This window comes from Vibrio sp. AK197 (genome assembly GCF_053903115.1).
In genome coordinates, this window is record NZ_CP096430.1 from 2,477,863 (window position 1) to 2,535,533 (window position 57,671).

A 57,671-nucleotide genomic window follows, 5' to 3' on the forward strand; every position below is an offset into this window, starting at 1 on the left:
TGAGTCGTGTTGAGTTGGATGAGTTCTTTGAGCCCACCACCACCAAGACATCCACCTGCTCAGCCATATCTCTTACCGCATCTTGGCGGTTTTGAGTGGCATAGCAGATGTCATCTTTACGTGGCCCCTGAATACTTGGGAATACACGGCGAAGTTCATCAATCACGTCTGCCGTTTCATCCACAGAGAGCGTTGTCTGACTCACATAATGAAGGTTACTAGGATCTTTCACAATCGGCAGAAGCTGTTCTACATCTTGCGGTTTTTCAACCAAATACATACCGCCAGTTTGGCTGGCATATTGCCCCATCGTACCTTCAACTTCCGGATGTCCAGCATGGCCAATCAGCACCACTTCCATACTTTTTCGGCTAGCACGTGCGACTTCCATATGCACTTTAGTCACCAATGGACAAGTCGCATCAAATACCGTCAAATCACGTTCTTTGGCCTCTTTGCGCACCGCTTGCGATACACCATGTGCTGAGAAGATCACGATGTTATCATCTGGAACTTCACTTAGCTCTTCGACGAAAATCGCACCACGCTGTTTTAATCCTTCAACCACAAACCGGTTATGTACCACTTCATGGCGCACATAGATAGGCGGCTGATACATTTCAAGGGCGCGCTCTACAATGCTAATCGCACGATCAACACCGGCACAAAAACCGCGAGGGTTCGCTAACAGTATTTTCATCTTATTGCTCATGGGAAAACTCAGGCTGGTCATTTTATACTTAACTCACTTCAAGATGCGAGTCAGTTTATGAATTACTTGTTTCAACCGCTAAGATTTCAACATCAAAGGTGACGTCCTGTCCAGCCAGAGGATGATTAAAATCCACCGTGACAGAATCGCCAGCAATATCAGTAATAATCCCCGGAATCTCCATACCATCAGGGCCAGAGAACGCCATAATGGTGCCAACTTCAACTTGGTTGTCACCAACAAATTTAGCTCTATCCATGTAATGAATATTGTCCGGATTTGGCAGACCAAAAGCATCGATGGCTTTGAGTTCAATCGAACGACTGTCACCTTGCTGAAGGCCAATTAAACACTGCTCAAAGTTGTCACTCAGGCTTCCATCGCCCATCACAAACTTCGCGGGCTTACCCATGTTGTGTGTGCTGTCAGCCACAGAGCCATCGCTCAATTTAATGGTGAAATGAAGGGTCACTTCTGAATGGGAGGTAATGGTGGTCACGTTAGGGCTTCCTTTTACTTCTCGCTACTGATAAATACCAAGCAGCGTTATTATCATTGGAAGCAGATAATACCATTGTGACAAAAAATAGCAGTCGACCAGATACAAAAAAGCGCCGCTCGTTAACACAAGCAGCGCTACTTCACTCATAGGATGCGCTTAACGCTTATCCGCTTTACCACGAAAAGCATCAAGAATGATCATCGCCGCTCCAATGCAGATCGCTGAATCCGCAAGGTTAAAAGCCGGCCAATGGTAGTTACCCCAATAAACATCAAGGTAATCGACCACAAAACCATGGACTACGCGGTCAAATACATTGCCTACCGCGCCGCCGATGATCAGAGCATAAGCGATATTATTCCACTTCTCTTTCGCTGGCAGTTTACTCATCCAATAGGTGAGCATGCCAGTAACGGCGAAAGCGATGCCGGTAAACAGCCAACGCTGCCAACCTTCTTGATCGCTTAAAAAGCTAAAAGCCGCTCCGTAGTTATGAACATACAGCAAGTTAAAGAATGGTAGAACCTCGATTCGGTTCTCCCAGCCATAACCCATGCTATTCATAACCACGAGTTTAATACCTATATCCGCGACAAAAATCAGAGCCGCTAGCCATAGCCAGCGAACTCCAGATTGCTTTAACGTCAGCGTTTGTTCACTCATATTTAACCCTTGCTTTGACAGTCAGTGCTAAATATTAAGCAAAGTGACGAACTTCGCCTTCACCTTCGACGTTCGACACACAACGTCCACAGATGGTCTCATGACCAGCGATGGTGCCAACTTCCGGCGTATGGTGCCAACAACGCTCACACTTCTCAGACTCGGTCGCATGTAGATCAACCCACAGGCCTTCGATATCCGTCGCTTGTGCCGCATCAGATTTCGCATCAAGAGGCGCCACACTTGCAGCCGAAGTGAGCAGAACAAAGCGCAGTTCATCACCAAGCTTATTGATATTCGCCGCCAATGCTGGCTCTGCAAACAAAGTGACTTCAGCTTGTAATGAACCACCGATCGTCTTCTCGTTACGAGCCGCTTCGATCACCTTATTCACTGCACCACGAACGTGGAGGATTTCTTGCCAGAACTCGTTGTTAAGCTCTTCGCTGCTATCCAGTGCGAACAATCCATCAAACCACTCATCAGCAAACACAAACTGACCACGTTGACCCGGCATTTCATTCCAGATTTCATCTGCAGTAAAAGACATGATTGGCGCCATCCAACGAACCAATGCTTCAACGATGTAGTACAAAGCGGTTTGACAGCTGCGCTGAGCATTGCCACCCGTTTTAGCGGTGTACTGGCGGTCCTTAATGATGTCGAGATAGAAAGACCCCATTTCGATAGAACAGAAATGCATCAATCGCTGCATAACCGCATGGGTATTGTACTCTTCGTATGCTTTAACGATTTCTTGCTGCGCGGCGTATGCACGGCCAACCGCCCAGCGGTCAAGCGCGACCATCTCGTTAGCAGGCACTAAATCAGTTTCAGGATTGAAGCCGTTCAAGTTTGCCAAGAAGAAACGAGCCGTGTTACGAATACGACGATAAGAGTCTGCGCTACGTTTTAGAATTTCATCTGAAACGGCAACCTCACCAGTGTAGTCAGTCGAGGCAACCCATAGACGAAGAATATCAGCACCCAACTTGTTGGTGATGTCTTTTGGTGACACAACGTTACCGATAGACTTCGACATCTTACGACCCTGACCATCCACCACAAAACCGTGGGTTAAGACTTGGTTGTAAGGGGCTTTGTCTTTCATTGCGATTGAGGTAATCAGCGATGACTGGAACCAACCACGGTGTTGATCTGACCCTTCAAGATACATATCGGCTTGCGCGCCATGAAACTCTTCACGTCCATCAACCACAGAGTAGTGAGTTACACCCGAGTCAAACCACACATCCAGCGTATCCAGTACCTTTTCGTAGTTGTCCGCGTCCGCGCCAAGTAGCTCTGCGTTTTCAACATCCCACCACGCCTGAATACCTTTTTGCTCAACAAGTTGTGCCACTTTCTCGATCAACTCAGGAGTATTCGGATGCAGCTCCGCTGTTTCTTTGTGAACAAACAGAGCAATCGGCACGCCCCAAGTACGCTGACGAGAAATACACCACTCAGGGCGTCCTTCCATCATGCCTTCAATTCGGTTTTGGCCCCACTCAGGAATCCATTGTACGTTTTTGATCGATTCAAGTGCTTTAGCGCGCAATCCTGCTTTATCCATCGACACAAACCATTGTGGTGTGGCGCGGAAGATGATTGGCGTCTTGTGGCGCCAGCAGTGTGGGTAACTGTGTTCATACGCGTGGTTATGCAGCAGTGAACCATGCTCTTTGAGCACGTCAATCACAGCATCGTTTGCTTTAAACACATGCTGACCAGCAAAGAACTGAGTATCTGGAAGGTAGACACCGTTTGAACCAACTGGGTTAGCCACTTCGAGACCGTATTTCTGACCGACTGCAAAGTCTTCTTGACCATGGCCTGGAGCAGTATGAACGACACCGGTACCAGATTCTGTTGTCACGTGATCACCGAGGATCGCTGGCACAGTGAAGTCATAAAATGGGTGATGGAATTGCGACAACTCAAGTGCTTCGCCTTTGGCAAAGCCTAGGTTGTGATAGTTTTCAACACCCGCTTGATCCATCACGTCTTTCACCAGTTCTGCCGCAACGATCAAGCGCTCAGGGGTATCCCCTTCAACTTGAACCAAGGCATATTCAAGATCATCACGTAAACACACAGCGCGGTTTGCTGGCATGGTCCATGGCGTAGTTGTCCAGATAACAGTAGAAACTTGGCCTTCACCCGCATGACCATTCTCAAGAGAGAATTTAGACAACAACGCCGCTTCGTCAGCCGACTTAAAACGCACATAGATAGATGGCGACGTTTTATCTTTGTATTCGACTTCAGCTTCAGCCAAAGCCGATCCACAATCCGTACACCAGTGAACAGGCTTAAAGCCTTTCAATAAGTGACCATTGTCAGCGATTTTACCCAGAGCACGAATGATGTTCGCTTCGGTTGCAAAATCCATGGTGCGATAAGGTTTTTCCCACTCACCAAGAATCCCCATGCGAATAAACGATTCTTTTTGGCCTTCTACCTGACCTGCTGCGTACTCGCGGCATTTTTCACGAAACTCAGCAGCCGTCACTTTCTGACCTGGCTTACCGACTTTCTTCTCAACCATCAATTCAATTGGCAAACCGTGACAGTCCCAACCTGGAATATAAGGTGAGTCATACCCTGACAATGTTTTGGATTTAATAATAATGTCTTTAAGAATCTTGTTTAGTGCGTGTCCCATGTGAATGTCACCATTCGCATAGGGAGGGCCATCGTGTAATACAAAAGATTTTTTACCTTTTTTTGCTTCACGGATTGCACCGTAAAGATCTTCTTTGTACCAACGATTAAGCATCTCTGGCTCGCGTTTGGCCAGATTGCCGCGCATTGGAAACCCTGTTTCCGGTAAGTTCAGGGTATCTTTATACTCACTCATCGATTCTTAATTCCGTTCTTTTGGGCGAACATTAGACATTATGTTAATTCCATCGGAATCAACGTTTAAACTGATGCAACCACGCCCTTGCTGCATCAGCATCCAATTCGATTTGTTGTTTCAGTGCCTCAAATGAAGCAAATTTCTCTTCATTGCGAAGCTTGTGTAAAAGTTCAATTTCAAGCTGTTTTCCATATAAATCAGCTTGAACGTCAAATAAGTGAACTTCTAATTGTTGACGCACTCCATTCACCGTTGGTCGATTGCCGATATTTGCAACGCCGCCAATCGGTTGTTCGGTAATGCCTTTTGCTTGAACCACATAGACTCCAGAAACCGGAGACACTCGACGCTTAAGCGGAATGTTTGCCGTTGGAAAGCCTATCGTACGGCCCAATTTTCGCCCATGAGAGACACGCCCGCTAATACTATAATGGCGCCCTAACATGATTTCAGCTTCTTCAAGTTTGTCGTTCGCTAATGCATCTCGAATAGCAGTACTGCTCACTCTTAACTCATCAAAACAGAAGCTATGGGTATTCACTACTTCAAAGCCGTACTTTTTTCCAGCTTGTTGTAACATTGCGAAGTTGCCTTCTCGCCCTTTACCAAAGCAGAAGTCATCTCCGACCACCAAAAACTTAACACCCAAACGCTTGACCAACAAGTCACGGATAAAGTAGTCCGCACTGAGATTGGCGAAATGCGCATTAAAATTGATACACAACAAACGTTCAATCCCCAATTTACCCAATTGAACGTATTTATCTCGTAAGCGAGTCAATCTTGCTGGTGCATTATCTTTAGCAAACAACTCTAACGGTTGAGGTTCAAACGTCATCGCTGTCGATGGCAACCCTAAACGGGCAGCCTGTTCACTGACTTGGCGTAACACCTTCTGATGCCCTAGATGCACACCGTCAAAGTTGCCTATCGTCAACACACAGCCATGGTGCCTCGGTTGAATATTATGTCTGCCTCGAATCAATTCCATCAGATGCTGCTAAATATTTCTCGTTTGAGTTGGCTAAGGGTGAAACCGACGGATTATATACAATCCTCTTTAGTCTGTCGCTGCTTTTAGATCTTTTAAACGTACGCCGATAATCAACAGGCTCAATAAATAGATTACTGCGGCCATCACAATCAGTGCCGCCAGCATGACCATACGCTGTGTCAGCCCCCAACTCAGCCATACGGTGAGATCTTCAAGTTGCCAATACAAGGCTGCCACCATGACAGCACCAGCAAGAATAAGACGAATCATAAATACAAAGGTTCGGCGTGATACTCGGTACACGCCTTGAAGATGTAAGCCTCGATACAGCAGCGCCATATTGACGAACGCAGAAAGCGCGGTGGCGATAGCCAACCCCACATAGCCATATAAATAAGCAAAGATCGCATTGAACACCATGTTAGTTATCATGGCGACAATGCCATATTTCATGGGAGTTTTAGTATCTTGGCGTGAGTAATAACCAGGCGCCAAAACTTTTATCAACATGAAATTGAGTAAACCAGAAGCGTATGCCGTTAACGATAAAGACGCTTGCTGCACGTCTTGAACCGTAAACTCACCACGCATAAACAAGACCATTAGCATTGGTTTTGCCAATACCATCAACCCCAGCATCGCCGGCAACCCCAATAACACCACCATACGCACCCCCCAGTCCATGGTGCTGGAAAAGCCTTTCGATTCAGCATCAACATGTTTACGGGACAAGGCAGGTAAAACCACCGTTGCGATAGCAATGCCAAACAATCCAAGCGGAAATTCCAACAGGCGATCCGAATAATAAAGCCAACTGATTGAACCGGTTGCAAGGAAGCTAGCAATAAAGGTATCGAACAGTAAGTTAATTTGGCTCACCGAGACGCCAAATAAAGCAGGAATCATCAAGGTGCGAATCTTGATCACTCCCGGATGTCGCCATCCCCATTTAGGTCGAACTAAAGCGCCAGCTTTGATAAGAAAAGGAATTTGAAATGAAAACTGAACCAATCCACCAAGAAAGACCCCTATCGCTAAGCCGATTTCAGGTTGTTCTAAGCGTGGGGAGATAAATATCGCCGCCGCAATGATCGTGATATTAAGAAATACAGGTGTAAATGACGAAACCGCAAATTTCCCCATGGTGTTAAGTATTGCGCCTGATAGAGCGACAAAGGTAATAAACCATAAGTAAGGAAATGTAATTTTGAGCATGAAACTGGCAAGCTCAAACTTGGCTGCAGAGGGCCCTCCATGCAACCAATCAATAAACCAACCGGCACCAAACAGGGCAGTAATCGCTCCAGAGAACACCACACCAACCACGGTCACTAAGGTCACTATGACGCCTAATGTTCCCGCAGCGCTGGCGATTAACTCCCGGGTTTTCTGATGGTCACCTTGCGCATGATACTCAGTTAATACCGGTACAAAAGCTTGTGAGAACGCCCCCTCAGCAAATAGACGACGTAAAAAATTGGGAATTTTATTGGCAAAAAAGAACACATCAGCACTGGCCCCAGCCCCCATTAAGTTGGCGACCACAATATCCCGTACTAACCCTAAAACTCGTGACACCAACGTCATGGCGCTGACTATCGCGCCGGATTTGAGCAGACCTTTACTCACAGTAACCTCAAAAATAAACACAGCCGAAGAAACTGCCCTAAAGACATTAAGTCATCGAGAAGAGCAGATAAGTATTAGCATTGGAAAAAAAATACTGTTAGAATCCCCGCCATCTTAACCGTGAAGGCCTTTGAATCCAAAATTTGTTTGGGCTCGATGGGTTTTTGCACAAATCATTTGACATTTAAGAGCAAATAGGGGATATTCCTCGCCCTTAAAATGTCACCGAACTAAAGTTTTTGGGAGTTAGACCCTTGGCAAATAGTAAATCTGCTAAGAAGCGCGCTATCCAAGCTGAGAAACGTCGCCAGCACAACGCTAGCCGTCGTTCTATGATGCGCACTTACATGAAGAAAACTGTTGCTGCTATTGAAGCAGGCGACAAAGAAGCGGCAACGGCTGCATTCGCTGTAGTTACACCGATTTTAGACCGTATGGCAACTAAAGGCCTTATTCACAAGAATAAAGCAGCTCGTCATAAGTCTCGCTTCACTGCACGTATCAAAGCACTATAATTTCGCTTTGATTCTCAGAGAAGAAAAACCGGCCTAGGCCGGTTTTTTTATTTTCTAACGCTGCAATTTTCTTCTTTATTTACTCACAATAGAGACGATGCAGCAGCTGTATGACCTTTTTTACTTCACCACTGCTCAAGGTGTAAAACACCGTCTGGGCTTCTTTGCGAGTATTCACTAACCCATCACGGCGCAGCCAAGCTAAATGTTGTGACAAAGCCGACTGGCTTAACGACAATTTGGCACACAACTCCCCGACCGACAGTTCGCTGTCATGCAATAAACATAAAATCTGCAAGCGGCGCTCATTTGCCATCGCTTTCAGCAGCACTACCGCCTTGGCTGAGTTCTTTTCCATCTCTTGTAGGTTCATGTAGTGATTAACCTCTTGGAATGACACCTTTCAGCACACCAACCAAAGTTGAACATGCGTTTTATAAATTGATAAATAGTAATTGTGATAATAATCGATCTCATTCACTGAATAAACTTATGTTTCAAATAGATCATGAAAATCTGCGTCACACACGTTTTTCACTGCAGGATGTTGAATCATACGCTCAGCAAAAATTACGTAATATTCTTCTTTGAGATCGTTAAGCTTTGCAATCTGTTTAAGAGGTAGCTCATCTTTAACTTCTGCAGCATACAGTGTTGGCGCCAAGAAGATCACCTCGTGGTGATAACGCGCAAACGCTTTAATCAATGCAGAATCGTCAAACTCTCCCAAAATATTGGGGCTTAGACCCTGTTTATCAAACCACTGAAGAATTTTACGCCCCATAGACGTCCGGCTTCCTGGTATCAATAATTTACGCAGTTCTAGGTCTTGGGGGAATACGACGTCATTCATTTCTCGAGAACAGAAAAAACTCATTGATGTCTCTCCCAGTTTCTTGCTATAGAGCCCAGGGCTTTGACTGGAATCCACTGGGCAATCGGATAAAATCATGTCCAATTTATGTTGAGACAATTGCTCCAACAGCATTTCATGGGTCGACTCAAAGCAGCGTAAGTGAATACTGTTATCATCCGGTACCGTGGTCATCAAAATTTTACTGACCAGACGTTTAGACAGCGCATCCGCCACACCGACATCAAACAGCATATTAGAGCGTTGACTGTAATTAACGATATCGAGCATCTCGTAACTTAAGCCAAACATGCGATCAGCATATTTAAACACTAACTGCCCAAGCTCTGTGGGCTCTAATGTGCGCCCATTACGCTTAGTGAGCTTACCCGACATACGCTCTTCTAACGCTTTGATTTGCCCAGTCACCGTCTGTGGGGTTAAAAACAGCGCATCAGCCGCCTTGGTGACCGACCCTTGCTTACACACCATCCAAAAGTAATAAAGGTGGTTATAGTTCAAATGGGACATAAAGATTTATCGCTTTAATAACAAGATGACAGCATTAACTTCGTAATAAACGAAGTTACCAGTCATAAAAACAGGTAATAACGAAACCTTATCATAAGTTATATGACAATATCATGGCCAGAAAGATTGAAAGTCACCGTCTAAATCGAAAAAAATTGCCAAAAAATGGCTTAAATCACAATTTTAAAGACTAAGAAAATAACCATTTAAATCAATAAATTAAAATAAAAACAAGCCAAACAATAGCGTGTACTTTCTCCAAAAAACTCGAAAGTCGCTTGATGACAACAAATTGTCATATTACTGAAATATTTCATCTCTACTATCGCCTCGAGTTTATAATTACCCACCCACAAGTTGTAACGTGGGTCCACGGAGAAGATTATGATGAACCAAGCGACAACTGCAGCCCCAACGGCATCAAGCACGCGCTGGCTGCGCTGGGCAAACTTGGCATTCATGTTATACCTGCTACTACTGGCTGTATCTATGGTTGGAAGTGGCTTCAAATTAGCAACAGGCGAACAGGCAAAAGTACTGTTTGAATTTGCCTCACATCCCGTTGCAGGATTAATGATTGGCTTAGTCGCAACGGCGCTGATTCAATCATCCAGTACCGTAACATCAATTATCGTTGGCCTCGTCGCTGGCGGTCTCCCTGTTGAGACGGCCATCCCGATGATCATGGGGGCGAACATCGGTACCACCGTCACCAACACTTTGGTCAGCTTAGGCCATATCCGCTGTAAAGAAGAGTTTAAGCGCGCGTTTGCGAGTGCCACGATTCATGACTTCTTCAATCTACTGGCTGTAGTTATCTTCCTGCCACTCGAAATGATGTTTGGTATTTTGGAAAAGATTTCCCATTGGTTAGTCTCTCCTCTGCTTGCAACCGGTGATATGAGTTTGAAAGGCTTTAACTTTGTTAAACCAATCACTAAACCTGTTGTTAGCGCGATTAAGGAGCCGCTGCACACCTTTGGAGACACCGCAGGCGGGATTGCGCTGATTCTACTGGGTATCGCAACTATTTTTGTCGCCATTACCGTCATGGGTAAATTGATGAAGAGCCTGATGGTTGGCCGCGCTCGTGATATTCTAAAAAATGCAATTGGCCGTGGCCCAATCCACGGGATTGTCTCCGGTTCCATTGTCACAGTACTGGTTCAATCGTCTTCAACGACCACCAGCCTAATGGTGCCACTTGTTGGCTCTGGCGTGTTGAAAGTTCGTGAAGTATATCCGTTTACTCTAGGTGCCAACATCGGTACTTGTATCACCGCCCTACTCGCGGCAACGGCAGTATCTGGTGAGTTTGCCGTATTTGCACTACAGATTGCCTTAGTGCATTTAGCCTTTAATATTTTGGCAACTCTGTTTATCTTCGGTATTCCGTTCCTACGCGAACTGCCACTGAAAGGCGCAGATTATATCTCGGACATGGCGGTAAAAAATAAAGCCATTGTTGCCGGATACCTGGTGTCCGTCTTCGTTCTGATTCCAGGCGTAATCCTCGCTTTAAGTGCGTAAGTCACGCGCAGATATCAGATATAAAAAGAGCCCCATTGGGGCTCTTTTTTGTTTGTATCAAAGATTAGACCGAGAATGGATACTTAATCGGTTCGTGACTTTCGTAGCCTTGGACATCAAAGTCATCAAGCGTCACCCAAGTTTCTAAATCTTCGAGTGAACGAATATCAGGGTTAATGTGAAATGTCGGCGCTTGTAACGGTTCACGTTTGAGTTGGACATCACGCATCAACTCCAGTTGATCTTCATAAATATGCGCATTGACAATTTTATGGTAAGCAACGCCGGCCTTTTTACCGGTGATCTGCGCCATGATCGCCAGAAAAGCATACACTTGAACCATATTAAAATTCAGTCCAAGAGGGACATCACATGAACGCTGAGTGCTGTTTAGGTAGAGCGTATCACCAAGCAACGAAAAGTGATGGCTATACATACAAGGACGCAAACACCCCATATGAAATTCGCCAGGGTTGTAAAAATTGAGAATTTCTCCTCGATCATCAATACCACGGGTCAAGTCATCAACAATTTTCTTAAGTTGATCAATCTGTCCACCATCAGGCTTAGCCCAAGCGCGTCCTTGAACACCATAAACTCGGCCCATATCGTCATCTCCTTTACGATATGGGTTATTTAACCAAGCTTGGTTTAAGTTGGCGTTCGCATCCCAAGTTTTCGTGCCTAACTGGCGGAAATCTTGCGCATTATCATAGCCACGAATATAACCGAGCAGCTCAGCCACCGCAGCTTTCCAAAAGCTCTTACGCGTGGTGACTAACGGAAATTGGTTGTTTTCAACATCATAACTGAGGTCGGCGTTAATGACAGTTAAACAGCGTTTGCCTGTACGTTCATTTTCAACCCAAACACCTTGATCAACGATGCGCTGACAAAGATCTAAATACTGTTTCACTTCAGCACCTTACTTTACTGCTTTTTGATTAGTTTTGACGTTCACGTCTTGATATAAACCGCGGCGATATGACCAGATAATCATCGCTAAACCAAGCACCACCATCGGCAATGACAGAATTTGTCCCATTGAGATAAATCCACCAAACAAACCAAGCTGAGCATCTGGTTCGCGGAAGTATTCTACAATAAAGCGGAACGTTCCATAACCCATCAAAAATAGTCCGGAAACAGAACCTAACGGTCTTGGTTTACGAATAAAGATATTCAGAATCATGAATAGTACGATTCCTTCGAGAAAGAACTCATACAGTTGAGAAGGGTGACGTGGGTAAGGACCACCATTTGGGAAAATAATCGCCCAAGGCACGTCTGTCACTCGTCCCCAAAGTTCGCCATTCATAAAGTTTCCAAGCCTGCCCATACCGAGCCCAAAAGGCACTAACGGTGCAATAAAATCGGCAACGCCAAAGAAAGTACGCCCATGCTTTCGCGCGTACAGCATCATCGCCGTAATCACGCCCAGTAATCCGCCATGGAATGACATTCCTCCGGTCCAAACTTTGAACAAATACAACGGATCTTCCAAAAACAAACCAAAGTTATAAAACAGCACGTAGCCAATACGTCCGCCAATAACAACACCTAGGAATCCGGCAAACAGTAAGTCAGACACCTGTTCGCGCGTCCACCCACTGCCCGGTTTATCCGCTCGACGATTCGCCAACCATAATGCAAAGGCAAAACCAATCAGATACATCAGTCCATACCAACGTATGGACAAAGGACCAATTGATACGAGAACCGGGTCGATATTCGGAAATTCCATATATCCCTGAGACATAAAAGCTACTCTTAATTTATTGATTTCGATAATAAGATGGAGTTAAGCGAGCATAGTTCCCGCAATACACAGTAAAAATACGGCAAAGACTTTTTTCAACTGCCCTGTCGGCATGTTGGTAGCGAGCTTCGCGCCCAATCGAGTCGTAAAGATCGACGATGCAGCAATTGCCAGTAATGCAGGTAAATACACATAACCAACGCTATAGGGCGGAAGCGCGCTAGAGTGATAACCATGCACAATAAACCCAAGCATACCGGAGATGGCAATGACACAGCCACAGACCGATGATGAACCAACAGCCTTACGCATTTCGACGCCATGTCGATTTAAAAATGGCACGGATAACGAGCCCCCACCGATACCTGCCAAACTGGAAATCATACCAATACCCGCGCCACTTAATATCGTCACCAGCGCGCTGGGCATCGGCCGAACTTTGACGGCTTTTATGGATACCAACATTTGAATAGCAAGCGCAAGCACAATAATGCCAAAGAGTTTCGGTAGGTATTGAGATGGAACCCACTCAGCAATATTGGCGCCGACAAAGCCACCAACGATCACGCCAGGCATTAGCCATTTAATGACAAACATATCGACATTACCGAGCTTTAAGTGGTTCAGCGCTGAAGAACCAGAAGTGATGATGATGGTGGCCAGAGAGGTCGCCAGAGCGATTTGCATGCTAACAGAAGGATCAATATCGGCAAGTGGTAGGATAAATACTAGAGCAGGCACCACAATCAGCCCGCCACCAATTCCCAGCAACCCGGCCATTGTTCCCACAAATGCGCCAAGCAATAGCAGTAAAACCAGCAGTTCTACACCCACCTAAGTACCTATTTTTTACCGGCCCGAATAAAGCCAGCAAATCCTTTCTGTTCAAAAAAGGCCTGCATCATAGCATAAATATCTTTACCGTAGGGCTGCTTTAACGCTTGGTGAGCAAGGGATTCTAATTCAGAAAGTTGGCTGTTTCTTAGCAAGTACTTTACTTTCGCAATATTGGAGGTGTTCATACTTAACGTGCGGTAACCGAGCCCAACAAGCAGCAATGCACCGATCGGATCACCGGCCAGCTCGCCACAAATACATACCGGCAGCTTCAAACTTTCACAAGTGGTGTAGATATGTTGCAGCGCCAACACAACCGATGGATGAACACTTTCATAAACCGAAGCGACACGTGCATTGTTACGATCAACCGCCAATAAGTATTGGGTTAAGTCGTTCGTCCCCACCGAAACGAAATCAAGTTTATTTGCGATCAATGGAAGTAAATACAGCATGGAGGGGACTTCAACCATGACCCCTATTTGCGGCCTCTTGACCCGCGAATCCAGTTTAGAGATTTCCTGATAAGCGCGGTCAATGATCGCCATGGCATCATCTAACTCCTGGGCTCCCGAAACCATCGGCAACAAAATACTCAGATTTTGGTACTGCGCACTGGCACGTAACATCGCACGGATTTGAATTAAAAAGATATCAGGATGATCCAGTGTAAAGCGAATACCACGCCAACCTAAGAAAGGGTTGTCCTCTTCAATGGGAAGATATGGCAGCGGTTTATCGCCTCCCACATCCAAGGTTCGCATCACCACTTTTTTGTCAGGATAACTGTTGAGCACTGACTGATATTGCTGCGTTTGTTCCTCTTCTGAGGGGAACCGATGTTGAAGGAGGAAAGAAAACTCGGTGCGATACAAACCAACGCCGTCAACGCCTTGATTAATGGCAATATTGGCATCGGCGCTCAAGCCAGAGTTGAGCATCATCTCAATACGCGTGCCGTCTTGAGTCGCTCCAGGCTCGTCGGATTGCTCATTCACCAAACTGGTCAGCTGCCGCTCTTCACGAGACAGCGCTTTGTAAGCACGCAGTAATTGCTTGTTTGGCGAAACAAAGATTTTACCGCTGTAACCATCAACCACGCCCTTACGGCCGTTGATCGCTTTAAGGCTTAAATTCGCCCCCATGACAGCAGGAATACCTAATGCACGAGATAAAATGGCAGCGTGCGAATTTGCCGCCCCTTCTAGAGAGACGACGGCTAACAACTTATCTTTGGGAACCGACGCCAGTAGAGAGGCCGTGAGCTCCCTAACGACGAGAATAACTGGCTTATCCAGTTCGCGTTCTTCATGTTCGGTATTGTAGAGGAAATAAAGCAGACGCTGTCCGAGCTCGCGAATATCTTGCGCACGCTCTCGCAAGTAGACATCGGACATTTTCGCAAACCGATTAGAGTAAGACTCAACCACTTGGCGCAATGCCCAATCCGCACGATCCCCTTTTTGAATCTGCGCTTTCAGATCCTTCCTGAGCATAGGGTCGTTGAGCAAGTGAGTAAAAAGGTCAAAAATCGCCAGCGTTTCTTTATGAATTTCACTATCGAGTTTTTTACGCATTCGGCGAAAATCAGCCAGCGCCGCTTCAATCGCAAGTAATAGCCACTCATGCTCTTTATCGACATCCACGGTAGAGGCCGGATAAACATGAGATAACTCGGGCTGAGTGTCATCCCACCAGAAATTCCCAATAGCGATCCCTGTCGAAGCCGGAATGCCAATCACTTCTTGTTGCTTTTTCTCTAACCGCCAAGCGCCCTGAGTTTGGGCGTGCGCCACAATAACCGCCAGCTGCGCAGCCAAGGTCACTAAAAATGATTCTTCGATTTCATCAAACTGGCGCGGTGTTTTTTGCTGGACAACCAACACACCAAGCACTTGCTTACGATGAATAATCGGCGTACCTAGAAAGCTTTGGTAAATTTCTTCACCCAGCTCAGAGAAGTATTTAAAGTTTGGATGTTTGGATGCTTCAGCAAGGTTAAGAAGCTCGGCACTGCGTTTGACCAAGCCCACCAAGCCTTCATTAAAATCGATATGGATTTCATCGCCTTTGAACTTCAGGCCTTGTGTGGCCATCAGTTCAAGGCGATGCATTTGTTCATTCGCTAAATAGACTGTGCAACAATCGGTGTGCATCGCCAAACAGGTTTGTTTAACAAAAATCTCCAACGCTTGATGCACGTCTTCAACTTTTGAAACCTCTTCAACGATATCCCTAAGCTGCGAAAGCATGTCTATTCTTATCCTCTTCGGTTTTTCCGTTTACCTTTTGCCTTGCGCTCTTTAAAAGGCATTGCCATGGATGCAAACTCTTTCATGGCGCGGCGATATACATCGCGCTTAAAAGACACAACTTGCCGTACAGGATACCAGTAACTTACCCATCGCCAACCATCAAATTCAGGCGCATTTCCACTTTGCATATTGATTCGTGTTTCATCACAGTCCAAACGCAGCAGAAACCATTTCTGTTTTTGGCCAATACAGACCGGTTTAGAATCCCAGCGAACCAAACGTTTTGGTAGTTTATACCTTAACCAATGTCGGCTCGAAGCGACGATCTTTACATCTTTTTTAGTAAGACCAACCTCTTCATACAACTCCCGGAACATTGCTTGTTCAGGAGTTTCACCATCATCAATTCCCCCCTGAGGAAATTGCCATGAGTGTTGTCCGTATCGTTTTGCCCAGAAGACCTGACCATGGCTGTTACAAATCACAATCCCGACATTTAACCGGTAACCATCGCCATCTATCACTGGCCAACCTCTAATAAAATCTTAATACCCGTGATTTTTCCACATATCCCCAACAGGAGCAAACATCCTGACCTTATTGACCAATAATTTATGATGCCGTCGACAGTTGTTGGATAACTTTTAATCCCATTCGAGGTTATCAACACACAAATGCGTCATAGGCCACATTTATTCACCTTTTCTGTGTATAACTATGTGAAAAATTCACAAATAAGCGATCTTTAACTTTAGTTTGAGTAATTGACCTAAATACAAATTAAAAACATAGACGACCAAAATTAAGTAAAAACATAAAGTTATTTAATTTTTCCGCTCAGACTCTCAAAATTCACAACGCGAGAGACAACCCTCACAACAGATCGGTCAAAGATCCATCAACCATGGTTTTATCCACACCACTCAGTACAATTTTCGCAAAAAACGCCAAATTTCAAGTAATTTAATCGCTTACAACCCCTGTTAATTGATCCAGCATTGCTCAAATGGGTCAGACATTCTCTCAATTCTGTGGATAACCCGTTAAATGTTGATCTTTTATGCGGTTTGATCATTATTTACTCAGCGAACCGATCCGCTGTTTACCGCATTTCTGATACACTACGTTTTTTGCGATTTTAAATACGGTAATGAAACCAGAGCCAAAGACTGAACAAGAGTTATTGCAACGTGCATTTGACATCGCAGGCTGTACTTTTGAACAGCTCGCACAAGAAGCCACGATGGCTGTCCCTGCAGACCTGAAACGCGACAAAGGCTGGGTTGGGCAATTGCTCGAATGGCACTTAGGCGCAGTGGCGGGTAGCAAGCCAACGCAAGATTTTGAAAAGCTCGGTATCGAACTCAAAAGCATTCCCATTAGCTACAGTGGTAAACCATTAGAAACAACCTTTGTGTGTGTCGCGCCGTTAGTGGGTGTTCATGGTTTGACTTGGGAAACAAGCCATGTACGCAATAAGTTATCTCGGATTCTCTGGATTCCAGTGGAAGGAGAGCGCGAGATACCACTGGCAGAGAGGCGAGTCGGCTCACCGCTTTTATGGTCTCCTTCGCTGAAACAAGAGCAGCAATTGAAACAAGATTGGGAAGAGTTGATGGAGATGATCGTACTAGGCGAAGTCGAGCAGATTACAGCTAAGCACGGTGAAGTCATGCAGCTAAGACCAAAAGCAGCAAATGGCAAAGCCCTGACAGAAGCATACGGAGCCAGCGGTCGCATTATCAAAACCAGACCAAGAGGTTTCTATTTACGTACTCAGTTTACCGAGCAAATCCTCAATCAACATTATGTTCACGCACCAAGTGATCAATGAGTGAACAAAGGTAATTCGATTTCACAATAACCCACGTGTTGACCACTGCCACATTCATCGTAGGCGTTATGCAAACGTAAATAGGCGTGCCCTACCCCCATGCTCTGAAGTGCCTCTTTAGCTTGTTCTAATGAGGTAAAGTGCACCGGACGAGAGTCTTGCTTAACGGGCTCTACACGTTGCTTATATTCAACAGCCAAGAGATAACTCGAAAGATCAGAGCAGCCGATTAAGAACACTTTTGGGCCTTGCCCATCACCTTTATGTTCGCCACGCAGCCATTTGGTTAACTGATACTTGTGCATAATGCCACCTCCAACCAAAGTGTAGCTAAGCTGATAATAAATGCGAATTTGTGCTTAACCGCTTCCCATCTCTCTGATAATTCACATATAGTGGGGGTCAACACAATTCACATTGATCAAGGAAGTGACATGCAAACCACTAAGCTCCCTCATTCAACGTTGGAAATCAGTAAGCTGTGTTTAGGCACAATGACTTTTGGTGAACAAAATACCCAAGACGATGCCTTTCGCCAGCTTGATTACGCATTAGAGCGTGGTATTAATTTTATTGATACGGCTGAGATGTACCCGGTTCCACCGAAAGCGGAAACTCAAGGATTAACGGAAGAGTATATAGGGAACTGGTTAGAGAAGAGCGGAAAACGTGAAAAGGTGGTATTGGCAACGAAAGTATCCGGTCCCCGTAGCGTTCCCTACATTCGTGATAACCTCAGTTTAGACCGACGCAACATCCATCAAGCCATCGACGATAGCTTACGTCGTTTAAAAACCGACTATGTCGATCTTTATCAGCTACATTGGCCACAACGACAAACTAATACCTTTGGCAAGCTCAACTACCCGACGCCTGAAGGCAAAGAAGAAGTTACCTTAATTGAGTCTTTAGAAGCGTTAAGCGAACTGGTCAAAGCCGGGAAAATCCGTTACATCGGCGTCTCCAATGAAACCCCTTGGGGGGTTATGACCTTGCTAAGGTTGGCTGAAAAACACGATTTACCGCGCATTGTTTCAATTCAAAATCCTTATAGCTTGGTCAACCGCAGCTTTGAAGTTGGCTTATCAGAAATTAGCCACTTTGAAGGTGTTGAACTGTTGGCCTATTCACCGCTGGCAATGGGCATGCTAACCGGAAAATACGCAAACGGTGCTCGGCCTGCGGGTGCCCGGTTAACCTTGTTTGAACGTTTCCAACGGTATTCAAAACCACAAGGTGTCGCCGCGGCGCAAGCTTATGTTGATTTAGCCCAGGAATTTGGGCTTGATCCAGCCCAGATGGCGTTAGCCTTTGTGAACCAACGTCCATTTGTTGCTTCAACCATTCTTGGTGCGACAACGATGCAACAGTTGAAAGCCAATATCGACAGTTTAGATGTGCAGTTGAACCAAGAACTGCTGCAGAAAATCGAAGAGATTAGTACGGTCTACTCGAATCCTTGCCCTTAATCAGTAGCGGGGCAGGCATTTCGCCTGCCCCGCTGTATTACGTCGGTATTCGCGCACTTAATATTCGACGAAGATGACGAACACGACGTTGAGCGGTGAGTGCTGGAGGCTCAGAAAAACCAATTGGACGACCATCCATTTGTAAACCAATATCCTTAAGTAAATGCTCGTTTGTCCATGGAATATCATGAACACTACGTCGAACTTTACTTCGCCAAACTCGTTCTTCATGTTTGATATCGATACGAACTAAGATAATTGCTAATTTTAAATATACAGATTGAGTCATTATTATTTCTCCAGAAATAATGCTGGGAATAATGACAGTCTCAGATATAAAAAGGGGAATAACGCTCTTTCTGGGCTGCCATCTTCCGCAGCCTTCGAGGTTACGGATTAATTAGTTTGCGGGTTTATCTGAACCAAAATCTCGAGATAGATCTGAGGCTTGGGTACGTGATGATACGATGTCCATCTTGGTATTGATGGCCATAGTAGAAGCGCAAACGTGACGTTTTGAATGTAGATGTTTCATGTTGCGCCTCCTAGCAAATAATTAATCCAAAATTAAGATGAGATATGAGCTTGAACTCATGGTTAAATTCTATGTAAGTTAGCGGATTATTCAATTATTTATTCTAAAAAAAGTAAAATACGCAGTATTGCTCTGGAAGATTACGAAGAGTAGATAAAAAAATAATATATTCCGCTTAAGAATAAGTTATTACATAGATATTCTCTTGCCCATGAAAAAGCCGCGTAATAATTACGCGGCTATAAATAAATGCAGTTTATAAATTACATCGTGCTATCAGACGAAATAAGGTTATGTTTGTTGAGCAAACGATACATTGTTGCACGCGACACACCCAATTCTTTGGCGGCCATTGATACCTGCCCTGCATGAGACTCTAATACCAATAGCAGAGCGTCACGTTCGCTACGCTCACGGATACTCTTCAAGCTACGCTTACCATCACTGCGTTTTGGTAGATCAAGATGCTGCTCATCGAGCATCACGGTTTCTGACATCAGAACCACACGTTTAATTTGGTTCATCAGTTCACGCACATTACCTGGCCAATGATAGCGAGTCAGAGCACGAACGGCATCTTCAGTGAAGCTACGCGCTTGAGCATTAAACTCTTTTGAGTACTCTTGCAGGAAGTGACGCGCCAGAATAGCTATATCACCTGCACGTTCTTTCAAGCTTGGTACATTGATTCGCAATACATTGATGTAATGATAGAGTTCCTCATTGAAGTCACCATCAATCAACGCTTTTTCAATATCGGCTGAATTCGCCGCTAAAATACGAACGTCCACTTCTTTGCGTCCATTCGACGTCTCAACCGTGCCCTCTTGTAAAAAACGCAGCAAATTCAACTGCTGGGATTTTGGCAAAGTGAGGATATCGTTGAGTAATACCGTTCCGCCATCCGCTCGTTCTAACATTGAGACCTGTGATTCATCTTCGCGATTAATCCCAAATAGATCGCACTCAAGGCGTCGCTCTGACATCGCACGGCAGTTCACTGAGATAAACTCTTTCTGAGCTCGTGCAGACGTTTTGTGGACCGCGCGGGCAACGGTTTCTTTACCCGTACCGCTTTCACCATAAATCAGAATACTTACGTCAGTTGGACCAATACGCTTAATTTGGTCGCGTAGGCGTTTCATTGGGATAGAGTCGCCAATTAAGCCCATGTCGTTGTTGTTACCATAATGAGGCCATACTTTCTTCTCTAGCTTCAACATACCCAGTTGGTGCCCAATGGTACTGAGTAACTGAGCATCCGGGATCGGAGCCGTAAAGAAGTCAATACAGAAGTTCACAATGAACTGGCAAATGGTGTCTGAGCTGAGTTGTGATTCACGAATGAAAGCCAACCAGCGCACTTGCTTGTGATTGCTCACCAAATTTGCAATCCCATTGAGGCTAAATTCATCGTGAGTTAAATCAACAATACCAATACAAGGCCCTGTTTCTGCAAACAGAGCATCTGCTTTACGTAGATCTGCACACTGTGTGCAACGCCAACCGACTTGTTCTAAAACCGAGAGCCAAGGTTCATAAGTACCACCGACCGCGATAAGTGAACCCGGGACAGAATCCATTCGGAATTGAGTGCCCATTTATCTGTTCCTTATGTTTAATTATATTTAATTGTATGCTGCGCCAACTCAGCATGTCGTTAGACGTTACATTATCGAGACTTACGAAAATAATCTGTCTTATTTTCGAGACATTGGAAATAATAAGTTGTTTTGCCTAAGAGAACGAGACTTTCATTCATAAACTGATTGCAACAAAAATCGGGTCATTCATAAGACAGATGATCGTTAGACGGTTAACGATAAAAAGCCCAAAGCATAAAAAAAGCCACCCGAAGGTGGCTTTTTCACATCTTTTCGCTGCATGTTCTCTATGGTTGCGCCTGAGGACGCATCGCTGGGAACAAAATGACATCGCGAATTGTGTGCGTATTAGTGAACAGCATCGCTAAGCGGTCGATACCAATACCTTGACCAGCCGTCGGTGGTAAACCATGTTCAAGAGCGGTGATGTAATCGGCATCGTAGTACATCGCTTCATCATCACCAGCATCTTTCGCATCAACCTGAGCTTTAAAACGTGCATCTTGGTCTTCTGCGTCATTAAGCTCAGAGAAACCATTCGCAACTTCACGACCGCCAATAAAGAACTCAAAGCGATCCGTAAAGAATGGATTGTCATCACTGCGACGTGCCAAAGGTGAAATGTCTGCAGGGTAACCCGTAATGAAAGTCGGTTGAATCAATTTGGGTTCAGCAGTCTCACCAAAGATCTCTTCAAGCAATTGGCCACATGTCCAGAAGCTCTCGACATCAACATGCACGGATTTCGCGATAGACACCATCAATTCACGGTTTTGCAGATCCTCTTCGGTAAGGTTCTGAATCGCTTCGTGGTTTGGATTGTAGTGTTTAATCGCTTCAAACATACTCATGCGCGCATAAGTGCCACCAAACTCAACGGTTTCATCCCCATAAGGCATAGAGGTCGAGCCCAGAACGTTCATGGCAACCGTGCTTAGCATCTCTTCGGTCAGATCCATCAAATCTTTGTAATCTGCGTAGGCTTGGTAGAATTCCATCATGGTGAATTCTGGGTTATGACGTGGCGATAACCCTTCGTTACGGAAGTTACGGTTGATTTCAAAGACGCGATCAAAGCCGCCCACCACCAAACGTTTTAGGTATAGTTCAGGGGCAACACGCAAATACATGTCAATATCCAGAGCGTTGTGATGCGTCACAAACGGACGCGCTGTCGCACCGCCAGGGATAACGTGCATCATTGGCGTTTCAACTTCTAAGTAACCTTTTGAGCTCATAAAGTTACGAATAGCCGATACCAATTTAGAACGAATAATAAATGCTTGGCGCGAATCTTCGTTGACGATCAAGTCAACGTAACGCTGACGATAACGCATCTCTTGGTCAGTTAGACCATGGAATTTTTCAGGAAGTGGACGAAGAGCTTTAGTCAGCAACTCGTACTCTTCCATATTCACGTACAAATCGCCCTTACCTGACTTATGCAGCGCACCTTTCACACCGATGATGTCACCGATGTCCAAGCCTTGATATTTGGCTTTAAGATCTTTTTGAACGTCTTTTGCCGCATAGGCTTGAATACGTCCAGACGTTTCTTGAATCACCAAGAATGGACCACGTTTTGCCATCACACGGCCCGCGATTGCGACAATGTGATTCAACGCTTCAAGCTCTTCTTTTGTCTTTTCACCGAACTCAGCTTGTAAGTCGCCCGCTAGGCTATCGCGACGAAAGTCATTTGGGTGACCGTTCGCTTTACACGCCTTGCGAATCTCATCGAGTTTCGCACGACGCTCAGCGATCAGCTTGTTTTCTTCTTGAAGGTTTTCGTTATGAACAGCATCACTCATATTCGATCTATCCTGTCTGTGGTCGGTGAAAGCTTAAAGGCCTGATTTTAGGCTAGCTTCGATAAATTTGTCTAAATCGCCATCAAGAACCGCCTGAGTATTGCGGTTTTCAACGCCGGTACGTAAATCTTTAATGCGTGAGTCATCAAGCACATAAGAACGAATCTGGCTGCCCCAACCGATATCGGATTTGGCATCTTCGTTGGCTTGCTTTTCCGCATTTTGTTTTTGCAATTCCAGCTCAAACAATTTTGCACGTAGCTGCTTCATTGCTTGGTCTTTGTTTTTGTGCTGTGAACGATCATTCTGGCATTGCACTACGGTGTTGGTCGGAATATGGGTGATACGTACCGCAGATTCCGTGGTATTAACGTGCTGACCACCCGCGCCAGAGGCTCGGTAAACATCGATTCGCAAATCGGCTGGATTAACGTCGATAGCAATGTTTTCATCCACCTCAGGGTAGATAAACGCAGAGGCAAACGAAGTATGGCGACGGCCGCCTGAATCAAACGGAGATTTACGTACCAAGCGGTGAACACCGGTCTCGGTTCTTAGCCAACCGTACGCATACTCACCAGAGATTCGTACCGTTGCAGATTTCAATCCTGCGACTTCGCCTTCAGAGACTTCAATCACTTCCGCTTTAAAGCCTTTGGCTTCCGCCCAACGCAGATACATACGCAACATCATATTGGTCCAATCTTGCGCTTCCGTACCACCTGAGCCCGCTTGCAAGTCAATATAGCAATCGGAGGCGTCATGATCACCTGAGAACATACGACGGAATTCAAGCTGAGCGAGTTTATCCTCAAGCTCGACCAATTCCGGTTCAATCTCATCGAATGTTTCTTGGTCTTCTTCTTCAACCGCAAGCTCTAATAAACCTTCAACGTCTTCGACGCCTTGATCTAGTTGAACAATAGTCTCAACCACCGCTTCTAGAGAAGATCGCTCTTTACCTAAGGCTTGAGCTCGGTCGGGTTCGTTCCATACATCCGGTTGTTCAAGTTCTGCGTTAACTTCTTCTAGACGCTCTTTCTTAGCGTCATAGTCAAAGATACCCCCTCAGGACTTGAGTGCGCTCTGACACATCCTGAAGACGATTTTTAATAGGATTGATTTCAAACATGTTTGCTCGACATTTTAGCGTAGAATTTAACCGCAGAATTCTACTGAAAAATGTGAACAAGATACAGGGATTTTTACATACAACGCTGACATGACGCCGCTTTAGTGATAAGGACGATCGCGGGGGATAAAAAAATCCCTCACGCTAAAACCGCGTAAGGGATTTCTACGTTACCCGATAGCTTTATCAAGCGTTGTCTTGAGCAAGTGCTTGGTTTTGAGGTTGACCGACAAAAAACATCACGACAATCGCTGCAAATGTGGGCAGTAACCACCCCATCCCTACATCAAACAGAGGCAGGAAGTTAAATGCGCCCATGTTGAGACCAGCAACTTTCGCCGCATCGATTAGCGCAAACAACAGTGAGACAATCAACACGAAACGGTACGCCAAGCGTGGATTACGGAATTGACGACGCAAAAAGGTTAATGCAACCAACGCAATCGCAACCGGATATAGAGCAAACAATACCGGCACAGACAGCGTAATCAATTGTGACAGGCCTACATTGGCAACAACCGCACATGCAACACCGGTAACCAGCACCCAAGCTTTGTACGGCAGTGGCGTGTGTGTACTAAAGAAATCAGAACAAGCGGATATCAAACCAATCGCGGTGGTCAAGCAAGCTAACAACACAATGGAGGATAAAACCCACTGGCCATTGCTACCAAACAACGCTTGCACATATTGACTCAAAATAGCGCCACCGTTGTCTGCACCCAATGCAACTGCCGAGCTCGTCGCGCCTAGGTAAAATAAGGAAATATAAACAAATGCTAACCCCGCAGCCGCAATAAATGCAGCGCTGATTAAATATTTGGTGGTGGCTCGACGCTCAGTAATACCTTTACTGCGTAGCGCATCAACCATTAATACCCCAAACATCAATGATGCAAAGGTATCCATGGTGTTGTAGCCCTCAAGAAAGCCCTTTTGCAGCGGATGAGTTAAGTACTCATTCTGCGCCTGCAGAATCTCCCCCTGAGGGTTAACAAAAACACTCACTGCCAGAATGATCAACGCGATAAAGAGCACTGGGGTTAAGATCTTACCAATCATATCAATCAGTCTGCCTTGGAACCAAGCAAACAGCATCGCGATGCCAAAGAAAATGACTGAAAATACAGTTAGATCGGATGGCGAAGGCGAGGTAATAAATGGATTAACCGCCATTTCAAACGCAACCAAACCAGTACGCGGCGCAGCAAAAGCGGGGCCAATAATAATGAAGATCAATGCTGCCATAATGGTCGCGATGCTTTTCGGCAAATCACGTGTCATGTGCTCCCAACTGCCGCCAGCGAGTGCAATCGCGATAATTGTAACCAGTGGTAATCCCACCGCCGTCAGCAAGAATCCGCTCATCGCCGACAATAAATTCTCACCGGCAAGTTGGCCTGCAAATGGCGGAAAGATGATGTTGCCCGCCCCTAAAAAAAACGCAAACAGCATAAAGCCGACTGCGGTAATATCTGTAACTTTTAAAGTCTGCTTCACAGCTAACCCTTTTTTGTAGAAATTATTGATGTTGTGTCAGTTTGAAAAACAACCGAATAGAATATCCCAGGGCAAAATCTGGGAGCAGGATCATGACGAAATGACGCACAATACGCAAGTTTCACGACCAAAACGTTATATAAATCCAGATTATCAACTTATATTTGGTTTTATAAACCATATAAATAAGAAATGTCAGATTTTATAACTAAGAATTTTCCTAATATTAGAAATCATGGCCAGCATAATTATCTAAACGTTAAAATATAACCAGTAACTATTACTGGTTTAAGCCCAATAATCAGTCATAACTAAGAGCATAGCGTATTGAAAAACAAGAACTTTAACTTCAAACAATTCACCATTGCTCAGCATCAGGCAGGCATGGCGGTGAGTACTGATGGCGTACTGCTCGGCGCTTGGTGCCAAGTTGAACAAGCACATCATATTTTGGATATCGGGACAGGGACCGGACTCCTGGCCTTGATGTGCGCTCAGCGTAATTCTTTAGCGAAGATTACTGCGTTAGAGCTCGATGCCTATGCTGTCCAAGCGGCTAGCGACAACTTTTCACAATCGCCATGGGCGGCGCGTCTCTCTTTAATTCACGCCGATGCTCAAACGGTGGCACTCGATGAGCAATATGATGTCATCATCTGTAATCCACCCTATTTTAATAGTGGCGAACATGCTCAAACCACACAACGCGCGACAGCACGCCATACTCATACCCTAAACCACCAAAGTTTACTGGAACGCTGTGTGCAATGGCTCAAGCCTGAAGGCAAAGCGAGCTTTATCCTGCCGATTGCAGAGGGAGAGCAATTTATCAAAATAGCGCAGTCTCTTGGGCTACAGTTACAGCGTCGGTGTTTGGTCAAACCGACGCAAGCGAAAGCAGCCAACCGCAGTTTATTTGAGCTAGCAAGAGCAACGGTCATGACTGATGAGCAAAGGATAGTCATCCGCAATAATGGCCAATATAGCGAGGAATTTACGGCATTAACCAAAGAATTTTATCTAAAAATGTAGAATTACCTGTGATCATGGTCACTGTTGCCTTTATAATACCGCGTCCTAAACTTAGCCCTAATTTGCCCATTGGTGCACGGAGAGAATAACGTGATCAAAACTTTCGCCGAACTTGATCTAGACCCTAACTTGCTTCAAGCGATTGAAAGCATGGGTTTCAGTCGCCCAACTGACATTCAAGCCCAAGCCATTCCAGCCGCTTTGGATGGTCGAGATGTTCTGGCGTCTGCGCCAACAGGGACAGGTAAAACCGCTGCGTTTGCCCTGCCTGCGCTGCAATACTTGCAAGATTTTCCACGCCGTAAACCTGGGCCAGCGCGCGTGCTGATCCTAACGCCGACCCGTGAACTCGCGATGCAAGTCGCCGATCAAGCGCGCGCATTGGCCAAGCACACGTCACTCAATATTTTTACTATTACTGGTGGTGTGCAATATCAAGAACACGCAGATATTCTGGCCAAAACTCAAGATATCGTCGTGGCAACGCCAGGCCGTCTCATGGAGTACATTCAAGCGGAGCGTTTTGACTGTCGTGCGATTGAATGGCTGATTCTTGATGAAGCCGATCGCATGCTCGACATGGGCTTTGGTCCGGTGGTTGATAAGCTGTCTACAGAGTGCCGCTGGCGTAAACAAACCCTACTGTTCTCCGCAACATTGGAAGGCAAAGGGGTTGAAGGATTTAGCGCTGGCCTACTGACAGACCCAGCAGATATTGATGCGGAGCCTTCACGTCGTGAACGTAAAAAAATCGCCCAGTGGTATCACCGCGCGGATAACGCAGAGCACAAACTAACGCTGCTAAAGACCATTTTGACCACGCAAGCAGAACGTTCAATTGTATTTCTAAAAACTCGTGAACGTCTTGCAGAGCTAAGATCTGAGTTGGAAAGTGCTTCTATTCCTTGCGCTTGGATTCAAGGAGAAATGCCACAAGATCGCCGTAATAATGCGATTAGCCGTTTTCGTGAAGGCACCGTCAATGTCCTGCTTGCAACTGATGTTGCGGCGCGCGGTATCGACCTCCCCGATGTAAGCCATGTGATCAACTACGACATGCCACGCACAGCAGATGTCTATCTGCACCGTATTGGTCGCACCGCTCGTGCAGGTAAAAAAGGCAATGCCGTTTCTCTGGTTGAAGCTCATGATCAGCCAATGATGGATCGCGTTGCCCGCTACGTGAAAGAAGATATTAAAGAACGCTTTGTTGATGGCCTACGTCCGAAACACAAAAAACCCGTGTTCAAGAAGAAAAAGAAAAAAGACGATAAGAAAAAATCTGCGACCAAAACCAAAAAGAAAGTCGCAAAGAAAAAGTAAGACAGACGTTGCCTCAAACAAAAAGCCGCTTCAAATGAAGCGGCTTTTTTAGGTCCATAACTCAATACTGATTAGTGTTCGCGAGTCGCACGGAATTTAATATCGGGGAAGCGCTCTTGAGCAAGATTGAGGTTCACCATGGTCGGAGCAATGTAGCTTAAGTTATCACCACCATCCAACGCGAGGTTTGTTTGGTTCTTACGCTGAAACTCATCGAGTTTTTTCTCATCATCGCATTCCACCCAACGCGCCGTAGCCACGTTGACGCTCTCGTAAATAGCCTCAACATTATATTCAGACTTCAAACGCGCAACCACAACATCAAACTGCAATACACCGACAGCGCCAACGATCAAATCATTATTTTGTAATGGTCTAAAGACTTGCACCGCCCCTTCTTCGGAAAGTTGCACTAAGCCTTTAAGCAGCTGTTTTTGTTTCAATGGGTCACGGAGACGAATGCGTCGGAACAACTCTGGCGCAAAGTTCGGAATCCCGGAAAATTTCAGCGCACCACTTTGTGTGAAGGTATCGCCGATCTGAATCGTGCCATGGTTATGCAAACCAATGATATCACCAGCAAATGCGTTTTCTGCGCGAGACCGGTCACCCGCCATAAAAGTAACGGCATCAGAAATATTCACCATTTTGCCCAAACGCACATGATTCATTTTCATGCCTTGCTTGTAAGTACCTGATACAATTCGCATAAAAGCGATACGGTCACGGTGTTTTGGATCCATGTTAGCTTGGATTTTAAATACAAAGCCAGAGAAGCCTTCTTCTGTTGCTTCAACAGTGCGCTCAGTTGCTTCACGTGGCATTGGCGCTGGCGCCCACTCGGTCAAGCCATCAAGCATATGGTCAACACCAAAGTTGCCCAATGCTGTTCCAAAAAAGACTGGCGTTAGCTCACCTTGTAAGAACAGTTCACGATCAAACTCATGAGACGCCCCCAGCACCAATTCAAGCTCTTCACGCAGTTGCTCGGCCAGTTCCGCGCCGACGTGCTGATCCAACTCTGGATTATCTAACCCTTTAACAATACGAACATCTTGAATCGTATGACCTTGGCCAGAGCTGTAGAGGATGGTTTCGTCACGATGGATATGGTAAACCCCTTTAAACTCTTTACCACAACCAATAGGCCACGACACCGGCGCACAGGCAATGTTGAGCTCGCTTTCAACTTCATCAAGCAGTTCCATTGGATCACGAATATCGCGGTCCAATTTGTTCATAAAGGTGATGATTGGCGTATCACGCAGACGGGTTACTTCCATCAACTTACGAGTTCGGTCTTCGACACCTTTTGCGGCATCGATAACCATTAAGCACGAGTCAACCGCAGTTAAAGTCCGATATGTATCTTCCGAGAAATCTTCGTGCCCCGGAGTATCCAGTAGGTTAACTAGGCAATCGTTATAGGGAAATTGCATCACAGAGGTCGTTACCGAGATACCACGCTCTTTTTCCATTTCCATCCAGTCAGATTTTGCATGTTGACTAGAACCGCGACCTTTAACCGTACCCGCCGTTTGAATGGCGTGTCCGAATAAAAGAACTTTTTCTGTAATGGTGGTTTTACCCGCATCGGGGTGCGAAATAATTGCGAAGGTACGACGCTTCGACACTTCGCTCAAAAAGGTTTCATTTGACATGCTAATGCTCTTTTCAGCTCTACAATTGGCATGACACTGCCAATGGCTCGATTCAATTGCGCCGTATTGTCCCTGATCTTAAGGTATTGGGCAACAATCTATCGGGTATCCGGCCGATTTCTTTGTATTTAAAGAATATAAAAAGCTCGAATTTTTAGGCTATAACTAAAGGAGTAGCCGTCAATAATTAGGTCGTAATGTCAAACATCAATCGCTCCTCATCGCTGGCGTTTCGTCAAGCCAAAACGGTTTTTCTCGTTTCTGTTGTGCTAAGTTTGATGTTCAGTGTTTATGTCATCATTGTTGATTTACACCAAGAGCAAGACCGAATAAAAAGCCACTATCAAATCCAGCTTAATCAGCATTACGCGAATGCAAGCCAAGCTGCGTACTTTTTAAATCCGTCGTTAGCCAAACAAGTGGCGACCGCCCTAATGAGCGATCCAGCGATCAATCACGTGGAAATCATTGATGATTTTGGCGATGTACTCGCCCAATTAACCCGCAAACCGGAGTCGCATTCTGCCTTTACCGAGTACTTATCCAACTTTCTCACCCCATCACCAGCGCAGTTTTCTATTGATCTCCACCAGCCAAATTCAAAAGCCATCATTGGCTCATTGAGCTTTACTATCAATGGCAGTCATTTGTCCAAACAGTTCATAAAAAGAACCTATGAACTGCTACTGTTCGATCTGTTGCGAAATGTTGTCCTAACCTGCGTTTTGTTGGTGTTTTTCTATTACAAATTATCCAAACCCATTCTGGTATTAGTCGGTTGGGTACAATCACTCCAAAACACCAAGCAGGCCCCAGCAATCCCCCTCAAAGCGCGGAAAGATGAGTTGACTCATCTCGCCACTACGTTTTTACATATCTGGCAAGAACGTGAAATAGCGGAAAATAAACTCAACCGTCTCGCCTACTATGACTCGCTGACCGGACTAGCGAACCGAAGTATGCTGATGCAACGCTTGGATGAAACTTTACAGGAAACCAAACAGACCAACGCGAGTGGCGCCTTGTTTTATCTCGATTTAGACCGTTTTAAAACCATCAATGATTCACTCGGTCACTCCATTGGTGACCAGTTACTTAAAGCACTGTCGGCGCGTTTAGAAGCTTGGCTTAAACCCGACCATCTCGCCGCACGCATCGGTGGCGATGAGTTTGCTATATTGCTGCCTTGTGTTTCAAAACAACGGGCTGAAGAAATCGCCAAACAGTTGATGGCATTAACGGCCAACCCCTTTGTCATTGATGAACATCAGCTTTACTGCACGGTGAGTCTAGGGATTTCGGTCTTTCCTGCTGATGTCAAAGACACGTTGGATATTCTGCGCCAAGCCGATACTGCGCTCTATCGGGCAAAAGTCAGCCAACGTAACAACTACTTATTTTATGAACCAGAAATGCATGCGCAGGTTGAGCGATTACAGCAAATAGAAAAAGGCCTTCACGATGCACTCTATTTGGACCAGCTCGTGCTTTACTATCAGCCCCAAGTTGACGACGATTTGCAACTGATTGGTGTTGAAGCGCTGATACGCTGGAATCATCCGCAAAAAGGGCTGCTTTATCCCGGGCATTTTATGCCTATCGCCGAGGAAACAGGGCAAATCCTTAAACTGGGTCAGTGGATCATTGAGCAAGCGTTTTATCAATATGCTCAGTGGAAACAACAAGGTGTATTACCCGCATCTTTTCGGCGTCTTGCGATCAATATTAGTCCTCTGCAATTTGCTCAAGACAGCTTCGTCGAACACATTCGTGATAGTTTGCAACAAGCCGGAATCAGCGGAGAGCACATAGAGCTCGAAATTACTGAAAACTTGTTGCTGGAAAATGTTGAGAGTGCGATAGAAAAAATGCGTGAGCTTAAAGCGCTCAATATCAATATCTCAATCGATGATTTTGGGACGGGCTATTCATCCTTACGCTACTTAAAACACTTGTCTGTTGATCTGCTTAAGATTGACCGCTCTTTCGTTACAGAGCTGCACTTAAACCAGAGCGATCAGGCCATTGTCGATTCGATCATTTTGATGGCAAAGCGTCTCAACCTGCATGTTATCGCTGAAGGTGTTGAAACGCTTGACGAGCTCAATACGCTGAAAGCGCTGGGATGTCAGCAATTTCAAGGATTTTTATTCGATCAAGCCTTAGACGCCGAGGCTCTTAACCATCGCTTTGCACAGGGAAAGTATAGTGCGGCGCAATTGACAACTGCCGTCCGCAAGTGATGCCTAGTGAAAAGGAAAAAATAGGTAACTCATGATAATCGCATCTTCTTTACCATTCATCGTTGGATAGTAATCACGACGTCGATCAACTTCGTTGAAACCTAAATTTTGATACAAGCGGGAGGCTGTGATATTACTTTCACGCACTTCCAGCCACACACTTTCCGCCTCTCTGTGCTGGCAGAACTCTAAAAAAGCTTCTAGCAACTTAGAGCCATAACCTTGTCCTTGAAAGCATGGATCAATTGCGATGTTCAGCAAGGTCACTTCACCAACGATATTTTGCGCGTAGAAGTAACCGATCACACGCTGATCTTTAATAAGAACATGGTGAAATGCGCCGCGGCTATTGATATCAGAAAGTAACGTCTCAGACCACGGGTGGGAATGAGCCTGAGGCTCAATCTCTAAAATACGTGGAAGATGCTCAGGTGCTAATGGGAGAATATCTAACGACATGCAATGTTTCTTTTTCATTAACTTGATTGGTATTGACGAATTTGTTGCCACAACGCACGTTTACGCTGATTATCGCCATCGAGTAAGGTCAGCGACTCAGACGTTAATACATGGGTATTCTCGAGCGACGACAACGGCTCACAGCCAGCAAACCATAACCAATTTAATTGATGCCGCCCCAAAGAGGCCAACTGATGTGGATAGATATGTGCTGCTTGCGCCAAGGTCAAATTCATCGCCTTTAGAATGTTCTCAAACAAAGTTGCGGTTTGAGAAACAGGAAGGTGATCAGAAACCAAAAGCAGTTGACAAGATTCTGGCAAAATAAGTTCGCTAGGTGTGTAACCTGCTAATCTTTCAGGATGTCGTAGCTGAAAATGGTCAATACCCATCTCATGTAAATACGCGGATGATTGTGGTGACATGAACTTATTAATATTCCGTTAGATCAACGATGACATCCTAACAATTTTTTGCCAAAAAGTCAGAGGTACAATGAATTATATTAACTGGTTGCTACTCACTGTTTGCCTACTCGCTAGTTCGACTCAAAGTTGGGCGAACAGTAAGGAACCGGAATGGGTTTTATTAGATACAGCGACGTTGTCTTTAAGCAGCGAAAAATCCCATATCAGCTTAAAGAAGATTGTCAGCCGCCGCGATTTTAGCCATATCAAATTAGTCTGCGTACAAGGCGAAGTCGATATACGTTCCTTAAATTTGAAAATGACCACTGGCGAAGCACGGACTTACCAAACATTCAACTTATTAACTAAAGGGGCTTCGACTCGAGAGCTTTCCTTACCCGGAACACGGCAGAGTAACTTAACACGCTTTACAGTGACCTATGCTAACTGGGACGCAAAAACGGCGGGAAATTTGGGGGGTGACAATCTGACTAAGCTCGAAATCTGGGGCCAGAAAATTCCTCCCGCCCCAGCGAAAAAATCAACGCAGCCTTAGAGCGATTATAATTTAGAAAACTCTTGGCTGTAGCGAACCACCCCATGATGACCATTCAACACATCTGGGTACAGGGCTTTAATCGCGAACGCGCCTTCGGGAACATCCCATTCACAGCGCATATCGTATTCATGTGCTGGTTCAAAACCGTGCTGAGCATAATAGCGAACATCACCTAATACAGCACACACAGGATAGCCTAACTCAGCCAACGAGGTTAACCCCTCTTCCACTAGACGATGACCAATGCCTTGACCTCGGAATTGAGGGGCTACACACAAGGGAGCAAGTCCTTGCCATCCAAGATCTTCTCCCTCGAGAGTAATCGGTGAAAATAATACGTGCCCCATCAATTCACCCTCGTCGGAACACGCCACTAACGAAAGTGTCAGTTGACTATTTTCTCTCAGGGACATGACCAAATTGGCTTCTGCGGTGGTCTCAAAGCTCGCTTTGAGTAGCCGGTCGATAGTTAAAATATCGGCGGGCGCTTCAGTTCGAATAAGCATTCGCTACCTCATTTATCGGTTTCGGCGATTGTACTCCTTTGTGAACGAATTCCGCTAGTTGATTCATCAATATTTGTAATGGTTTCGGCAATAGATCTAAATCAACGCTGTCCATCAAGTTTTTCACTTCCAATCCTAATTCCGTATCGCCCTCAATTTGTAAGCGGCGCTGGAAAAAAAGAGTATCAGGGTCTTCTTTGCGCCCAGCGATCAACACTAAATCATTCAAGTTACCGCTAAACGAGACATCTTCTTTTTGAGGTTCGCTGGCCACCACTAGCTTTTCATCACAAAAACTAATAAACCAAGCAAGATCCATATCCTTTACTGCAACTTTCAGCCATTTTCCTTGCAAAAATTCGAAATCTCCATCTTCCAAGGCTTCGCTAAATACCTTGTTCATGCCCTCTAATAGTGCACGTTTCTGTAATGACATAGGTAACATTTGGACTGGAGATCTCAAAATTGTGGCGGCATTCTGAACTAATTGGGTACGAATCTTGTTTATCACGTGGCTTATCCGTTAGGTTTAAATCAAACTGACTTGCATCTTAAAACAAGCAATGAATTCGATTCCTGTCGTGTATCAAAAAAACGTCTTACAGCTTGTAAGCCTTTAATTTTAAGGCAATCACAGTTATAGTTATTTTGACGTGCATAATTATTCGAAGCGTGAATAATCTTGCTCATTGGAGATCCGGTGAATCATTAATGCCTTCACAACAATTACAACATTGGTTTGCGAAATTAACAGCAAACAGCCCTTTTTTCTTTTCCGTTTTGGACCAACAGCATCACTATTCGATGGTCAATGAGCGATACAGTGCGATCGCGGGTTTAAATGCGCTTGAACTTATCGGCATGAATGACAGCCAAGTACTTGGGCAAGGATTCTACCAACGATTAAAACCTTATTACGATAGAGCTTTTCAAGGCGAATATATTGAAGCGGAGCTCACGCTTGATGACGGCGATTACGAAACCAGTCTGCACTTTTGCCTCGCGCCCATAGAACAAGATGAAAAAATTGAACACATCATCTTTCACGCTGTTGATACTTCAGAAAAGCACATCCTAATTCGCTCATTAGAAGAATCTGAAGGCAAATTCGGTAAACTCACCCAGATCTTAAATGAAGGCGTCATGTTAGCCGAAGATGGCTGTATTATTTCTGCAAACCCTGCGTGTGCACGTCTTCTCGGTTTTCACCAAGTCAGCGACCTTCTAGGTGAAGACGTCTCTCGTCTGTTTGTTGATATTCAGACTCACAGTGCATTTAGCCAACCATTGAGCAGGTTATTGAGCGAACAAGCACTGACCTGTATGACCAGCCAGCACTGTGGTGTTGAACGACAAGTGGCTCTGTATGGTGACCAAGCGCACCTCTTTGGACATGACTCGCAACTTATCTTGATTCAAGATGCCGAACACCCGCTTCAAGAAGGTGGTGGTCGTGGTGACGATATCCATACCGACTCACTGACTGGGCTGTATAACCGCCTTGGTTTCACTAAGCAACTTGAATATTGTATTGATAACCAAATTCCACTGTTACTGCTTTATTTAGATATCGATAACTTTAAAAATATTAATGATTCGCTTGGTCATCATATTGGTGACCGGGTGATTAAAGAGGTGGCAGATCGGCTCAAGTGTGTGCTTCCACCGCAAGGGATATTGGGCCATCTCGGTGGCGATGAATTTGGCCTTATTATTCCCAAACCCGATAATGACCACGTCGCCGAAGCGCTTGCTGAACGAATTATTGCTTCAATCAATCAGCCGTTTGATTTGCATCACTTTAGTAAAAGATTGGCTTGCTCGATTGGCAGTGTCGCTTACCCACAAAATGGCAATGATGCTCGGGTTTTGCTGCAAAATGCCGATACCGCGATGTATGAAGCCAAAGATCGCGGCCGTAATCGACTGATCAAATTCAACGAGCAGATGAACAAAGAGGCGCGCATGCGCTTGTGGCTTGAGATTGAATTGCAAAAAGCGCTACAACAAAATGGCTTAGAGGTTTGGTATCAACCCAAGGTCAATGCGCGTGATTTCAGTATCAACGGCGCTGAAGCCTTGATACGCTGGAAACACCCGGTTGAAGGGTACATTAGCCCTGGTGCCTTTATACCTGTCGCTGAACGCGCAGGGTTGATCGAACATTTGGGACGCGTTGTCATGCGTGAAGTGTTTACCACCGTCAAACGCTGGCGGCAGCAAAACATCTTGCCAGGGCGAGTTGCTATCAACTTATCGCCCGAGCAGTTTGGTAACCCTAAGCTTATCAATTATATGGAAAGATTGATGCGCAGTACCGAGCTTGACCCGAATGATATTACCTTCGAATTGACAGAGAGTGCGGTAATGAGTGACAGTGAGCACACCTTACAGATGCTCAATGCGATCAAAAAACTTGGGTTCTCGTTGTCAATCGATGACTTTGGCACCGGATACTCATCACTCTCCTATCTGGCTCGATTCCCCCTAGATGAATTGAAAATTGACCGCGCCTTTATTTCTGATATCGATACGCTGCCAAAACAAGTTACCGTTATTGAAAACATCATTAATTTAGGTAAGTCACTGGATTTAAAAGTCGTTGCCGAAGGGGTCGAAACCTCTCAACAAGCCACCTTATTATCCAATTTACATTGCCATTCGATTCAAGGTTTTCACTTTCATCGTCCACAGCCAAGACACGATGTAGAATTACTTTTCGCTCAAAACCGTCGTCATAAAAACTAAGGACTGTTTATTTTTGATGGGTAATCTGGCGTAAACCTGCCTTATATCAAATCAGTTACCTAGCGGGCTTCTTACAATATGGGGCTATGTTGACGCTGACGACTGGGAACAATGGAACTTTTATGCCCCGCAGGTAATCTGCCTGCTCTAAAAACCGCTATCGACTGCGGTGCTGATGCGGTTTACATCGGCTTTAAGGATGACACCAATGCTCGCCACTTTGCTGGACTGAACTTCGCAGGTAAGAAACTGGATAAAGCCGTACAATACGTACGTGACCACAACAAAAAAATTCACGTTGCCTTAAATACCTTTGCCCACCCACAAAACTTTTCGCGCTGGACGAATGCTGTCGATAATGCAGCAGATTTGGGTGTAGATGCATTAATTGTCGCCGATATCGCGTTATTGGATTACGCTGCCGAGCATTATCCGCAAATGGAGCTGCACCTTTCTGTACAAGCCTCCGCGACGAACGTTGCCGCCATTGACTTTTACCAACGTAATTTCAATGTTAAACGCGTCGTGCTACCACGCGTTCTCTCGATTCATCAAGTCAAACAACTGTCGCGCAATATGACCAGTGATGTGGAACTTGAGGTTTTCGCCTTTGGTAGCCTATGCATTATGTCAGAAGGACGTTGTTACCTTTCGTCCTATCTTACTGGAGAATCGCCAAATACGGTGGGAGCCTGTTCACCGGCCAAATACGTTCGCTGGCAAGAAACTCCAAATGGCTTAGAATCACGACTCAATAATATTTTGATCGACAAATACCAGCACGGGGAAAATGCTGGCTACCCCACTCTATGCAAAGGACGGTTTATCGCCCAAACTGGCGATGCTGCGCAAAGCTATCATGCTCTTGAAGAGCCTACGAGTCTAAACACATTGTCTCTGCTTCCAGAGCTTTTCGCTGCCAACGTTGCCTCAGTCAAAATTGAAGGTCGCCAACGCAGCCCCGCTTATGTCGAACAAGTGACCCGTACATGGCGAGCGGCTATCGACCATTACCTCACGACACCTGAACACTATAGCGTAAATCCCGACTGGGATTGTGCCCTTGCCAACGTTTCTGAAGGCACACAAACCACGCTCGGTGCATACCATCGTAAATGGCAATAAGGAGTTCCGATGGACCAACAGTTTAAATATTCACTTGGCCCTTTACTCTACTTTTGGCCGAAAAGTGATGTCGAAACCTTTTATCAGCGCGCCATGCAAAGCCCTGCTGATATCATTTATCTTGGGGAATCTGTGTGTTCAAAGCGCCGTGAATTAAAACCGAAAGATTGGCTAGAGATTGCTCGCCAGCTTGCCGGCCAAGGTAAACAGGTCGTGCTCTCGACAATGGCATTGCTTGAAGCCCCCAGCGAAGTCAATATTCTCAAAAAATATATCGATAATGGCGACTTTGCGATTGAGGCAAACGATGTATCCGCGATTCAACTGGCCAGTGAAAAACACGTACCATTTGTTGTCGGCCCCGCCATCAATGCGTATAACGCACACACCTTAAAATTGTTTCTTAAGCAAGGGATGATTCGCTGGTGTATGCCAGTGGAACTGTCTCGTGACTGGTTAAACAATATCTTGATCCAGTGTGAAGAGCTTCAGATTCGCGGTCAATTTGAAACCGAAGTCTTTAGCCATGGTTATCTTCCTCTTGCTTACTCTGCTCGCTGCTTTACGGCACGTGCCGAAGACAGAGCAAAAGATGAATGCGAGACATGCTGCATCAACTACCCCACAGGGCTTCAAGTCCATAGCCAAGAAGGGCAAGAAGTGTTTAATCTCAATGGCATTCAGACTCAATCGGGTTACTGCTATAACTTGGTCAATGCCTTGCCAGAAATGCGTGATCTCGTTGATGTCGTTAGATTAAGCCCACTTGGAGAGCAAACTTTTAACCAACTGGAACAGTTTCGAGCCAATGAGCAAGGTGAGCAACCTGTTAAGCTTGAGAGCCGACAGTGCAACGGTTATTGGTATCAAATTCCGGGGTTAGACCTCGCAACTGACTAGTGAGTCGACAAACCGGTCATCAAAGTAAAAAGCCACCGCTTAGGTGGCTTTTTACTAACTGGGGATCGTCATCGTCTGCTCTTGATGCACTAACTGCGCTTTGACGCGCTTCCTCTCGCCATAGAGCATGACCACCACCACCAATGCAAGCGTTACATTCGATAAAGGATACGCCAACCAAATGCCAGCGACACCATACCATTTAGGCAGCAAGTAAAGATAAGGCAACTGAATCAGCATATTTCCCACAATCACAAACATTGCTTTTCCACCCCGATTGGTTGCTTGATAATAGGTGCCTACGATCACTATCATTCCATCAAGAAATAGGGCCCAGATGTGCAAACGAATGCCGTGCACAGTGCTTTGTATTAGCGCTTGATCATTGCTGTTAAAGATCGAAATGATCGCCTGTGGAAAGAGGTTCAATAACGCAATAAATGCCAGGCCCAGAGCGATCGTCGTAACCAACGCAATGTTCATTAAACGCAAAATATTGCCTGGTTTTTTAGCCCCATAATTAAAGCTCACCAGAGGCTGCATACCACTTGCCACGCCTTCCACTGCGAGATAATAGACGGTCACGATATAACCAATGATGGTGTACGCACCAATGAGTAATGCGCTGTCATACTCGGTAAACAAGTAGTTATGAAGACCGACCATCACTGAGCCATAGGCGTACATAAAAAAGCTCGAGCTTCCAATGGAAAAAATACGTGGAATCGCCCGCCAGTCAATATGCCATCCACCACGACTTAAACGTAACTGTGCTCGTGAGGTAAAGAAATAATACAGCCCAGAGACCATCACCAGCATTTGTGCAACGCCGGTAGCAAGTGCTGCTCCAACAAGTTCTCCATCCAAAATAACGATAAACAGATAGTCAAATACAATATTCGCCAAAGCCCCGATCATCATCATGACAGTGGCCACCTTTGGACTGTTATCGTTGCGAACCAAAAACGGCAAACAGATAGAGCCCAATGTAAAAACGCAGCTGACGGTCAGCACGTCAAGATATTGCGTCCCCATAATCAGCGCATTACCTTGTGCGCCTTGCCACAACAGAAATTGATCGTTGTATTGCCACAATATCAAAGCAACGATAGGCGTGACGCCCAGCAATACACTGAGTCCCGTCGTGAGTTCGCTTTTAGCTGCGCTCGTATTGCCTTCACCTTGCCGCAATGATACTAAGGCACCAGTTCCGACGCCGATCAGCATTCCCAAACCAAGCACAGCACTGATCACCGGCCACGCCAAGTTGATCCCCGCAAGGCCATCGGCTCCGAGAACTCGCCCAATAAAAATGCCGTCGACTACTTGGTATAAACCATTCACAAGCATGGCCGCTAACGTCGGTATGGTATAACGCCAAAACTGTTTATGAATTGAGTGCTGCATATCTCTTCCCAATTAGGATTATGATTCAATTAATTAGCGAGGCTAACTAAATCAATCAAAAAATGATCAGTATTCCTTCCCTAATGCCTTATCCAGTAGCTGATTGAGCTGCTTGGTTTCAGTAGGTGTTAAACCGTTAATCACCTGCTCAGCCAAGGTTTGATACACCTTGGCTTCATAAGCCATGTATTCCAGTGCCAGGGGCGTCAGCTTAACCCGTTTTACTCTCGCATCTTGTGGGCAATCGCAACGCACGACCAACCCTTTACGTGTTAAACGGCTCACCATATTAGAGGCTGATGGTTTCGTCACTTCCATTTCCATCGCCAGATCCGTTAATCGAATGGGCTCGCTTGCTACCTGAATCACTTTTAGGTAATCATATTCATTAAAGCTCAGCTGAGAAATCGGATCCTCTTTGCTGTTTTTACGCCAAACTTTGGCTGCGAAACGCTCTAATCTCTCTAAGCTATTTTCTAAACTCATTGCATGACCCATTTAGTTAGTCAGGCTAACTATTTTAGCGATTTGCTCATTTAACCGCAATCTCGAACATAAAAAAACCGCCAACGATGTGGCGGTTTTAAGAGCATGGTAAGACGATAATTAATTCGCAGCTTGTTGCTCAGCTTTACGTTCTTCTCGAACCGTATGATAGATACGCCCAAGCTCTAACAATGCATAACGATGCTCAACATAGTCAAACATATTAAACGACAACACTAACTTGTACAGAGAAAGGGCTTGTGCGTAATCCCCTTCCTGCTGGTAGCGCTTCGCCAAATAGAAATAAGCTTCGGTCAAACGCTGTGCCAATAAGGTATTATCTGGTGTTCCTTGTAAAATCGCATTAAAGACTTGCTCTTCACTGACCTGATTTAAACTGATCGCCACCAGCAACCAACCCCATTGCTCATCACGGTGCTGATAACTTTCAAGTAGCTCCGCTCGAGCCTGTTCAGGTTGCTGTTTGGATTGAATAATGTAGCGCCATAATGCGCGAAAAGGGTCAGATGGATCCTCTTCATAATGCTGGGTAATGTCTTCCATCGCTAAATGGAGGCGGTCACCATAGTAAAGCGCGACAGCTCGGTTACGCAGCGCGTAACTGTTATCAGGATCCAACTCTAGCGCTGAATCAAAGGCATCATAGGCGGCATCAAATTCCCCCACTTGCGTATAATAAACGCCTAAGAGATTAAATAATTCAGGCTGCTCAGGATTGAGTGACAGTGACTGATCATAGTCAAGCCGAGCCAAGTCCTTAAGCCCTACGCTATCGTAATAACTGCCCCGCTTATAAAACATCTCGGCTCTGAGATCGTCTGCCAGATCCGCTCTTTGGAGTAACTGAGTTAAACGGGCGATTTGCACTTCTTGCTGAAGCCCCGCTTGCAAAGGGACAGCCATGGGCGGATAAAGCCACTTGGTATCGTTATTTCCAGTGATCGAAGCACAACCTGATATCACTAACAACGATAAGCTCATTGCGGCGGTATGAAACCATTTCACAAATAGGTACTCCTGTTGCTGACCTCCCGTCAGCATTGTATCTGCATAAAAAAAGGGAGCGAGAGGCTCCCTTTATAACATGCTTTTACACTTCAAGGGTAAAAACCCTGCTTTTGGTCATAAAAGCGCGGTGTTTATTCCGCTTCTGGTGCTGCGTTGTTTTCTTCTGCAGCTTCTTCTGCTGGCTTTTCTACCGCTTCTTTCATACTTAGACGAACACGGTTCTGGCGGTCAATTTCAAGAACTTTAACTTGAACTTCTTGGCCTTCAGCTAGGTAGTCAGACACTTTTTCAACGCGCTTGTCAGCGATTTGAGAAATATGCACTAGACCATCTTTACCTGGAAGAATTGTAACGAAAGCGCCAAAGTCAGCTAGACGAGCTACTTTACCGGTGTAGATACGGCCGACTTCAACTTCTGCTGTGATCTCTTCAATACGACGAATCGCTTCTTTCGCAGCGGTACCTTCCGTTGCAGCAATCTTGATCGTGCCATCGTCTTCGATTTCGATAGTGGTACCTGTCTCTTCCGTTAGAGCACGGATCACTGCACCACCTTTACCGATAACATCTTTGATCTTCTCAGCACTGATCTTCATTGTGTGAATACGCGGAGCGAACTCAGAAATGTCATCACGAGCACCAGAGATGGCTTCATCCATAACAGATAGGATGTGCTTACGTGCACCTTGAGCTTGGTTAAGCGCAATTTGCATAATCTCTTTAGTGATACCTTCGATCTTGATATCCATTTGCAGTGCAGTAACACCAGTGTTCGTACCGGCTACTTTAAAGTCCATATCACCTAGGTGGTCTTCGTCACCAAGGATGTCTGAAAGCACGACAAAATCGTCGCCTTCTTTAACAAGACCCATTGCGATACCCGCAACAGAAGACTTAATTGGCACACCCGCATCCATCAATGCTAGAGACGTACCACATACAGAAGCCATTGAAGATGAACCGTTAGATTCAGTGATTTCTGATACAACACGTACTGTGTATGGGAATTCTTCTGGAGATGGCATTACCGCAGCAATACCACGCTTCGCGAGTTTACCATGGCCGATTTCACGACGCTTAGGCGAACCAACAAAACCTGTCTCACCCACACAGTATGGAGGGAAGTTGTAGTGAAGTAGGAAGTGATCTTTACGCTCACCGGTTAGCTCATCGATGATTTGTGCATCACGTTGAGTACCAAGAGTCGCCGTCACTAAAGCCTGAGTTTCACCACGGGTGAACAGAGCAGAACCGTGAGTACGTGGTAGTACGCCAGTACGTACATCAAGTGCACGAACCATGTCTTTCTCACGGCCATCAATACGAGGGTTACCTGCGATGATGCTGCGGCGAACGACGGTTTTTTCTAGGTCGTGGAAAAGAGTGTGAACTTCTTTTAGATTCAACTCTTCATCTTCTGCAAGCAGTTTTTCGTTCACTTCATCGCTGATTTGATGGATACGGTCATAACGCGCCATCTTCTCAGTGATTTGGTAAGCTTCAACGAGTTTCTGTTCTGCAAGCTCAGCAATTTTCGCTTTGAGTTCAGTGTTTTCAGCAGGTGCTGTCCAATCCCAAGCTGGCGTTGCAACTTCAGCAGCAAATTCATTGATTGCGCTGATGACCACTTGTTGTTGATCGTGACCAAACACAACAGCAGACAGCATTTCTTCTTCTGTTAGGTTGTCCGCTTCTGATTCAACCATCAGTACTGCAGATTCAGTACCTGCAACGACAAGATCAAGTTTAGAAGAAGCCAGTTCTGTGTTGCTTGGGTTAAGCACAAGTTGACCATCAATGTGACCAACACGTGCAGAACCGATAGGGCCGTTAAACGGAATACCAGAAATCGCCAATGCTGCTGAAGTACCGATCATGGTAACGACATCCGGTTGCACGTCTGGGTTTACAGAAACCACAGTCGCAATCACTTGAACTTCATTTTTGAACGAATCAGGGAACAGAGGACGGATTGGACGGTCAATCAGACGTGCAGTTAGCGTTTCACCTTCAGAAGGACGACCTTCACGTTTGAAGAAACCACCTGGGATTTTACCCGCAGCGTAAGTACGCTCTTGGTAGTTAACCGTTAGTGGGAAAAAGTCTTGACCTTCAACCGCTTCTTTTTTACCTACAACAGAAACGAATACCGCGGTATCGTCCATTGTGACCATAACGGCTGCGGTCGCTTGACGAGCAATAACGCCCGTTTCCAGAGTGACAGTGTGATTTCCATATTGGAACGTTTTAACAACTGGTTTTTCGAACATGTTTATTCCTTGCTCTGAGCATTAAGCTCAGATTGAGTCATTGTTACTCCTCACACATTACGAATCGCGACTAGTGAAAACGTATTTCAACAGCACTAAACACGCTTTGAATAGCCGCGACCGTTTGGTCGACTTGGTTGACTGTAATGTAGTGAGTTATTGTTTTTGGAAACCCACATCGTGGATTTCGCCGTGCGTAGTATATACCTGCTCGCTACAAGATGCTAATTTCGGCAGCAAAACTAGCGCGATCTCGCGCTCACTAGGGTAAAATTTAGACAATAAAAAAAGGGGCATAAAGCCCCTTTTTACAAACTTTTCTATGCAGTCACTGATTAGCGACGTAGGCCTAGACGTTTGATTAGGTCGTGGTAACGATCTAGATCTTTACCTTTAAGGTAGTCTAGAAGCTTACGACGGCTAGAAACCATGCGTAGAAGACCACGACGGCTGTGGTGATCTTGTTTGTGAGCTTTGAAGTGACCTTGTAGGTGGTTGATAGAAGCAGTCAGTAGAGCTACTTGTACTTCTGGTGAACCAGTGTCGCCTTCAGAGCGCGCGTATTCTGCAACGATTGCTGCTTTAGTTTCTGCATTCAGAGACATCATTCTCTCCTAAAGAGTTAAGTTTATCGTTGTGCCAGCCAATCTCTGATTCAGCCGACACGAGAAGCGCGAATTATAGGAGAATCATTGACCCACCGCAACAGCTAATTCAACACAAGTTCACCTAGCCCGTTTTAGCGATACGTGAACATATTAGCCATCTACAATTTCATGTTACACTTTCGACAATCCTATTCATGCCGCGAAGAGACAACAAATGAAAATCGGTATTATTGGCGCGATGCAACAAGAAGTCGCCATTTTAAAAGACGCCCTTACTGACTGCCAACAAACGGTCATCGGCGGTAGCACGTTCTACACGGGTGAACTCCAAGGTAAACAAATCATCTTATTGCAATCTGGTATCGGTAAAGTCGCGGCAGCGATCGGTACAACGTTGTTGATTCAAGAATTTAAACCCGATGTCGTCATCAATACCGGCTCTGCTGGTGGTTTTGATTCAAGCCTTAACCTTAGTGATGTGGTGATCTCCACCGAAGTTCGTCACCACGATGCCGACGTCACAGCCTTTGGCTATGAGATGGGGCAAATGGCAGGCCAACCCGCGGCATTCCCTGCCGATGAAAAACTGATGGCTGCAGCAGAACAGGCCCTAAGCGAAATAGGTGACAAACACGCCGTACGCGGTTTGATCTGTACCGGTGATGCTTTTGTTTGCCGTCCTGACCAACAAGCTTTTATTCGCCAGCATTTTCCAAGTGTTATTGCGGTTGAAATGGAAGCGTCAGCCATCGCACAGACTTGTCACCAATTCTCGATGCCTTTTGTCGTAGTGCGTGCCATTTCTGATGTTGCAGATAAAGAATCCCCAATGAGTTTTGAAGAGTTTTTGCCACTTGCTGCGCAAAGCTCATCAGACATGGTGTTTAAAATGGTGGATATTCTCAGCTAACTTTCAGGCCACGACATGGACGATTTTTTGAATCATATCTATGCCAATGGAGCGCTCCTCGTCATGTGGGGCGCTTTACTCATTCATGCTTTTCTTCCCCTTCCTAGAGAATCTCATCCTGCGACTTTATGGCGAAAGTTCGCCGTAATGTTGGCCGCCAAAGTCAATACCAATCATAGTTACCGTCAAAGCCAACTCTCAGGCACTCTTGCACTGTTATTAATGATGCTGCCGTTAATTGTGGTGTTATTGGCATTAAAGCCATTAGTTTGGCAAAGCGAATTGTTTAATCTAGCGCTGTTATTACTCGCCATTGATTGGCGAAATACCGATAAATTTACTCAGGCGTTTACCCAAGCTCTCGCTCAAGAACACAAACCCCAAGCCAAGCAGATCATCACGCCTTGGCTTAATCGTGAGACAAACACTCTCTCGACCATGGGACTTGGAAAAGCAGGAACAGAAACTCTGGTAATGAGTGTTGGGCGCAATGTTGTTGGGGTTCTTTTTTGGTATGGTGCTTGTGGCGGCATTGGCGCTCTAAGTTACCGATTTTTGGTAGAATTAGCTCGTGCATGGTCGCCAACACGCTCGCAATTTTTTCCTTTTGGTTTACCCGCAATAAAAGTTCTGGCAATCATGGATTACCTGCCTTTAAAACTGTATGCTCTGATTATTAGCCTTGGTGGTAGAACATCTAACACTTGGCATAATATTCGTCATCAAGCAGCCACTTGGCCTCTGCCAGGACCTGCTTGGTTATTGATAGCGGTAGGTAGTAAATTGGAGCTCTCTTTAGGAGGGCCAGCCATCTATGATGATAAAAAAACCGTACGCGCTAAATTAGGTGGGCGTGTGGCACCTTCCGCTTTTCATATTGCTCAAGTCAGAAAGCTATTGATTTGGCGTGCGGCAACTTGGGTGGTTGTCCAAAGCCTCATCATGGGAATAATTTATCAGGGAGTGTGAATGAAACACTTTGTAGCGCTCACATTATGGTGCTTTAGCTCAGTCCTTTGGGCTCAACAACCAATCGAACGAATCATCAGTTTAGCTCCCCATGCCACGGAGCTGGCCTTTGCAGCGGGTTTAGGGAGTAAACTGGTTGCGGTTAGTGATCACAGTAATTACCCCGAAGCCGCGAAACAGCTTGAAGTTATCTCAAGCTATCAAGGTATCAATATAGAGCGCATTATCGCTCTTCAGCCCGACTTAATCATTGCTTGGCCAGCGGGAAATCCGATTCGTGAACTGGAAAAACTCAAACAGTTCGGTCTGCGTATCTATTACACCAAAACCGATTCGCTAGAAAATATCGCAGAAAACATCGAAGCGTTAAGTGAATATGCGGATGACCCAACCGTTGGTCATCAGGCTGCAGAAAAGTTTCGTCACGATCTGGCTCAGCTTAAAGCCAAGTATCAAACCAACGATAAAGTACGCTACTTCTATCAACTGGCCGAAAAACCCGTGATTACCTTAGCCAAAGGAAAATGGCCTAGCGAGGTATTCTCCTTTTGTGGTGGTGAAAACATTTTCGAAGACAGTTCCGCTCCTTATCCTAAGATTGGCATCGAGCAAGTCATACTGCGTAACCCGGACGTTATTTTCACCTCAGAACACGCGATTAAAAATGGCACCATGTGGCAGTCGTGGCAACAGCAGTTACAAGCGGTGAAAAATGGCTATGTGTGGTCACTCAGTTCAGATTGGATAAACCGCCCTACACCACGTACGTTAAATGCCATTACCGAAGTGTGCGAACACTTCAAAAAGGTTCGCCAAAATCGCTAACACTACAGAATAAAATTTCGTACAATTCGCAGTAATTAGACATTCGTTAGTGAATACGTACGTAAATATGGATCCTACTCTGCTTTATATCGCTGATCTTTTTGGCACTGCTATCTTTGCTATTTCTGGCGTTCTGCTCGCAGGACGCCTTAAGATGGATCCGTTTGGCGTGATGGTGTTAGGCAGTGTCACTGCGATTGGCGGTGGCACTATTCGTGATATGTCGCTCGGAGCGACGCCTGTCTTTTGGATTACCGATACGTATTATTTGTGGGTCATTTTGATCACCTGCTTACTGACCATGGTCATTGTTCGCCGACCGAAACGAATCGCCTGGTGGGTTTTACCCGCTTGTGATGCGATAGGGTTGGCGGTATTTGTCGGTATTGGCGTCGAAAAGGCAATGAGTTACCAAGACTCTCCACTCGTGGCAATTATTATGGGCGTGATAACCGGATGCGGCGGCGGAATTATTCGTGATGTACTCGCTCGCGAGGTCCCCATGGTTTTGCGTAGTGAAGTCTACGCCACCGCGTGCATCATCGGCGGTATTTTCCATACTACGGCTCTCGCTATGGATTACAGTACTTCGACTGCGTTTACCTCGGGCGTACTTTCTACATTGATTATCCGTTTGGGCGCTATCCGCTGGCACTTATCTCTACCAACATTTGCCCTAACCCGTTGATTATTTGGTATACCACTGACATGAAAAAAGGCTGCCTAAGCAGCCTTTCATTTCATCATACGACTCTATTTTTGCGCACTGTGTAATACTGCTTTTAACGCCTCAAAATCGTTATCGAGATCTTGAGATAACAATGTCATCGCAGCATGTTTTGCAAGTGGCGCTGGCAGTTCAATGTCAGATGACAAGATGTCATCAACCACTTCTTTAAATTTCGCCGGGTGAGCGGTGCATAAGAATAAGCCAGTCTCACCATCTTGTAACTGCTCATCCAATACGCGATATGCGATCGCACCATGTGGTTCACAAAGATAGCCTAAGTCATTCAATGTTTTGACTGATTCCGCACTTTGCTCATCACTCACAGCGCCTTTACCCAATGTCTCTAAGCCCCACTCTTTCACGCGGCACAGCTCTTCAATACGCGGCCAGTTATTTGGCTGGCTAACATCCATCGCGTTAGACGTCGTCGCGACCGTCGGTTTTGGATCCCATTGACCCGTTTCAAGGTAACGTGGCACCGTATCGTTGGCATTGGTTGCCGCAATAAAGCGCTTAATTGGCAAGCCCATTGCTTTGGCTAGCAGGCCCGCGGTTAGGTTACCGAAGTTACCACTCGGAACGGAAATGACTAAGTTCTCGCGCTCTTGCTTACTCAGTTGAGACGCCGCCTCAAAGTAGTAACAGATCTGAGCCATGAGACGACTGATGTTGATTGAGTTTGCGGAATTTAAACCAATATCTTGGCGCAGTTGCTCGTCATCAAACGCTTTTTTCACCAATGCTTGGCACGCGTCAAAATCACCGTTAATTGCGACAGTGTGGATATTTTTACCCAAGGTACAGAACAGTTTTTCTTGTAGTGGGCTGATCTTTCCTTTCGGATAAAGAATCACAACATTGATGTCTTCCATGCCATAAAATGCATGAGCAACCGCAGCACCTGTGTCGCCAGAGGTTGCGGTAAGAATCGTTATCTTGCCGCCATTGGATACGGCAGCCAATGATTGAGCCATGAAACGGCCGCCAAAGTCTTTAAACGCCAGAGTCGGACCATGAAATAGTTCTAAAGCGTAAACACCATCTTTGACTTTATTGATTGGCGCAGGAAATTGAAATGCCGCATCGACCAAGCCATGAACTTGTTCTCTGCTCAGTTCGTCACCAATCAGTGCAGACAGTATTTCTGTACTGCGGGTAACGAAATCTTTAGCAAGTAAGCCATCAATATCGTCAAAGGTTGGCAGAGACGATGGGAAAAATAGACCTTGATTAAGGCCTAACCCTTGGCGTACGGCTTGGCCAAAGGAGACTTGTTCATCATTTTCTTTTATGTTGTAAAGCTTCATAGCTTACTTCCTGTTACTTTTGAGCCCTGTTTGTCGAGACGACAAATGTGGACGAATCCTTCTTCATTCTGGACGTAGTTATTTTCAAGCCATTGAGCGACACGCTCGGCAACTTCTTTTTGTTTACAGATACTAAATAGTGTCGGCCCACTACCTGAAATACCTGTTGCGAGCGCACCCGCAGAATTTGCGTATTCACGAGCTTTAGCAAAGCCCGGAAGTAGTTTCTCACGATACGGTTCTGCGATCACGTCTTTGATCATTTTGGCAGCCAGTTGGTCTTGCTTAGAATGACAGGCATGAATAAAACCACCGAGGTGTCGACCGTGGGCAATGATGTCTTGACGGCGATATTGCGATGGAAGAATGGCGCGAGCTTCTGCGGTTGAGACTTTAATCCCAGGGTATGCCATCACCCAGTACCAATCATCAAAACAAGGAACTTCTTGACTGATAATGCCAAGCTCCTCCAGCATCAGTTGTAAGCCACCCAGATAACAAGGTGCGACGTTGTCATAATGAATACCACCGGAGATTTGACCTTCCATTTCACCCATTAACGCCAGCAGTTCCATCTCCTCGAGAGGTTCACCATGAAAGCGATTTAAAGCATCAAGAGCTGCAACAATTGAACAAGCGCTCGACCCCAATCCAGAGCCGATAGGCATATTCTTCTCTAGAGTTAGCGCGACAGGTTTAAGCGTAAGACCTTTCTTTTCCAACTCACGTGCAAACACTCTCCAGCAATCATAAACAATATTTTCTTTTGGATTGTCGGGCAGCTTGGCCACAAAACGTCCTGCTGTTGAAAGGCTAAATGCTTCATCACCAGAGGTCACCGCCACGCGGTCACCTAACAATGAACCGTCAACCGGTGACACGGCCGCCCCAAGAACATCAAAGCCGACACTCACGTTACCAATTGAAGCCGGAGCGTAAACCACCACATCCATATCACTACTCATTCCATTAAACCCCTAATTTCCAGCCGAGTGTCCGCATGACATCGGAGAACACACCCGCCGCGGTAACTTCAGTACCAGCGCCATAACCGCGCAGTACCAGCGGAATCGGATTGTAATAACGGCTATAAAACGCCAGTGCGTTCTCACCGTCTTTAATCTTAAACATTGGATCGTTTTCATCGACGCAAGCGATGCTCACTCGACATTTACCATCAATGATCTCACCGACGTAACGCAATACTTTGCCTTCCTGTTTCGCTTCATCAATTAATTGACTGAAATAGGCATCCGCTTGAGGAAGACGCGCCATAAATTCATCAACGCTACCAGAATCATCAAAACCCGGTGGTAGAGCTTGATCAACCACGACATCTTCAAGCTCCAAGGCCATTCCTGCCTCACGTGCCAAAATCAACAGTTTACGTGCCACGTCCATACCCGAAAGATCATCACGAGGATCGGGCTCGGTGAAACCATTACTTTTCGCAATTTCAGTCGCTTGACTTAGTGTCATGCCTTCATCGAGCTTGCCAAAAATAAACGACAGTGAGCCAGACAAAATACCGGTAAATCGCTCTAGTTCATCCCCTGCAGAGATCAGGTTTTGTAGGTTTTCAATCACTGGCAAACCCGCACCAACTGTAGTTTCGTACATCAATTTACGACGCGAGCTACGCGCAACTTCACGCAACTGATGGTAGTAGGCCATGCTTGAGGTATTCGCTTTCTTATTTGGTGTAACAACGTGAAAGCCAGCAGCAAGAAAATCAGCGTACTGATTAGCAATCAGATCACTGGCCGTACAATCAACCAGCACAGGGTTAATGATATGGTTACGCTGAACTAATGCAATCAAACGCGCTAAGCTGAACTCTTCCGTCGCGCCACTCATGCGATCACGCCAGTGATCAAGCGGTAGACCTTCGCTATCAAGCAACAAGCCTTTACTATTGGCAAGACCACAGACGCGAATCACAATGCCTTTCTCAGACAACTTATGTTGTTGGCGCTGAATTTGATCCACCAACTCCCCCCCAACGCCACCAATGCCGACAACAAAGACATCAAGGAAGTGTTTCGAATCAAAGAGATTCACGTGACAAGCTTTAATCGCTTCAGAGATTTTATCTTCCGGTATCACAGCTGAGATAGCTCGCTCTGATGACCCCTGAGCAATGGCTACAATATTTACATTCACTTCCGCCAGTGCAGAGAAGAAGCGTGATGCAACGCCGCGCGAGGTACGCATACGGTCACCGACTAAGGTCACAATCGCCACATCATCAATGAATTCTACTGGCTCAAGCAGCCCATCTTTCAACTCAAGTTCAAATGAATCACCCAGTGCGCGCTGCGCTTTCAGTTTATCCGCGGCTTCAATACAGAAGCTGATACTGTACTCAGAGGAAGACTGTGTAATTAATACAATGGACACACCAGCAGCAGACATTGAACCAAATACGCGGCTTGCCATGCCAACCATACCTTTCATGCCCGGGCCAGAGACATTGACCATCGTCAGTTCACTGAGAGTGGTGATGCCTTTGATCGCCAGCTTATCTTCACCAGTGTCTTGACCAATCAAAGTGCCCGCACCTTGAGGATTAAAGCTATTTTTAATCAGACATGGAATTTGGAACTGAGCGATTGGCGCGATGGTTTTTGGATGTAATACCGATGCGCCAAAGTACGATAGCTCCATCGCCTCTTGATAGCTGAGTGATTTCAGCAAGCGTGCATCTTCGACTAATCGAGGGTCACAATTGTAAACCCCATCAACATCGGTCCAGATTTCACAGCAATCTGCACGTAAACAAGCGGCTAGCACAGCGGCCGAGTAATCGGAGCCATTACGACCCAGCGTGACCAACTCGCCTTTTTCGTTCCCAGCTGTGAACCCCGGCATGATGGCAACATGACCTTGAGGAAGAGGTTCATTTCTAAAGTTCTGGGTTGAACTGTCTACATCAACCATGGCTTCTAGATGAGGGCCTTTGGCGACTAAGTATTTCACAGGGTCAATCAGGTGTGCAGGTAGCGCTTTCGCTTCCAATGCCGCTTTCATTAGCTCGATAGAAACACGCTCGCCTTTACTAATAATGCGCGCATTAACATGGTCAGGACACATACCTAGAAGGCTGATTCCATGAACAAATTGGCGAAGCTGAAGCATGGTGGTTTGAACACGATTGTGGAAATCCGTACCGTCAATCGTAGGTAGTGTCGCTTTAATGGCTTGGAACAAATCACGGAATGACTCTTCAAGCTCCTTAATTTGCAGCTCGACTTCACCATTGCGCATTGCGCACTCTATAATCGCAACCAATTTATTGGTGGTTTTGCCTGGCGCGGACAGCACCACGGCGACTTCTTCTTGTTGGGCATTATTGGCAATAATGTCTGCTGCCCGTAAAAACCGGTCTGCATCAGCCAGTGATGAACCACCAAACTTTAATACTCGCATCCCTTCCTCTCCGAAATTATGAAAAAATTGGTATAAAAAAAGGCCTGTATCTGGTGGGATACAGGCCTTTTCTTGAATTTCTTTTACTTAGCAGCCTGCCCCAACAATGGTAATGTCGGTAATAATAATGGTTGTGGTCATTACGGTCAGGTGGCTAAATTTCATCTTTAAGCGTGTGTTGTGTGTTTGCTTACCCTACGTGTACCTTATTTGAAGCTAGGACGTCAATGAAAACTTTGTATTTTTTAACCTCTATCGCCCTATTTCTTATTTAAATCGATAACTTATAAACTTTTTATCTAATTTCGATGGAGAAAGACGCGAGAAACCGTTAAATAAATGTGGTCCAAAATCTCACCAGCAATCCGTTTTGTGCTTTAATTAATTGTGCAGTGGAGCACCAAAGTGAGGACAATGGCATGAAAAAAATAATCAGCCTCATCACCATCATTGGATTTTGGGGATGTAGTATTGCAAGCTATGCGATTGAACTTCCGGCACTTCCTGCCCAGCAGGCGGGTAACCATTCGCCATTCAAATTTTTTATCTCTTCTGAACCAGACACCCAGACTTTTGACTCATGGAAAGTCGACAGCGGCTATTCCTATGCCGTTTTTGACAATTTAAATGTTTATGTGGGTGCTCGCGTCGATAACGCTTCAAACATCAATCAAAGTGGCTTTTTAAGTGGTGTCAGCTACCAAATCTCGCCGAGATTTTCGGTAAAAAGTACATTACACGCTTATAGCTACACGGGACAAGAAACCAGGGAAGAGAGTAAAGATGCCGCGATTTCAGCAGAGGTTTCTAGCCGAATGAAACTAACTGAAAACCTCGATGTGCATGCCACTGTTGATTACCAACAGTGGCAACAAGGTGTCGAGTTTGGATTAGGTTTTCGTTTTTAACCCCGTTAGCTCCAATCAAGCAAAGTTAACGACGTCAGTATTCCATTCCAATCCGAGTAGATATAATCGCCGGGCTGAACCATCTGATTATTCATTGTCAATGTAACATTCACTTCACCCGCTCCTCTTTTCTCCGTTTTGAACGGGCATGCGCCGAGTGCTTTGACGCCGATATCCATCATCGCAAGAGCTGCAACATCTCGCACTGCACCGTTAATGATGATCCCTTCCCATTGATTATCAAGTGCCATTATGGCCAATTGATCCCCTAATAGTGCTTTATGACATGAGCCATTACCGTCAATGACCAACACTTTTCCTTTGCCGTTTTGACTCAACAATTCTCTTACTTTTGAATTGTCGTGATAACAGCGCACCGTAACAATTTCCCCCCAGAAAGCGCTCTTCTGTCCAAAATTTTGTAACGGCAAATTAACCAAAGTGACTTGATTCTCGAACTTGTCACAAATATCAGGCGTTATGTCTATCATTATTCCTCCGTGATACTAATTATTAGAAATCCTTTGTATCAGTCGCTTCCAAAACGGACCGATTTCCACTTGTGTGTCATCTCGACAAAAGAGTAAAAAGCGTCGTTGTGGGTCGACATAAAGAGTGCGCTTGGCGGATATACCCATCCATGACCAATGCATCCTCGCTGGTCACTTCAATGATAAAACTCACATAAACCCTATAAAATAAAGGGTTTTAAACTCACTTTATTCACCATGAAAGCAACTGGCAGTGATCAAGCAAGCGCGGATTATTATTGTGATTTTTGGACAACCACTTAATCTCGGGGTTCCCCCAAGTCATAATGGCCAACTGTTTATTTAGCCATATATAAGTGACTTTTGATGACAAAATAGCTATCAAATATCGTTAATTTTCATATAAGTAACAGACTTGCATTTGGCTGAAGTTATTCATATTTGTTACATTTGCTATTGATATAAATCAACAAAGTGTTTGGAATTAACATTCTGTCGTTGTTAGCAAGCTGTTAACATTATAGAATCCGCTCAAAGACTAGTAGAAACATCAGAGGTTCGGAACCCTCTAATTTTCAGTACGCTATACCATGGACGGCGGGCAGTAATAAGGCAATATTATTTGATTAGCCTTTCGTTTATCATCAACATCACATTACCTGTATGTTATGTTTTTGCCTAGAATTTATTCTATTAGCACAGTTTATTCACAAATTTAGGTACCGCCAATGCAAACGCCGCATATTCTTATCGTAGAAGATGAGCAAGTAACTCGTAACACTCTTAAAAGTATTTTTGAAGCAGAGGGATACGCTGTTTTTGAGGCAAGCGATGGTGAAGAAATGCACCATGTACTGTCTGAAAACCAAATCAACTTGGTGATCATGGATATCAATCTACCGGGTAAAAACGGCTTACTACTGGCACGTGAACTGCGTGAACAAGTGAATATGGCCCTCATGTTTTTGACAGGTCGCGATAACGAAGTTGATAAAATCCTCGGCCTTGAAATTGGTGCTGATGACTACATTACCAAGCCATTTAATCCACGTGAATTGACTATTCGTGCACGTAACCTATTGAATCGTTCAATGAACTCAAGCGCGGTTCAAGAAGAAAAACGCAGTGTGGAAAAGTATCAATTTAACGGTTGGGTATTGGACATCAATAGCCGCTCATTGGTTAGCCCAGATGGCAGCAGCTACAAACTACCGCGTTCAGAATTCCGAGCTCTGCTTCACTTCTGTGAAAACCCAGGCAAAATTCAAACTCGTGCAGATTTGCTGAAGAAAATGACCGGTCGTGAGCTTAAGCCACACGATCGCACTGTCGATGTGACGATTCGTCGTATTCGTAAGCACTTTGAATCGGTCTCCGGAACACCAGAAATCATCGCCACAATTCACGGTGAAGGTTACCGCTTCTGCGGCGATATCGAAGAATAATCAATCGTCGAGAATAGCAAACATAAAGGCTTGCCATCTTGGCAAGCCTTTTTTATGCCTTCCACATCATCAATGACGACTTTCCAGCCATTGCCTGAGCACCGCAATATCATTTTGATACTCGTTTTTAATCTCTTCAACCCAATCATCAACGTTCTCCCACCACGCTGGCATATCTGGCGATTGCGCTTTCTGTGCCACACGCTGAATACGCTGTAGCCCTATCGAACCAGCCGCTCCTTTGATTTTGTGCGCTTCAGATACAATGCCATCTTTATCTTTGGCCATCATGTTTGAATCCAGCACTTGAATGTAATCGGGCATCATGCTTTCAAACATCTCAATACTGTCGAGTACTGGTTTTGCGCCGACGATATCGACGTAAGATTCCAGCATCGCGATATCCAGCAATTTCTGATAGCAATCGTGATCTGGATGCTCCTGGGTGACTTCTTGTCGGGGGGCATTATCCGTCGTAGGGGATTCTGGCAGACAGGATTTAGCAATCACCTTTTGTACCGCCTGTACAGATAGTGGCTTACTAATAGCGTCATCCATGCCCTGACGTAAATATTCATTTTTGTCTTTTAATACATTGGCCGTCAGCGCGACGAGCGGCGGTAGTGATTCATAACGTTGACGATAGTATTGAGCAATATCAAACCCTGTCATGTCCGGAAGCTGAATATCCAAGAACACTAAGTCGAAGTGTAGCGGATCAAATTTAGCCTTCGCTTCTTCGCCTGTCATCGCGACCGTCACCGAATGCCCCAAACTCTCGAGCAGTGAACGCGCCACCGTTACATTTAACTCGATGTCTTCAACCATAAAGATACGAAGAGGCTGCACGATTTCTGTTGGCTGGGCTATCAGCTCACTCTCCTTACTAAGTGGAACGTGAATGTGAACGGTAAACACACTGCCGAAACCTTCTTCAGAACTAACCGTAATCTCTCCTTGCATCATATGAATCAGTTGCTGAGAAACGGCAAGCCCAATCCCCGTGCCCACAGCGTGCAGATTGTCCTTACCGGATTTCACCTGATAGTACATGGCAAAAATCTTTTCTACTTCAGACTCTGGGATGCCAATTCCCGTATCTTCAACTTCAATGGTGATGTCAGCAAAGCCTTCATTTTGCTCAGCACTGACACTCATAACGACTCCGCCTTCTTTAGTGAACTTCATCGCATTATTGATAAGGTTCCACAGAACTTGGCGAAGACGAGTCGCATCGACGTCAATCGCTTGAGGCAGATCGCTCAGTCGTTCAAGATCAAAACGTAATCCTTTCTGCTCGGCCATTAATGCAGAAATGCTTTCCATCTCAGTCACGAACTGCTCAAAATCCAAAGGAGCAGGAAATAGCTCTAACTTACGACGATCAAATTTATCCATATCAATAATATCGTTAAAGATATTACCGAGAGTAATCGCACTGACGTTGATGGTCTGCATGTGTTTCCGCTGTTCATCGGTCATCGGCGTATCCAGTAACATACGACTCAAGCCAACAATACCGTTAAGCGGGGTTCTCAGCTCATGACTAATAGTAGAAATGAACGTCGTTTTATCTCGGCTTGCTTTTTCAAGCGATTCTTCATGACGTTTGCGCTCTGTAATATCTCGTCCGAACCCAACCAGACCAAGGTGACGGCCATCTTGACTGTAAAACGGTACTTTGCGCAGTTCGAAGTAATTTTTGCGCCCATCCGGGTACTCAAGCCACTGCTCATAGGTCAGCGCGTTATTATTGGCAAACACTTGTTGGTCGGTTTCAACGATCGGCTGAGCCACCTCTTTGCTATAAACATCCCACGGTGTTAACCCCACCAGTTGACTTTCCTTACGTCCTGTCAGCTCTTCCATCGCTCGGTTACAGCCAGAAAACACCCCATCGGCATTACGGTAATAGATCAAATCCGGAGAAGCATCAATAAATGAACGCAGTAAAGCCGTACGCTCAGCCAGTTCCATTTGAGTTCGTTCACGTTGATAAACTTCATTCTCAAGATCTTTCATCGCATCTTCGCGAGCTGCTTCCGCTTTGATCCGCTCCTCGATCTCGAGGTTAAGTTTGGTGATGTTTTGCTGTAATTTTTGGTTCAACTCTTGATCGCGTGAGCGCATATCTTTGAGTTTAGAGACGAGTTTAGACAAGCGCTGGCGTGAGTCTTCGAGTTGATCGACCACGACAGATAAGAAATAAACAGCCCACGGTGTAATGATCAGGCCAAAAAACACCGAGCGAACAATGTCGATGTTATCAACCCGACCATTAAGAAATAAGGTGATTCCCACCTGTACCACAACCGCTAAAGCGACAAGAGCCAGCGCCAATAAAATTGAAAAACGTAAAATAC

General features: G+C 45.4%; 52 protein-coding genes and 1 other annotated feature (2 of these 53 only partly in view). Of the genes, 17 read left to right on the forward strand and 35 right to left on the reverse strand.

Annotated features, from left to right (window positions below; all coding sequences use genetic code 11):
• From ispH to murJ, 6 genes are all read right to left on the reverse strand, one after another.
• Positions 1 to 712: the 5' portion of a 4-hydroxy-3-methylbut-2-enyl diphosphate reductase gene (ispH, locus tag M1D72_RS18585; RefSeq protein WP_390193416.1), read on the reverse strand. Its footprint begins 251 nt before the window's first position; only the first 712 of its 963 coding nucleotides appear in the window; the start codon lies at positions 710 to 712; its stop codon lies off the left edge, out of view.
• A 55-nt stretch (positions 713 to 767) separates the two neighbouring features.
• Positions 768 to 1,211, reverse strand: coding sequence for an FKBP-type peptidyl-prolyl cis-trans isomerase (gene fkpB / locus M1D72_RS18590; protein WP_390193417.1), 444 nt, complete (start codon positions 1,209 to 1,211; stop codon positions 768 to 770).
• A 159-nt stretch (positions 1,212 to 1,370) separates the two neighbouring features.
• Complete coding sequence (gene lspA, locus M1D72_RS18595) at positions 1,371 to 1,877, reverse strand: signal peptidase II (RefSeq protein WP_390193419.1); 507 nt, start codon at positions 1,875 to 1,877, stop codon at positions 1,371 to 1,373.
• A gap of 34 nt (positions 1,878 to 1,911) precedes the next feature.
• A complete protein-coding gene (ileS, locus tag M1D72_RS18600) occupies positions 1,912 to 4,740 on the reverse strand; it encodes an isoleucine--tRNA ligase (protein WP_390193421.1) in 2,829 nt (942 codons plus the stop codon).
• Positions 4,741 to 4,798: 58 nt separating this feature from the next.
• Positions 4,799 to 5,734, reverse strand: a complete 936-nt coding sequence (gene ribF, locus M1D72_RS18605) for a bifunctional riboflavin kinase/FAD synthetase (RefSeq protein WP_390193424.1) — start codon at positions 5,732 to 5,734, stop codon at positions 4,799 to 4,801.
• A 69-nt stretch (positions 5,735 to 5,803) separates the two neighbouring features.
• Positions 5,804 to 7,366: a murein biosynthesis integral membrane protein MurJ gene (gene murJ, locus M1D72_RS18610; protein WP_456296150.1), complete on the reverse strand. Its 1,563-nt coding sequence runs from the start codon at positions 7,364 to 7,366 to the stop codon at positions 5,804 to 5,806.
• A 254-nt stretch (positions 7,367 to 7,620) separates the two neighbouring features.
• Between murJ and rpsT the strand changes: the two genes are divergently transcribed.
• Entirely contained in the window at positions 7,621 to 7,881 is a 261-nt protein-coding gene (gene rpsT, locus M1D72_RS18615) for a 30S ribosomal protein S20 (RefSeq protein WP_390193429.1), read from the forward strand.
• A 79-nt stretch (positions 7,882 to 7,960) separates the two neighbouring features.
• Here rpsT and M1D72_RS18620 read toward each other — a convergent pair whose 3' ends face one another.
• Together M1D72_RS18620 and nhaR are read right to left on the reverse strand one after the other, a co-directional pair.
• Positions 7,961 to 8,254, reverse strand: coding sequence for an ArsR/SmtB family transcription factor (locus tag M1D72_RS18620; protein WP_456296151.1), 294 nt, complete (start codon positions 8,252 to 8,254; stop codon positions 7,961 to 7,963).
• 117 nt (positions 8,255 to 8,371) lie between these two features.
• Complete coding sequence (nhaR, locus tag M1D72_RS18625; protein WP_390193434.1) at positions 8,372 to 9,265, reverse strand: transcriptional activator NhaR; 894 nt, start codon at positions 9,263 to 9,265, stop codon at positions 8,372 to 8,374.
• A 387-nt stretch (positions 9,266 to 9,652) separates the two neighbouring features.
• Between nhaR and M1D72_RS18630 the strand changes: the two genes are divergently transcribed.
• Complete coding sequence (locus M1D72_RS18630) at positions 9,653 to 10,795, forward strand: Na/Pi symporter (protein ID WP_456297429.1); 1,143 nt, start codon at positions 9,653 to 9,655, stop codon at positions 10,793 to 10,795.
• Between the two features lie 64 nt (positions 10,796 to 10,859).
• On the opposite strand, the gene M1D72_RS18635 is transcribed toward M1D72_RS18630, so the two are convergent.
• The 5 genes from M1D72_RS18635 to rppH are packed head-to-tail and all read right to left on the reverse strand — an operon-like array spanning position 10,860 to position 16,170.
• The gene (locus tag M1D72_RS18635) at positions 10,860 to 11,711 is read right to left on the reverse strand and encodes a thymidylate synthase (RefSeq protein WP_456296152.1); all 852 of its coding nucleotides are present in this window, start codon (positions 11,709 to 11,711) and stop codon (positions 10,860 to 10,862) included.
• 9 nt (positions 11,712 to 11,720) lie between these two features.
• Positions 11,721 to 12,554: a prolipoprotein diacylglyceryl transferase gene (gene lgt, locus M1D72_RS18640; protein ID WP_456296153.1), complete on the reverse strand. Its 834-nt coding sequence runs from the start codon at positions 12,552 to 12,554 to the stop codon at positions 11,721 to 11,723.
• 42 nt (positions 12,555 to 12,596) lie between these two features.
• A complete protein-coding gene (locus tag M1D72_RS18645; protein ID WP_390193441.1) occupies positions 12,597 to 13,388 on the reverse strand; it encodes a sulfite exporter TauE/SafE family protein in 792 nt (263 codons plus the stop codon).
• Between the two features lie 8 nt (positions 13,389 to 13,396).
• Positions 13,397 to 15,643: a phosphoenolpyruvate--protein phosphotransferase gene (gene ptsP / locus M1D72_RS18650; protein WP_390193443.1), complete on the reverse strand. Its 2,247-nt coding sequence runs from the start codon at positions 15,641 to 15,643 to the stop codon at positions 13,397 to 13,399.
• Between the two features lie 8 nt (positions 15,644 to 15,651).
• Positions 15,652 to 16,170: an RNA pyrophosphohydrolase gene (gene rppH, locus M1D72_RS18655; RefSeq protein WP_390193445.1), complete on the reverse strand. Its 519-nt coding sequence runs from the start codon at positions 16,168 to 16,170 to the stop codon at positions 15,652 to 15,654.
• A 626-nt stretch (positions 16,171 to 16,796) separates the two neighbouring features.
• On the opposite strand from rppH, the gene mutH reads away from it, so the two are divergent.
• Positions 16,797 to 17,480 (forward strand): DNA mismatch repair endonuclease MutH, encoded by a 684-nt coding sequence (gene mutH, locus M1D72_RS18660; protein ID WP_456296154.1) that lies wholly within the window; start codon positions 16,797 to 16,799, stop codon positions 17,478 to 17,480.
• Here mutH and M1D72_RS18665 read toward each other — a convergent pair.
• Positions 17,474 to 17,785 carry a DUF6482 family protein gene (locus M1D72_RS18665; protein WP_456296155.1) on the reverse strand — a complete coding sequence of 104 codons (312 nt, stop codon included), beginning with the start codon at positions 17,783 to 17,785 and terminating at the stop codon, positions 17,474 to 17,476. The genes mutH and M1D72_RS18665 overlap by 7 nt on opposite strands.
• Positions 17,786 to 17,914: 129 nt before the next feature.
• On the opposite strand from M1D72_RS18665, the gene M1D72_RS18670 reads away from it, so the two are divergent.
• The gene (locus M1D72_RS18670; RefSeq protein ID WP_456296156.1) at positions 17,915 to 18,949 is read left to right on the forward strand and encodes an NADP(H)-dependent aldo-keto reductase; all 1,035 of its coding nucleotides are present in this window, start codon (positions 17,915 to 17,917) and stop codon (positions 18,947 to 18,949) included.
• A 37-nt stretch (positions 18,950 to 18,986) separates the two neighbouring features.
• Here M1D72_RS18670 and M1D72_RS18675 read toward each other — a convergent pair whose 3' ends face one another.
• The 6 genes from M1D72_RS18675 to brnQ form a co-directional block, all read right to left on the reverse strand.
• Entirely contained in the window at positions 18,987 to 19,238 is a 252-nt protein-coding gene (locus M1D72_RS18675) for a DUF1127 domain-containing protein (RefSeq protein ID WP_390193452.1), read from the reverse strand.
• A 111-nt stretch (positions 19,239 to 19,349) separates the two neighbouring features.
• Positions 19,350 to 19,484 carry a hypothetical protein gene (locus M1D72_RS18680; RefSeq protein ID WP_456296157.1) on the reverse strand — a complete coding sequence of 45 codons (135 nt, stop codon included), beginning with the start codon at positions 19,482 to 19,484 and terminating at the stop codon, positions 19,350 to 19,352.
• A 263-nt stretch (positions 19,485 to 19,747) separates the two neighbouring features.
• Positions 19,748 to 21,085 (reverse strand): cyclic-di-GMP-binding transcriptional regulator VpsR, encoded by a 1,338-nt coding sequence (vpsR, locus tag M1D72_RS18685; RefSeq protein ID WP_390193455.1) that lies wholly within the window; start codon positions 21,083 to 21,085, stop codon positions 19,748 to 19,750.
• Positions 21,086 to 21,375: 290 nt separating this feature from the next.
• Entirely contained in the window at positions 21,376 to 22,899 is a 1,524-nt protein-coding gene (gene lysS / locus M1D72_RS18690) for a lysine--tRNA ligase (protein ID WP_456296158.1), read from the reverse strand.
• A gap of 33 nt (positions 22,900 to 22,932) precedes the next feature.
• Positions 22,933 to 24,031, reverse strand: a protein-coding gene (gene prfB, locus M1D72_RS18695; protein ID WP_390193459.1) for a peptide chain release factor 2 whose coding sequence is annotated in 2 segments (ribosomal slippage) — positions 22,933 to 23,955 and positions 23,957 to 24,031 — 1,098 coding nt in all. Because the reading frame shifts where the segments join, the coding sequence is not laid out codon by codon here.
• Between the two features lie 186 nt (positions 24,032 to 24,217).
• Positions 24,218 to 25,531 (reverse strand): branched-chain amino acid transport system II carrier protein, encoded by a 1,314-nt coding sequence (gene brnQ, locus M1D72_RS18700; RefSeq protein WP_456296159.1) that lies wholly within the window; start codon positions 25,529 to 25,531, stop codon positions 24,218 to 24,220.
• A gap of 384 nt (positions 25,532 to 25,915) precedes the next feature.
• On the opposite strand from brnQ, the gene M1D72_RS18705 reads away from it, so the two are divergent.
• Both M1D72_RS18705 and srmB read left to right on the forward strand, forming a co-directional pair.
• Positions 25,916 to 26,563, forward strand: a complete 648-nt coding sequence (locus M1D72_RS18705) for a tRNA1(Val) (adenine(37)-N6)-methyltransferase (RefSeq protein ID WP_456297430.1) — start codon at positions 25,916 to 25,918, stop codon at positions 26,561 to 26,563.
• Positions 26,564 to 26,653: 90 nt separating this feature from the next.
• Positions 26,654 to 27,886, forward strand: coding sequence for an ATP-dependent RNA helicase SrmB (gene srmB, locus M1D72_RS18710; RefSeq protein WP_390193463.1), 1,233 nt, complete (start codon positions 26,654 to 26,656; stop codon positions 27,884 to 27,886).
• 71 nt (positions 27,887 to 27,957) lie between these two features.
• Here the strand turns inward: srmB and prfC are convergent, their stop codons facing one another.
• Positions 27,958 to 29,547, reverse strand: a complete 1,590-nt coding sequence (prfC, locus tag M1D72_RS18715) for a peptide chain release factor 3 (RefSeq protein ID WP_390193465.1) — start codon at positions 29,545 to 29,547, stop codon at positions 27,958 to 27,960.
• 197 nt (positions 29,548 to 29,744) lie between these two features.
• On the opposite strand from prfC, the gene M1D72_RS18720 reads away from it, so the two are divergent.
• Positions 29,745 to 31,790 (forward strand): putative bifunctional diguanylate cyclase/phosphodiesterase, encoded by a 2,046-nt coding sequence (locus tag M1D72_RS18720; protein WP_456296160.1) that lies wholly within the window; start codon positions 29,745 to 29,747, stop codon positions 31,788 to 31,790.
• A 3-nt stretch (positions 31,791 to 31,793) separates the two neighbouring features.
• On the opposite strand, the gene rimI is transcribed toward M1D72_RS18720, so the two are convergent.
• Entirely contained in the window at positions 31,794 to 32,249 is a 456-nt protein-coding gene (gene rimI / locus M1D72_RS18725) for a ribosomal protein S18-alanine N-acetyltransferase (RefSeq protein ID WP_456296161.1), read from the reverse strand.
• 17 nt (positions 32,250 to 32,266) lie between these two features.
• Entirely contained in the window at positions 32,267 to 32,674 is a 408-nt protein-coding gene (locus M1D72_RS18730) for a DNA polymerase III subunit psi (RefSeq protein ID WP_456296162.1), read from the reverse strand.
• A 70-nt stretch (positions 32,675 to 32,744) separates the two neighbouring features.
• Between M1D72_RS18730 and M1D72_RS18735 the strand changes: the two genes are divergently transcribed.
• Positions 32,745 to 33,212, forward strand: a complete 468-nt coding sequence (locus M1D72_RS18735) for a hypothetical protein (RefSeq protein ID WP_456296163.1) — start codon at positions 32,745 to 32,747, stop codon at positions 33,210 to 33,212.
• 5 nt (positions 33,213 to 33,217) lie between these two features.
• Here the strand turns inward: M1D72_RS18735 and M1D72_RS18740 are convergent, their stop codons facing one another.
• Together M1D72_RS18740 and ubiT are read right to left on the reverse strand one after the other, a co-directional pair.
• Positions 33,218 to 33,721, reverse strand: coding sequence for a GNAT family N-acetyltransferase (locus tag M1D72_RS18740; protein WP_390193477.1), 504 nt, complete (start codon positions 33,719 to 33,721; stop codon positions 33,218 to 33,220).
• The gene (gene ubiT, locus M1D72_RS18745) at positions 33,705 to 34,232 is read right to left on the reverse strand and encodes a ubiquinone anaerobic biosynthesis accessory factor UbiT (protein ID WP_390193480.1); all 528 of its coding nucleotides are present in this window, start codon (positions 34,230 to 34,232) and stop codon (positions 33,705 to 33,707) included. Before ubiT ends, M1D72_RS18740 begins: the two co-directional genes overlap by 17 nt.
• A gap of 200 nt (positions 34,233 to 34,432) precedes the next feature.
• On the opposite strand from ubiT, the gene M1D72_RS18750 reads away from it, so the two are divergent.
• The 3 genes from M1D72_RS18750 to M1D72_RS18760 all read left to right on the forward strand — a co-directional run bounded on the left by M1D72_RS18750 (position 34,433) and on the right by M1D72_RS18760 (position 38,494).
• The gene (locus M1D72_RS18750) at positions 34,433 to 36,469 is read left to right on the forward strand and encodes an EAL domain-containing protein (protein ID WP_456296164.1); all 2,037 of its coding nucleotides are present in this window, start codon (positions 34,433 to 34,435) and stop codon (positions 36,467 to 36,469) included.
• A gap of 111 nt (positions 36,470 to 36,580) precedes the next feature.
• Positions 36,581 to 37,594 carry a ubiquinone anaerobic biosynthesis protein UbiU gene (gene ubiU / locus M1D72_RS18755; RefSeq protein ID WP_456296165.1) on the forward strand — a complete coding sequence of 338 codons (1,014 nt, stop codon included), beginning with the start codon at positions 36,581 to 36,583 and terminating at the stop codon, positions 37,592 to 37,594.
• Positions 37,595 to 37,603: 9 nt separating this feature from the next.
• The gene (locus M1D72_RS18760) at positions 37,604 to 38,494 is read left to right on the forward strand and encodes a U32 family peptidase (RefSeq protein WP_456296166.1); all 891 of its coding nucleotides are present in this window, start codon (positions 37,604 to 37,606) and stop codon (positions 38,492 to 38,494) included.
• 54 nt (positions 38,495 to 38,548) lie between these two features.
• On the opposite strand, the gene M1D72_RS18765 is transcribed toward M1D72_RS18760, so the two are convergent.
• From M1D72_RS18765 to rpsO, 5 genes are all read right to left on the reverse strand, one after another.
• Complete coding sequence (locus M1D72_RS18765; protein WP_456296167.1) at positions 38,549 to 39,901, reverse strand: MATE family efflux transporter; 1,353 nt, start codon at positions 39,899 to 39,901, stop codon at positions 38,549 to 38,551.
• 66 nt (positions 39,902 to 39,967) lie between these two features.
• Entirely contained in the window at positions 39,968 to 40,387 is a 420-nt protein-coding gene (locus tag M1D72_RS18770) for a MarR family winged helix-turn-helix transcriptional regulator (RefSeq protein ID WP_456296168.1), read from the reverse strand.
• A 120-nt stretch (positions 40,388 to 40,507) separates the two neighbouring features.
• Positions 40,508 to 41,413 (reverse strand): lipoprotein NlpI, encoded by a 906-nt coding sequence (gene nlpI / locus M1D72_RS18775; RefSeq protein WP_390193493.1) that lies wholly within the window; start codon positions 41,411 to 41,413, stop codon positions 40,508 to 40,510.
• Between the two features lie 134 nt (positions 41,414 to 41,547).
• On the reverse strand, positions 41,548 to 43,686 hold the full coding sequence (gene pnp / locus M1D72_RS18780) for a polyribonucleotide nucleotidyltransferase (protein WP_456296169.1): 2,139 nt from the start codon (positions 43,684 to 43,686) through the stop codon (positions 41,548 to 41,550).
• 335 nt (positions 43,687 to 44,021) lie between these two features.
• A complete protein-coding gene (gene rpsO, locus M1D72_RS18785) occupies positions 44,022 to 44,291 on the reverse strand; it encodes a 30S ribosomal protein S15 (RefSeq protein ID WP_390193500.1) in 270 nt (89 codons plus the stop codon).
• Positions 44,292 to 44,508: 217 nt separating this feature from the next.
• On the opposite strand from rpsO, the gene mtnN reads away from it, so the two are divergent.
• From mtnN to M1D72_RS18805, 4 genes are all read left to right on the forward strand, one after another.
• Positions 44,509 to 45,204, forward strand: coding sequence for a 5'-methylthioadenosine/S-adenosylhomocysteine nucleosidase (gene mtnN / locus M1D72_RS18790; protein ID WP_456296170.1), 696 nt, complete (start codon positions 44,509 to 44,511; stop codon positions 45,202 to 45,204).
• A gap of 15 nt (positions 45,205 to 45,219) precedes the next feature.
• A complete protein-coding gene (locus M1D72_RS18795; protein WP_456296171.1) occupies positions 45,220 to 46,173 on the forward strand; it encodes a cobalamin biosynthesis family protein in 954 nt (317 codons plus the stop codon).
• A complete protein-coding gene (gene btuF / locus M1D72_RS18800) occupies positions 46,174 to 46,998 on the forward strand; it encodes a vitamin B12 ABC transporter substrate-binding protein BtuF (RefSeq protein WP_390193508.1) in 825 nt (274 codons plus the stop codon).
• Positions 46,999 to 47,065: 67 nt separating this feature from the next.
• Complete coding sequence (locus M1D72_RS18805; RefSeq protein WP_390193511.1) at positions 47,066 to 47,686, forward strand: TRIC cation channel family protein; 621 nt, start codon at positions 47,066 to 47,068, stop codon at positions 47,684 to 47,686.
• Between the two features lie 65 nt (positions 47,687 to 47,751).
• Here the strand turns inward: M1D72_RS18805 and thrC are convergent, their stop codons facing one another.
• Genes thrC through thrA form a run of 3 tightly spaced genes read right to left on the reverse strand, consistent with a single transcriptional unit; the run spans position 47,752 to position 52,464 of the window.
• A complete protein-coding gene (gene thrC, locus M1D72_RS18810; protein ID WP_456296172.1) occupies positions 47,752 to 49,035 on the reverse strand; it encodes a threonine synthase in 1,284 nt (427 codons plus the stop codon).
• Positions 49,032 to 49,988 (reverse strand): homoserine kinase, encoded by a 957-nt coding sequence (gene thrB / locus M1D72_RS18815; RefSeq protein ID WP_456297431.1) that lies wholly within the window; start codon positions 49,986 to 49,988, stop codon positions 49,032 to 49,034. The genes thrC and thrB overlap by 4 nt, the downstream gene beginning before the upstream one ends.
• A 16-nt stretch (positions 49,989 to 50,004) precedes the next feature.
• Entirely contained in the window at positions 50,005 to 52,464 is a 2,460-nt protein-coding gene (thrA, locus tag M1D72_RS18820; RefSeq protein ID WP_390193516.1) for a bifunctional aspartate kinase/homoserine dehydrogenase I, read from the reverse strand.
• 33 nt (positions 52,465 to 52,497) lie between these two features.
• Positions 52,498 to 52,616: a sequence feature (Thr leader region), on the reverse strand.
• A gap of 267 nt (positions 52,617 to 52,883) precedes the next feature.
• Here thrA and M1D72_RS18825 point away from each other — a divergent pair.
• Positions 52,884 to 53,372 carry a hypothetical protein gene (locus tag M1D72_RS18825; protein WP_456296173.1) on the forward strand — a complete coding sequence of 163 codons (489 nt, stop codon included), beginning with the start codon at positions 52,884 to 52,886 and terminating at the stop codon, positions 53,370 to 53,372.
• Between the two features lie 5 nt (positions 53,373 to 53,377).
• On the opposite strand, the gene M1D72_RS18830 is transcribed toward M1D72_RS18825, so the two are convergent.
• Entirely contained in the window at positions 53,378 to 53,863 is a 486-nt protein-coding gene (locus tag M1D72_RS18830) for a putative 4-hydroxy-4-methyl-2-oxoglutarate aldolase (RefSeq protein WP_390193520.1), read from the reverse strand.
• Between the two features lie 728 nt (positions 53,864 to 54,591).
• Between M1D72_RS18830 and arcA the strand changes: the two genes are divergently transcribed.
• Entirely contained in the window at positions 54,592 to 55,308 is a 717-nt protein-coding gene (gene arcA, locus M1D72_RS18835; RefSeq protein WP_390193523.1) for a two-component system response regulator ArcA, read from the forward strand.
• A gap of 69 nt (positions 55,309 to 55,377) precedes the next feature.
• Here arcA and arcB read toward each other — a convergent pair whose 3' ends face one another.
• Positions 55,378 to 57,671: the 3' portion of an aerobic respiration two-component sensor histidine kinase ArcB gene (arcB, locus tag M1D72_RS18840; RefSeq protein WP_456296174.1), read on the reverse strand. The gene runs 55 nt beyond the window's last position; the window shows 2,294 of its 2,349 coding nt (coding positions 56–2,349); its start codon lies beyond the right edge, outside the window; it ends in the stop codon at positions 55,378 to 55,380.

Coding starts and splice junctions, on each gene's coding strand:
- prfC (WP_390193465.1), bottom strand. CDS start 29,547: ATGTCAAATGAAACCTTTTTGAGCGAAGTGTCGAAGCGTCGTACCTTC.
- ubiU (WP_456296165.1), top strand. CDS start 36,581: ATGGAACTTTTATGCCCCGCAGGTAATCTGCCTGCTCTAAAAACCGCT.
- M1D72_RS18765 (WP_456296167.1), bottom strand. CDS start 39,901: ATGCAGCACTCAATTCATAAACAGTTTTGGCGTTATACCATACCGACG.
- M1D72_RS18680 (WP_456296157.1), bottom strand. CDS start 19,484: ATGAAACATCTACATTCAAAACGTCACGTTTGCGCTTCTACTATGGCC.
- lysS (WP_456296158.1), bottom strand. CDS start 22,899: ATGAGTGATGCTGTTCATAACGAAAACCTTCAAGAAGAAAACAAGCTG.
- M1D72_RS18620 (WP_456296151.1), bottom strand. CDS start 8,254: ATGAACCTACAAGAGATGGAAAAGAACTCAGCCAAGGCGGTAGTGCTG.
- mtnN (WP_456296170.1), top strand. CDS start 44,509: ATGAAAATCGGTATTATTGGCGCGATGCAACAAGAAGTCGCCATTTTA.
- M1D72_RS18705 (WP_456297430.1), top strand. CDS start 25,916: ATGGCGGTGAGTACTGATGGCGTACTGCTCGGCGCTTGGTGCCAAGTT.
- nhaR (WP_390193434.1), bottom strand. CDS start 9,265: ATGTCCCATTTGAACTATAACCACCTTTATTACTTTTGGATGGTGTGT.
- M1D72_RS18735 (WP_456296163.1), top strand. CDS start 32,745: ATGAATTATATTAACTGGTTGCTACTCACTGTTTGCCTACTCGCTAGT.
- M1D72_RS18720 (WP_456296160.1), top strand. CDS start 29,745: ATGTCAAACATCAATCGCTCCTCATCGCTGGCGTTTCGTCAAGCCAAA.
- M1D72_RS18630 (WP_456297429.1), top strand. CDS start 9,653: ATGAACCAAGCGACAACTGCAGCCCCAACGGCATCAAGCACGCGCTGG.
- vpsR (WP_390193455.1), bottom strand. CDS start 21,085: ATGGGCACTCAATTCCGAATGGATTCTGTCCCGGGTTCACTTATCGCG.
- arcA (WP_390193523.1), top strand. CDS start 54,592: ATGCAAACGCCGCATATTCTTATCGTAGAAGATGAGCAAGTAACTCGT.
- btuF (WP_390193508.1), top strand. CDS start 46,174: ATGAAACACTTTGTAGCGCTCACATTATGGTGCTTTAGCTCAGTCCTT.
- M1D72_RS18760 (WP_456296166.1), top strand. CDS start 37,604: ATGGACCAACAGTTTAAATATTCACTTGGCCCTTTACTCTACTTTTGG.
- M1D72_RS18795 (WP_456296171.1), top strand. CDS start 45,220: ATGGACGATTTTTTGAATCATATCTATGCCAATGGAGCGCTCCTCGTC.
- M1D72_RS18665 (WP_456296155.1), bottom strand. CDS start 17,785: ATGCACAAGTATCAGTTAACCAAATGGCTGCGTGGCGAACATAAAGGT.
- rimI (WP_456296161.1), bottom strand. CDS start 32,249: ATGTCGTTAGATATTCTCCCATTAGCACCTGAGCATCTTCCACGTATT.
- M1D72_RS18830 (WP_390193520.1), bottom strand. CDS start 53,863: ATGATAGACATAACGCCTGATATTTGTGACAAGTTCGAGAATCAAGTC.
- thrA (WP_390193516.1), bottom strand. CDS start 52,464: ATGCGAGTATTAAAGTTTGGTGGTTCATCACTGGCTGATGCAGACCGG.
- M1D72_RS18730 (WP_456296162.1), bottom strand. CDS start 32,674: ATGTCACCACAATCATCCGCGTATTTACATGAGATGGGTATTGACCAT.
- mutH (WP_456296154.1), top strand. CDS start 16,797: ATGAAACCAGAGCCAAAGACTGAACAAGAGTTATTGCAACGTGCATTT.
- thrB (WP_456297431.1), bottom strand. CDS start 49,988: ATGGATGTGGTGGTTTACGCTCCGGCTTCAATTGGTAACGTGAGTGTC.
- lspA (WP_390193419.1), bottom strand. CDS start 1,877: ATGAGTGAACAAACGCTGACGTTAAAGCAATCTGGAGTTCGCTGGCTA.
- M1D72_RS18670 (WP_456296156.1), top strand. CDS start 17,915: ATGCAAACCACTAAGCTCCCTCATTCAACGTTGGAAATCAGTAAGCTG.
- ribF (WP_390193424.1), bottom strand. CDS start 5,734: ATGGAATTGATTCGAGGCAGACATAATATTCAACCGAGGCACCATGGC.
- ileS (WP_390193421.1), bottom strand. CDS start 4,740: ATGAGTGAGTATAAAGATACCCTGAACTTACCGGAAACAGGGTTTCCA.
- M1D72_RS18825 (WP_456296173.1), top strand. CDS start 52,884: ATGAAAAAAATAATCAGCCTCATCACCATCATTGGATTTTGGGGATGT.
- M1D72_RS18675 (WP_390193452.1), bottom strand. CDS start 19,238: ATGACTCAATCTGTATATTTAAAATTAGCAATTATCTTAGTTCGTATC.
- M1D72_RS18805 (WP_390193511.1), top strand. CDS start 47,066: ATGGATCCTACTCTGCTTTATATCGCTGATCTTTTTGGCACTGCTATC.
- thrC (WP_456296172.1), bottom strand. CDS start 49,035: ATGAAGCTTTACAACATAAAAGAAAATGATGAACAAGTCTCCTTTGGC.
- M1D72_RS18770 (WP_456296168.1), bottom strand. CDS start 40,387: ATGAGTTTAGAAAATAGCTTAGAGAGATTAGAGCGTTTCGCAGCCAAA.
- ptsP (WP_390193443.1), bottom strand. CDS start 15,643: ATGCTTTCGCAGCTTAGGGATATCGTTGAAGAGGTTTCAAAAGTTGAA.
- M1D72_RS18740 (WP_390193477.1), bottom strand. CDS start 33,721: ATGCTTATTCGAACTGAAGCGCCCGCCGATATTTTAACTATCGACCGG.
- M1D72_RS18750 (WP_456296164.1), top strand. CDS start 34,433: ATGCCTTCACAACAATTACAACATTGGTTTGCGAAATTAACAGCAAAC.
- pnp (WP_456296169.1), bottom strand. CDS start 43,686: ATGTTCGAAAAACCAGTTGTTAAAACGTTCCAATATGGAAATCACACT.
- lgt (WP_456296153.1), bottom strand. CDS start 12,554: ATGTCTCAGGGATATATGGAATTTCCGAATATCGACCCGGTTCTCGTA.
- rpsO (WP_390193500.1), bottom strand. CDS start 44,291: ATGTCTCTGAATGCAGAAACTAAAGCAGCAATCGTTGCAGAATACGCG.